52 protein-coding genes (2 of these 52 cut by a window edge) are annotated in these 57671 nt (G+C 56.7%); 31 read left to right on the plus strand and 21 right to left on the minus strand.

Annotation, left to right across the window (positions count from 1 at the left end):
* Positions 1-1913, plus strand: the 3' portion of a protein-coding gene (gene fdhF / locus GN111_RS28190; protein ID WP_197740442.1) for a formate dehydrogenase subunit alpha. The gene continues 853 nt to the left of window position 1, outside the view; only the last 1913 of its 2766 coding nucleotides appear in the window; the start codon falls outside the window, past its left edge; it ends in the stop codon at positions 1911-1913.
* 149 nt (positions 1914-2062) lie between these two features.
* Here the strand turns inward: fdhF and GN111_RS28195 are convergent, their stop codons facing one another.
* From GN111_RS28195 to GN111_RS28210, 4 genes are read right to left on the minus strand one after another with little or no spacing between them, the layout of a single operon-like run.
* A complete protein-coding gene (locus GN111_RS28195; RefSeq protein ID WP_155306944.1) occupies positions 2063-3694 on the minus strand; it encodes a hydrogenase iron-sulfur subunit in 1632 nt (543 codons plus the stop codon).
* Positions 3691-4875 (minus strand): FAD-dependent oxidoreductase, encoded by a 1185-nt coding sequence (locus GN111_RS28200; RefSeq protein WP_155306945.1) that lies wholly within the window; start codon positions 4873-4875, stop codon positions 3691-3693. The genes GN111_RS28195 and GN111_RS28200 overlap by 4 nt, the downstream gene beginning before the upstream one ends.
* 50 nt (positions 4876-4925) lie before the next feature.
* Complete coding sequence (locus GN111_RS28205; RefSeq protein WP_155306946.1) at positions 4926-5849, minus strand: methylenetetrahydrofolate reductase; 924 nt, start codon at positions 5847-5849, stop codon at positions 4926-4928.
* Positions 5850-5906: 57 nt separating this feature from the next.
* Entirely contained in the window at positions 5907-6590 is a 684-nt protein-coding gene (locus tag GN111_RS28210) for a methylenetetrahydrofolate reductase C-terminal domain-containing protein (RefSeq protein ID WP_155306947.1), read from the minus strand.
* Positions 6591-6986: 396 nt separating this feature from the next.
* Here GN111_RS28210 and GN111_RS28215 point away from each other — a divergent pair, with 396 nt between their 5' ends.
* Both GN111_RS28215 and GN111_RS28220 read left to right on the plus strand, forming a co-directional pair.
* Positions 6987-7628 (plus strand): TetR/AcrR family transcriptional regulator, encoded by a 642-nt coding sequence (locus GN111_RS28215; protein WP_231715588.1) that lies wholly within the window; start codon positions 6987-6989, stop codon positions 7626-7628.
* Positions 7629-7715: 87 nt separating this feature from the next.
* Positions 7716-9533 carry an acyl-CoA dehydrogenase gene (locus tag GN111_RS28220; RefSeq protein WP_155306948.1) on the plus strand — a complete coding sequence of 606 codons (1818 nt, stop codon included), beginning with the start codon at positions 7716-7718 and terminating at the stop codon, positions 9531-9533.
* Positions 9534-9784: 251 nt separating this feature from the next.
* Here GN111_RS28220 and GN111_RS28225 read toward each other — a convergent pair whose 3' ends face one another.
* Positions 9785-11470 carry a long-chain-fatty-acid--CoA ligase gene (locus GN111_RS28225; RefSeq protein WP_155306949.1) on the minus strand — a complete coding sequence of 562 codons (1686 nt, stop codon included), beginning with the start codon at positions 11468-11470 and terminating at the stop codon, positions 9785-9787.
* A gap of 367 nt (positions 11471-11837) precedes the next feature.
* Here GN111_RS28225 and GN111_RS28230 point away from each other — a divergent pair, with 367 nt between their 5' ends.
* From GN111_RS28230 to fusA, 6 genes are all read left to right on the plus strand, one after another.
* Positions 11838-13904: a (Fe-S)-binding protein gene (locus GN111_RS28230; RefSeq protein WP_155306950.1), complete on the plus strand. Its 2067-nt coding sequence runs from the start codon at positions 11838-11840 to the stop codon at positions 13902-13904.
* Positions 13905-14025: 121 nt separating this feature from the next.
* The gene (locus GN111_RS28235) at positions 14026-14814 is read left to right on the plus strand and encodes an electron transfer flavoprotein subunit beta/FixA family protein (protein ID WP_155303516.1); all 789 of its coding nucleotides are present in this window, start codon (positions 14026-14028) and stop codon (positions 14812-14814) included.
* Positions 14814-15782, plus strand: a complete 969-nt coding sequence (locus GN111_RS28240) for an electron transfer flavoprotein subunit alpha/FixB family protein (protein WP_155306951.1) — start codon at positions 14814-14816, stop codon at positions 15780-15782. The genes GN111_RS28235 and GN111_RS28240 overlap by 1 nt, the downstream gene beginning before the upstream one ends.
* Before the next feature lie 271 nt (positions 15783-16053).
* A complete protein-coding gene (locus tag GN111_RS28245; protein ID WP_155306952.1) occupies positions 16054-16941 on the plus strand; it encodes a DegV family protein in 888 nt (295 codons plus the stop codon).
* A 430-nt stretch (positions 16942-17371) separates the two neighbouring features.
* Complete coding sequence (locus tag GN111_RS28250) at positions 17372-17914, plus strand: GerMN domain-containing protein (protein WP_170302497.1); 543 nt, start codon at positions 17372-17374, stop codon at positions 17912-17914.
* Positions 17911-19944: an elongation factor G gene (gene fusA / locus GN111_RS28255; RefSeq protein ID WP_155306954.1), complete on the plus strand. Its 2034-nt coding sequence runs from the start codon at positions 17911-17913 to the stop codon at positions 19942-19944. Before GN111_RS28250 ends, fusA begins: the two co-directional genes overlap by 4 nt.
* Before the next feature lie 152 nt (positions 19945-20096).
* Here fusA and GN111_RS28260 read toward each other — a convergent pair whose 3' ends face one another.
* Positions 20097-21518, minus strand: coding sequence for a M48 family metallopeptidase (locus GN111_RS28260; RefSeq protein WP_170302498.1), 1422 nt, complete (start codon positions 21516-21518; stop codon positions 20097-20099).
* A 113-nt stretch (positions 21519-21631) separates the two neighbouring features.
* On the opposite strand from GN111_RS28260, the gene GN111_RS28265 reads away from it, so the two are divergent.
* From GN111_RS28265 to GN111_RS28295, 7 genes are all read left to right on the plus strand, one after another.
* The gene (locus GN111_RS28265; RefSeq protein WP_155308184.1) at positions 21632-22408 is read left to right on the plus strand and encodes a ParA family protein; all 777 of its coding nucleotides are present in this window, start codon (positions 21632-21634) and stop codon (positions 22406-22408) included.
* Positions 22409-22482: 74 nt separating this feature from the next.
* On the plus strand, positions 22483-23403 hold the full coding sequence (locus GN111_RS28270) for a ParB/RepB/Spo0J family partition protein (RefSeq protein ID WP_155306956.1): 921 nt from the start codon (positions 22483-22485) through the stop codon (positions 23401-23403).
* Between the two features lie 8 nt (positions 23404-23411).
* Complete coding sequence (locus tag GN111_RS28275) at positions 23412-23936, plus strand: NYN domain-containing protein (protein WP_155306957.1); 525 nt, start codon at positions 23412-23414, stop codon at positions 23934-23936.
* Between the two features lie 291 nt (positions 23937-24227).
* Entirely contained in the window at positions 24228-24671 is a 444-nt protein-coding gene (locus tag GN111_RS28280) for a DUF3842 family protein (protein ID WP_155306958.1), read from the plus strand.
* Positions 24672-24688: 17 nt separating this feature from the next.
* Positions 24689-24883: a CooT family nickel-binding protein gene (locus GN111_RS28285; protein WP_155306959.1), complete on the plus strand. Its 195-nt coding sequence runs from the start codon at positions 24689-24691 to the stop codon at positions 24881-24883.
* A gap of 19 nt (positions 24884-24902) precedes the next feature.
* On the plus strand, positions 24903-26630 hold the full coding sequence (ispH, locus tag GN111_RS28290; protein WP_155306960.1) for a 4-hydroxy-3-methylbut-2-enyl diphosphate reductase: 1728 nt from the start codon (positions 24903-24905) through the stop codon (positions 26628-26630).
* Between the two features lie 2 nt (positions 26631-26632).
* Positions 26633-29110 carry a helix-turn-helix domain-containing protein gene (locus GN111_RS28295; RefSeq protein ID WP_155306961.1) on the plus strand — a complete coding sequence of 826 codons (2478 nt, stop codon included), beginning with the start codon at positions 26633-26635 and terminating at the stop codon, positions 29108-29110.
* 72 nt (positions 29111-29182) lie between these two features.
* On the opposite strand, the gene GN111_RS28300 is transcribed toward GN111_RS28295, so the two are convergent.
* From GN111_RS28300 to GN111_RS28310, 3 genes are all read right to left on the minus strand, one after another.
* Positions 29183-29368, minus strand: coding sequence for a hypothetical protein (locus GN111_RS28300; RefSeq protein WP_155306962.1), 186 nt, complete (start codon positions 29366-29368; stop codon positions 29183-29185).
* Positions 29369-29483: 115 nt separating this feature from the next.
* The gene (locus GN111_RS28305; RefSeq protein ID WP_231715589.1) at positions 29484-31646 is read right to left on the minus strand and encodes a DEAD/DEAH box helicase; all 2163 of its coding nucleotides are present in this window, start codon (positions 31644-31646) and stop codon (positions 29484-29486) included.
* 4 nt (positions 31647-31650) lie between these two features.
* Positions 31651-32412 carry an ATP-binding protein gene (locus tag GN111_RS28310; RefSeq protein ID WP_155306963.1) on the minus strand — a complete coding sequence of 254 codons (762 nt, stop codon included), beginning with the start codon at positions 32410-32412 and terminating at the stop codon, positions 31651-31653.
* A 184-nt stretch (positions 32413-32596) separates the two neighbouring features.
* Here GN111_RS28310 and GN111_RS28315 point away from each other — a divergent pair, with 184 nt between their 5' ends.
* A complete protein-coding gene (locus tag GN111_RS28315; RefSeq protein ID WP_155306964.1) occupies positions 32597-34567 on the plus strand; it encodes a peptidase U32 family protein in 1971 nt (656 codons plus the stop codon).
* A gap of 28 nt (positions 34568-34595) precedes the next feature.
* On the opposite strand, the gene GN111_RS28320 is transcribed toward GN111_RS28315, so the two are convergent.
* The 3 genes from GN111_RS28320 to GN111_RS28330 all read right to left on the minus strand — a co-directional run bounded on the left by GN111_RS28320 (position 34596) and on the right by GN111_RS28330 (position 37985).
* Positions 34596-35873, minus strand: coding sequence for a COG3014 family protein (locus tag GN111_RS28320; RefSeq protein WP_155306965.1), 1278 nt, complete (start codon positions 35871-35873; stop codon positions 34596-34598).
* Positions 35874-35976: 103 nt separating this feature from the next.
* Complete coding sequence (locus GN111_RS28325; protein WP_155306966.1) at positions 35977-36594, minus strand: penicillin-binding protein activator LpoB; 618 nt, start codon at positions 36592-36594, stop codon at positions 35977-35979.
* 152 nt (positions 36595-36746) lie between these two features.
* The gene (locus GN111_RS28330; protein WP_155306967.1) at positions 36747-37985 is read right to left on the minus strand and encodes a tetratricopeptide repeat protein; all 1239 of its coding nucleotides are present in this window, start codon (positions 37983-37985) and stop codon (positions 36747-36749) included.
* Positions 37986-38174: 189 nt separating this feature from the next.
* Between GN111_RS28330 and GN111_RS28335 the strand changes: the two genes are divergently transcribed.
* The gene (locus GN111_RS28335) at positions 38175-39077 is read left to right on the plus strand and encodes an MBL fold metallo-hydrolase (RefSeq protein WP_197740443.1); all 903 of its coding nucleotides are present in this window, start codon (positions 38175-38177) and stop codon (positions 39075-39077) included.
* 71 nt (positions 39078-39148) lie between these two features.
* Here the strand turns inward: GN111_RS28335 and GN111_RS28340 are convergent, their stop codons facing one another.
* The 4 genes from GN111_RS28340 to GN111_RS28355 are packed head-to-tail and all read right to left on the minus strand — an operon-like array spanning position 39149 to position 43033.
* Positions 39149-40003, minus strand: coding sequence for an ABC transporter permease (locus GN111_RS28340; RefSeq protein WP_155306969.1), 855 nt, complete (start codon positions 40001-40003; stop codon positions 39149-39151).
* The gene (locus tag GN111_RS28345; RefSeq protein ID WP_155306970.1) at positions 40000-40854 is read right to left on the minus strand and encodes an ABC transporter permease; all 855 of its coding nucleotides are present in this window, start codon (positions 40852-40854) and stop codon (positions 40000-40002) included. The genes GN111_RS28340 and GN111_RS28345 overlap by 4 nt, the downstream gene beginning before the upstream one ends.
* Positions 40854-41951, minus strand: coding sequence for an ABC transporter ATP-binding protein (locus tag GN111_RS28350; RefSeq protein ID WP_155306971.1), 1098 nt, complete (start codon positions 41949-41951; stop codon positions 40854-40856). The genes GN111_RS28345 and GN111_RS28350 overlap by 1 nt, the downstream gene beginning before the upstream one ends.
* Before the next feature lie 11 nt (positions 41952-41962).
* Positions 41963-43033, minus strand: coding sequence for an extracellular solute-binding protein (locus tag GN111_RS28355; RefSeq protein ID WP_231715590.1), 1071 nt, complete (start codon positions 43031-43033; stop codon positions 41963-41965).
* 99 nt (positions 43034-43132) lie between these two features.
* Between GN111_RS28355 and GN111_RS28360 the strand changes: the two genes are divergently transcribed.
* The 3 genes from GN111_RS28360 to eutC are packed head-to-tail and all read left to right on the plus strand — an operon-like array spanning position 43133 to position 45611.
* Complete coding sequence (locus GN111_RS28360; RefSeq protein WP_155306972.1) at positions 43133-43417, plus strand: hypothetical protein; 285 nt, start codon at positions 43133-43135, stop codon at positions 43415-43417.
* A gap of 38 nt (positions 43418-43455) precedes the next feature.
* A complete protein-coding gene (locus GN111_RS28365) occupies positions 43456-44847 on the plus strand; it encodes an ethanolamine ammonia-lyase subunit EutB (RefSeq protein WP_155308187.1) in 1392 nt (463 codons plus the stop codon).
* A complete protein-coding gene (gene eutC / locus GN111_RS28370; protein WP_155306973.1) occupies positions 44847-45611 on the plus strand; it encodes an ethanolamine ammonia-lyase subunit EutC in 765 nt (254 codons plus the stop codon). Before GN111_RS28365 ends, eutC begins: the two co-directional genes overlap by 1 nt.
* Positions 45612-45626: 15 nt before the next feature.
* Here the strand turns inward: eutC and GN111_RS28375 are convergent, their stop codons facing one another.
* Positions 45627-46055 (minus strand): secondary thiamine-phosphate synthase enzyme YjbQ, encoded by a 429-nt coding sequence (locus tag GN111_RS28375; RefSeq protein ID WP_155306974.1) that lies wholly within the window; start codon positions 46053-46055, stop codon positions 45627-45629.
* Positions 46056-46238: 183 nt separating this feature from the next.
* Here GN111_RS28375 and GN111_RS28380 point away from each other — a divergent pair, with 183 nt between their 5' ends.
* The 9 genes from GN111_RS28380 to GN111_RS28420 all read left to right on the plus strand — a co-directional run bounded on the left by GN111_RS28380 (position 46239) and on the right by GN111_RS28420 (position 55461).
* Positions 46239-47597 carry an ISNCY family transposase gene (locus GN111_RS28380; RefSeq protein ID WP_155302183.1) on the plus strand — a complete coding sequence of 453 codons (1359 nt, stop codon included), beginning with the start codon at positions 46239-46241 and terminating at the stop codon, positions 47595-47597.
* 557 nt (positions 47598-48154) lie between these two features.
* Positions 48155-48316, plus strand: a complete 162-nt coding sequence (locus GN111_RS28385) for a hypothetical protein (RefSeq protein ID WP_155306975.1) — start codon at positions 48155-48157, stop codon at positions 48314-48316.
* A gap of 7 nt (positions 48317-48323) precedes the next feature.
* Entirely contained in the window at positions 48324-50789 is a 2466-nt protein-coding gene (locus GN111_RS28390; protein WP_155306976.1) for a DNA internalization-related competence protein ComEC/Rec2, read from the plus strand.
* A 126-nt stretch (positions 50790-50915) separates the two neighbouring features.
* Positions 50916-51344 (plus strand): Crp/Fnr family transcriptional regulator, encoded by a 429-nt coding sequence (locus GN111_RS28395; protein ID WP_155306977.1) that lies wholly within the window; start codon positions 50916-50918, stop codon positions 51342-51344.
* An 18-nt stretch (positions 51345-51362) separates the two neighbouring features.
* Positions 51363-51830, plus strand: a complete 468-nt coding sequence (locus tag GN111_RS28400) for a Crp/Fnr family transcriptional regulator (protein WP_155306978.1) — start codon at positions 51363-51365, stop codon at positions 51828-51830.
* 82 nt (positions 51831-51912) lie between these two features.
* Complete coding sequence (gene nuoE / locus GN111_RS28405; RefSeq protein ID WP_155306979.1) at positions 51913-52440, plus strand: NADH-quinone oxidoreductase subunit NuoE; 528 nt, start codon at positions 51913-51915, stop codon at positions 52438-52440.
* Positions 52437-54392 (plus strand): NADH-ubiquinone oxidoreductase-F iron-sulfur binding region domain-containing protein, encoded by a 1956-nt coding sequence (locus GN111_RS28410; RefSeq protein ID WP_155306980.1) that lies wholly within the window; start codon positions 52437-52439, stop codon positions 54390-54392. The genes nuoE and GN111_RS28410 overlap by 4 nt, the downstream gene beginning before the upstream one ends.
* Positions 54393-54410: 18 nt before the next feature.
* Complete coding sequence (locus GN111_RS28415; protein ID WP_155306981.1) at positions 54411-55085, plus strand: 2Fe-2S iron-sulfur cluster-binding protein; 675 nt, start codon at positions 54411-54413, stop codon at positions 55083-55085.
* A gap of 7 nt (positions 55086-55092) precedes the next feature.
* Entirely contained in the window at positions 55093-55461 is a 369-nt protein-coding gene (locus GN111_RS28420) for a response regulator (protein WP_155306982.1), read from the plus strand.
* 145 nt (positions 55462-55606) lie between these two features.
* Here GN111_RS28420 and GN111_RS28425 read toward each other — a convergent pair whose 3' ends face one another.
* From GN111_RS28425 to GN111_RS33725, 3 genes are all read right to left on the minus strand, one after another.
* The gene (locus GN111_RS28425; RefSeq protein WP_155306983.1) at positions 55607-56080 is read right to left on the minus strand and encodes a hypothetical protein; all 474 of its coding nucleotides are present in this window, start codon (positions 56078-56080) and stop codon (positions 55607-55609) included.
* Positions 56081-56213: 133 nt separating this feature from the next.
* Positions 56214-56390, minus strand: a complete 177-nt coding sequence (locus GN111_RS33720; protein WP_197740444.1) for a GGDEF domain-containing protein — start codon at positions 56388-56390, stop codon at positions 56214-56216.
* Complete coding sequence (locus tag GN111_RS33725; protein ID WP_197740445.1) at positions 56353-56550, minus strand: response regulator; 198 nt, start codon at positions 56548-56550, stop codon at positions 56353-56355. The genes GN111_RS33720 and GN111_RS33725 overlap by 38 nt, the downstream gene beginning before the upstream one ends.
* A 495-nt stretch (positions 56551-57045) precedes the next feature.
* On the opposite strand from GN111_RS33725, the gene GN111_RS28435 reads away from it, so the two are divergent.
* Positions 57046-57438, plus strand: coding sequence for a hypothetical protein (locus GN111_RS28435; protein ID WP_155306985.1), 393 nt, complete (start codon positions 57046-57048; stop codon positions 57436-57438).
* Positions 57439-57502: 64 nt separating this feature from the next.
* Here the strand turns inward: GN111_RS28435 and GN111_RS28440 are convergent, their stop codons facing one another.
* A protein-coding gene (locus GN111_RS28440) for a fructose 1,6-bisphosphatase (RefSeq protein WP_155306986.1) crosses the window boundary here: on the minus strand, positions 57503-57671 show its 3' portion. It continues 944 nt past the right edge of the window; 169 of the gene's 1113 nt are visible here — the last part of the coding sequence; its start codon lies beyond the right edge, outside the window; its stop codon occupies positions 57503-57505.

Consider the following 57671-nt stretch of genomic DNA (forward strand, 5'->3'; position numbering starts at 1 on the left):
TGTGCGTCAAGGGGCGTTTCGGCTTCGATTTCGTCGGCAGCGACCAGCGGCTCACCGATCCTTTGATCAAGGAAGACGGCCATTTCCGCAAGGCGACCTGGGAAGAAGCCATCGATCTGGTGGCCGGCAAGTTCAAAGAGATCCGGGACACCCACGGCGGGGACAGCATGGGTGTGCTCACCAGCGCCCGGATCACCAACGAGGAGAACTACATCGCCCACAAATTCACCCGGGCGGTGCTCAAGACAAACAATATCGATCATTGCGCCCGGCTCTGACATAGCTCCACCGTGGCCGGTCTGGCCGCAGCCTTCGGAAGTGGCGCCATGACAAACACCATCGCCGATATCGAGGAAGCCGATGTCATCCTCGTCACCGGCTCCAATACCACAGAAAACCATCCCGTACTGTCCACATTCGTCAAACGGGCCGTTACCCGTCGCGGGGCCAAGCTCATCGTAGTCGATCCCCGGCGCATCAAAATGACCGAATTTGCCGATACCTGGGTGCGACCCAACCTGGGAACCGACGTGGCCTGGATCAACGGCATGATGCACGTGATTATCAAAGAGGGCCTTCACGACCAGAATTTCGTCGAAGAGCGTACCGAAAAGTTCGATGAGATGAAGGTGCTGCTCGAGAAGTACACCCCCGAATATGTGGAATCCATTACCGGCATTCCCGCCCGGCAACTTATCGACGCGGCCCGGTTGTACGCCAAAGCGGCGGCGGCCAGCATCCTTTACTGCATGGGCATCACCCAGCACACCACCGGGGTGGACAACGTCAAGTCCCTGGCTAATCTGGCCATGCTCTGCGGCAACATGGGGATTCGCGGCGGCGGCGTCAATCCGCTGCGTGGGCAGAACAACGTTCAGGGGGCCTGCGACATGGGCGGTTTGCCCAATGTGCTTACCGGCTATCAGACGGTGGACAACCTGGACGCCATCAAGAAAATGGAACGCACCTGGAACGTCAACGGCCTGCCCACCAAAGCGGGGCTCAAGGTTACGGAAATGCTTCCCAAGGCCCATGAGGGCGAGATCAAGGCCATGTATATCATCGGCGAAAATCCCATGGTTTCCGATCCGGATTTGAACCATGCCGAAGCTTGCCTCAAGCACCTGGATTTTCTCGTGGTGCAGGACATTTTTCTCACCGAGACGGCCCGGATGGCCGATGTGGTGCTGCCTTCCAAATGCTTTGCGGAGAAGGACGGCACTTTCTCCAACACGGAGCGGCGGGTGCAGCGCGTCAGAAAAGCCGTCGATCCGCCGGGGATGGCCAAGGACGACTGGAAGATTACCTGCGATATTGCCACGCGCATGGGTTACGCCATGGCCTACAAGGACAGCGAGGCGATCTTCAACGAACTGGCCGGCGTGACGCCGTCTTATGCGGGAATCAGCTATGACCGCATCGAACACGAGGGGCTGCACTGGCCTTGTCCCACCCCCGAACATCCCGGCACTCCGATTCTGCACGGTGCCCAGTTTACTCGCGGCAAGGGCCTGTTTCACGCCATTGAATGGATCGCACCTGCGGAACTGGTCGATGAGACTTACCCATTGTACCTGACCACCGGCCGGGTGATCTACCACTACCACACCGGCACCATGACCATGAAAACCGAGGGACTCAACGAGCGGTCTCCGGAATCCTTCGTGGAGATCGCCCAAGGCGATGCGCAGGGAATGGGTATCGAGGAAGGCGAACGCGTGACCATCACCTCACGGCGGGGAGAAATCCAGGCCCGGGTTCGCATTTCCCGCAAGGCCGTGGATGGAACCGTTTTCATTCCCTTCCACTTTGCTAAGGCGGCAGCCAATAAACTGACCCACGCCGCTTTGGACCCCGTCTGCGGAATTCCGGAGTTCAAGGTCTGTGCCGTTAAGGTGTCCAAGGCAGCATAGACCCGTCTCATTTCTCGAATACGTAAATAAAAGCGGCCGGCTCCCGAAAGGAGGCCGGCCGTTTGGTATTGGTGCAGTACTTTCGCACTTCGGTGTTAATCGCAGGGGCACGGTGCGTCATGCCCCTACCACCGACATTCTCGGTAAAACTATTTGCCGCTGAGTTTGGCTTCCATCTCCATGAGAATACGGGAGAAGTCGGATCCCATGTTGGATGCCGTGGTGGCAAAGCAGATGCGCTCTTTCTCGACGCCGATGGTTTCCAGCGTCTGCTGGGCGTTTGCTGCGCGCCAGCTTGCGTACAGGCTGCCTTTCTCCGATTTGCAGTTGCCGTTGTGGCAGGCCATGACCACGACGCCGTCGGCACCTTCGGCCAGAGCGCGCATGACGTAGTCGATGTCCACTTTGCCCGCACAGGGTACCGCAACGGTTTTCAGTCCCTTGGGAAGCGGCATGCCGAAGTCGGCCGCCATTCGGGCGGCTTCCAGGCCGCTGTTCTGGCAGCAGAAGGCCACGATGGTGGGAGCATCGCCGCTTTTTTCGGCTGCTGAACGAGTGACCGTTTCGATCATAGCGGCATCGTTGAACTCGCCGATCTGGATGGCGTCCATGGGACATTCCGAGGCGCAGATGCCACACCCCTGGCAGGCGATCTTGGAGATCACCGGCTTGTTGTCGGCGGTCCAGTAGATGGCCCCATGGGGGCAGCAGCGGAAGCAGGTAAGGCAGAAGGTACATTTGCCGGTGTCCAGAACGGCTTTGTTGGCCGGCACGCTGACAGTGCCGTTACCCAAAAGGTCGCGCACCCGCAGAGCGGCATTTTCGGCATCCATGATGGCGCCGTACCGCTTTTTCACACGGCGGCTGCCGCCCACCACATAAATCCCCTCGCGGTTGGTGGCCACAGGATAGCGGTGGACGTTGTCGGTCTGCAAAAAACCCATGGACCCCACGTCGATTTTCAGCATTTCCGCCATAGCGGCGTTGACCTGATCGGCACCGATGGCCTCTTCGACCACAATGATGTCGGGCGTCAGCGCCACGCTGCGCTGTAGAACCGGATCTTCGTAAGTGATGGACAGGCCGCCTTCCTGGGATACAGCAGGCATCTCTGTGAGCTTGACGTACATGGCGCCCTTGTCCCGGCATTCTAGGTAGAGGCGCTCCAGTCCGTCTTCGGCAACTTTCAGGTCGCCGGAAAAGACATAGGCGCTGGTTTCATCCAGGCTTTCCATAGCCAGTACGCTTTTGAGCACCCGCTCCAGGACCAGAGGATGGCCGTCCTGGGCCAGCCCCAGCATGAAAGCCACGGTCTTGCCGGCAAAGGCGGCCGGATTGTCGGCCAGTTTCGCTTCCAATTGACTCTGGCTGATGACCGTATCGGAGAGTTCCAGTCCGAAGGCTTCGTTCATTGGGCAGGCCACCAGTTCCGATGCCACTACGATGGCTCCCACGGATTTTTCGACGATGTCGTCGTTGCCGGACAGCCAGACCTTGAAGTCACCGGGCATTCCGGCGGCGCCGTCCATGCAGGTTCCGGAGAGCACCTCGATAAGCTCCGAGCCTTCGACAGTCTTGCGCAACACTTCGAACGCCGCCTGCTCGACACCGTCAAGATCGACGATGGCAGCGGCGCCTGCCTCGGCTCCTTCGTCAATGAGCACCACCTTGTATCCGTTGGCGGCGATTTCCGAGGCGGCCTTCATGCCGGTCATACCGGCGCCCACCACCAGAACGTCGGTGGCCAGATTGATGGTTTCCATTTGTGTCTGTTGTGTCATGAGGCCCTCCCCAGATATTTCATCACTTCGCCGGCAGACTGACCTGCGTGGACGATGGATTCGGCTATGGTTTTCGGTCCCGATGCGGTGCCGGCCACGAAGATTCCCTCCTGACCCGTCAGGGCCCGGTTCAGCTTGTCGGCACAGGCAAAAAAGCCGTCGTCGTTGAGCGGTGCTCCCACGGTTTCGGAAAGGGACGCGTTGTCGGCACCCGGCATGATGCCCACGGAGAGTACCACCAGATCGAAGACATCCTCTACCGCCTCGCTGTTGCCTTCGGCGGCCATGTAGCGGGTTCGGATGCGGTCGTCATCGGTTTTGTACATGTCCACGGGAATGTTGCGGACGAACTTCATCTCGTCTTTGCACTGCTGGTAGAAGACGGGGAAATCGTTGCCCGTGTTCTGGATGTCCATATAAAAGACGGTGATATCCAGTTCGGGGTCCTTGTATTTCATCGACTGGGCTGTTCTCAGGGCATAGGGGCAGCAGACCTGGCTGCACCACAGATTGCCGAGACGTTCGTCACGGCTGCCAACGCACTGAACGAAGGCGACCTTCTTGGGCGGTTGTCCGTCCGAGGGACGCAGCACCGTGCCGTTGGCCCGTTTGCCGGCCTCCAGATCCATGCCGCTGACGACGTTTTCCAGCTCTTTGTAGCGGTAGGTGGATTTGATTTGCGGATCGAAGGGGGTAAATCCGGTGGCCACCACCACGGCGTCCACCTCCAGGCTGTCCGCACTGCCGGTGGTTTCCGGGTTGAGGCTGCCGTCGGCCAGATAGTATTTGGCATTGTTCAGCGAATAGCCTTTGACTGCCGCGCAGCCGGTGGGGTTGGCTGTATACCCGCTTTCGCAGGCTTTGGTGTCTCTGGCGGCATCCGATTTTTTGAGACCGACTTTAAAGTTTCCGTTTTTGTCGATACCGGCCACCTCTGTGGCCAGATAGACGCTGATGGCCGGTTCGTTGACCACGTTTTTCAGCATGCTTTCCACGGCGCAGGCACCGCACTGGCGGCATTCGTCCGTGGCCTTGCAGGCATATTGGATGGCGTTGCCGCCCAGGAAATCGGCCTTTTCCACCAGCGCGACCTGCGCGCCGAGGCCCGCCAATTCCCAGGCTGCCGTCAGACCGGCGATCCCGCCCCCAATGACCATGACTTTTTTAGATTGAGTACTCACGTGAAAACTCCTTTGGTGATCCTTGGTTGACTTTGGATGGTCGGTGCTGACTATACCACGGGTCTGGGCAGGACTTTTGCCCGTTCGGCAATCTCCGGCACCTTGTGCTCCCATTCGATGGCCATGAGATGAACGCCGGCAACGCCCTTCATCTCCTTGAACTCTTCGATCTGCTCGCAGGCGATCTTGATGCCTTCGTCGGCCACTTTCTTCTTGTCCACCCCCTGAAGGCGTTTGATAATCTCATTGGGGACGTCCATACCGGGCACCTTGAGCTGCATGTAGCGCGCCATACCGACGCTCTTCATGGGGGTGACCCCGGCCAGGATGTAGACTTTTTCGGTCAGGCCCATGTCCACAGCTTCCTTGACCCACTGGCGCATGCGCTCCATGTTGTAAATGCACTGGGTCTGGATGAAATCCACGCCGGCCTTGACTTTCTTGGCCAGGCGCTGGACCCGCCACTCATGAGGTTCGGCAAAGGGGTTGGCGGCACCGCCGATGAAAATTTTGGGGGGCTCGTCAATGTCCGCTCCCCCCAGGAACTTGGCCTCATCGCGCATCTTTTTGACCGCGCCGATAAGCTGGGTGGAGTCGATGTCAAACACCCCTTTGGCCTGGGGGTGGTCGCCGAACTGTTGATGATCGCCGGACAGGCAGAGCAGGTTGCGAATCCCCAGGGCCGAGGCCCCCAGGATGTCGGCCTGCATGGCCAGTCGGTTGCGGTCCCGGCAGACCATCTGGTAGTTGGGCTCCAGGCCTTCTTCAATGGCGAGCAGCGAGGCGGCCCAACTGGACATTCTTACCATGGCGGTCTGGTTATCGGTAATATTGACGGCATCCACATTGCCGACCAGGGGTTTGGCTTTTTCGCGAACCGCCGCCACGTTGGATCCGCGGGGCGGCCCCAGCTCCCCGGTGAAAGCGAAATGACCGGCGCGCAGTATTTTTTCCAAATTGCTTCCTGATTTCATATGGGAATCCCTCTATTGATTTGTTCCGTTTTTGGTTTGGGGTTGCCGGTTGCTCGGCTATTTGATGCCGAAGGCGGCCAGGCGCTCTTTGTAACCCGGCTGAACGATGGTGCGGGGGGTCTGGTTCCGCCAGTCGGTGGGCGGGCAAATTTCGATGATGTTTTCCAGACGGCCCTGCTTGGCCAGCCGTTCGTGGATGCGATGCCAGGCACAGGGCTGGTCGGTATTGATTTCGCAACTGCCCTTGTTGGTGCCGCCGCAGGGGCCGTTGAACAGGCCTTTGGCGCACATGGTGACCGGACAGATGCCGGCGGTCATGCCCAAGACGCAGGTACCGCATGCCCGGCATTTTTCTTCGTACCATCCCACTTCTCGGTTGACGCCGATGAAACTGGTGTTGACGCCGGGGAACACGGGGATTTCGGGGAAACGTTCGGCGATGAACTGAATGCCGGCACCGCAGGCCATGGAGATGATGGCGTCGTATTCGTCCACAATGCCGTCCAGTTCTTCCAGAAACTCCATGTCGCACTGCCGCTCGACGGTGGCACCGCCGGTTTCGATGGGGTTGCCTTCCATGCGGCGGGCGATTTTCAGTTCGGAGTTGAGTACTCCAACCTCCTTTTCGCCGCCTGCCAGGCAAACTGCCACGCAGGTGCCGCACCCCACGGTCAGGACCTTATTGTAGTCCTTGACCATGGCTCCGACCTCTTCCAAGGGCTTTCGTTCCGCAACAATCATTAGACAATCCTCCTGTTTCTCATGGCATGGGGAGTTGCCATGAATGATGATAATGCCTCACGCATGATTCTGATAAGGGGGGCATGAAACATAGATATGCGCCAAGTTGCGAAAATAACCTGAGCGAATCGATTCTGTCAATATATAAAGGATCCGTTTTTCAGGTCGTTCGCGAACCCCGTCCTGGCAACCGGAGATAAATCCATGCAAAATGAATGTAGGCTCATTCAGGATGCAAAATGGATCGGATAAAATTGAAAGCCGTTTCGGCCGAGTGCTCGTAAAGGGGGATTATATTAATTTTTATAGTTAGATAGGAGGGGATTGGTTTGTAATCGCTTTTTCGGATTTTTTAATGTTAAGGCTTGACAGTAGGTTTTTTTCTCTGATAAATGAATGAATATTCATTCAGAAATAGTTGTTTCCGGGAGGTTCGCCATCGTCACGAAAAAGAAAAATATGGCCAAATACCAGCGCATTCTCGACGCCGCCATATCGGTATTTGCCGAGCAGGGGTTTTTCCAGTCGACGATCGCCCAGATTGCCAAAGAGGCGGGCGTAGCCGATGGCACCATCTACCTCTACTTCAAAAACAAAGATGACATCCTGGTGCAGTTCTACCAGTACAAAACCCGTCAGATTTTCGAGCGTTTCCGGGAGGCCGTCAGCAAACCGGCAACCGCGGAAGAAAAACTGAGATGCCTGATTCGAGTCCACCTCCAGGAGTTTCAGAAAGATCGTAACATGGCCATCGTATACCAGGCCGAAACCCACCAGAACCGAACCCTGGGAACCGAACTCATCAAAGAGATGTCCAAAATGTACCGGGACATTATCTCCGAGGTCGTCGAACTCGGACAGGAAGAGGGTACCATTCGAAGAGACCTGTACATGGGGTTGGTCAAGCGTTTCATCAACGGGGCCGTGGATGAGGTGATCAACTCCTGGATCCATTCGGGCGGGAAATACGATCTGGTAACCATGGCCGATCCTCTGGTGGACCTGTTCATTAAGGGGATCGGCGTGAATCGTCAATAGCAGTCGATAAATCGAACAAATAACCGGATTTCGCCGGAGCGTTTCTTTTCTTGGTGAATCCACTAGGCAACAAGGAGATGACAGACCATGGCACAGGTAATCGCTGACAGGAGAGATGTTGATTTCGTGTTGCATGAACAGTTGGACGTCGGTGCGTTCAGCGAACATGAAAAGTACGCGGAATTCAACAAGAAAACCGTCGATTTGATCATCAGTGAGGCCCGCAATCTGGCGGTAAAGGAAATCCTGCCGACCCTCAAGGAGGGAGACGAGCAGGGGTGCGTCTTCGATGGTGGCAAGGTCACCGTGCCGGAGAGTTTCCAGCGCGCCTACGACCTGTTTGTCGAAGGGGAATGGCTGGCCATGCCGGAGGATCCCGAATACGGCGGGCAGGGAATGCCCCGCACCGTGGCACTGGCCGCCGGTGACTATTTCAACGGTGCCAACTACGCGTTCATGATGTATCCGGGGCTGACCCACGGAGCCGCCCTGCTGGTGGAAGCCTTCGGCACCGAGAAACAGAAAAAATTGTTTCTGAAGAACATGTTCACCGGCAAATGGACCGGTACCATGCTGCTCACCGAGCCCGAGGCCGGTAGTGACGTGGGCAACCTGAGCACCACCGCCGTAAAGAACGACGACGGCACCTATTCCATCACCGGCAACAAGATTTTTATCTCCGCCGGCGAGCACGACATGGTCGAGAACATCGTCCACCCGGTGCTGGCCCGCATCGAAGGCGCCCCCAAAGGCACCAAGGGGATTTCTCTCTTTCTGGTCCCCAAATACCGTGTCAATGACGACGGCAGCCTCGGAGAGTTCAACGACGTGGTCTGCACGGGGATCGAGCACAAGATGGGCATCAACGGCAACGCCACCTGCTCGTTGACCCTGGGCGGCAAGGGCCAGTGCATCGGCACCCTGCTGGGCGAGGAGAACAAAGGCATGCGGGCCATGTTCCTGATGATGAACGAGGCCCGTCTGCTGGTGGGTATGCAGGGTTTCTGCTGCGCCAGCGCCTCCTACCTCAACGCCGTCAACTATGCCCGGGAACGCGTCCAGGGCAAGAATCTGCTCCAGATGATGGATCCCGACGCACCCGGCGTTCCGATCATTCAGCATCCGGACGTCCGGCGCATGCTCATTTCCATGAAGTCCTATGTGGAAGGCATGCGCAGCCTGCTCTACTATGCCGGCTACCTTACTGACCGGATCACCATCGCCGACGACGATGGGGAAAAGGCGCGGTTGCAGGGCATGCTTGATCTGCTGATCCCCATCTGCAAAGGCTATGTCACCGACAAAGCCTTTGAAGTGTGCAGCACGGGCGTACAGGTGTACGGTGGCTACGGCTTCACCAAGGAATATCCCCAGGAGCAACTGTTGCGGGACTGCCGTATCACCATGATTTATGAAGGCACCAACGGTATTCAGGCCATGGACCTTCTGGGCCGCAAACTGGGCATGAACAAGGGCAAGCCCATCATGGATCTGATGGGCGAGATCCAGAAAACGCTCGCCCAGGCCAAGGAAATCGAGGCCTTGCAGGATTACGCCGCCAGACTGGAAAAAGCCCTCAACCGGCTGGGCGAGGTCGCCATGCATCTGGGGGCCACGGCCATGTCTCCCAAAGTGCTGAGCGCTTTCGCCTTTGCCCATCCGTTTATGGACGCTTCCGGTGACGTGGTTATGGCCTGGATGCTTCTGTGGCGCGCCGTTATTGCCGCCCAAAAATTGGAAGCCAAGGCCAAGAAAAAAGACAAGCCGTTTTATGAAGGCCAACTGAAGAGTGTCGAGTATTTCACCCAGGCGGTGCTTCCCATCACCATGGGCAAGATGGACGCCATCATGGCCACATGCGAAGCGGCTGTGGAGATCGGCGAGGACTCTTTCGGCGGCAAATAGATTTCAGTCTGCCTGAAACCGAATGCTCAAAAATAAAACGGGGGTTGCATGCGTATGCAACCCCCGTTTTTTTGTTTGGCACCCACGCACCGGCGTGGAACTTGCGTAATCCGGATGAAAGCCAAAGGGTGCTTCCATGCGGAGCATGTGAGCGAGATGAAAATGAAAAGGGGATTGCATGGCGCATGCAACCCCCGTTTTCTTCAGGTGCGGTCCCGGAGCACGGCGCGCCATGCCCCCACGCTATTTAATTATTTTTTCTGCTGTTCCATGGCCCGCAGGTCCTTTTTCAATACCTTGCCCACATTGGTCTTTGGCAGTTCATCACGAAATTCGATTTCCGTGGGCCATTTGTATTTGGCCAGCTTGTCCTGGCAATATTTCATCATCTCTTCGGCAGTTGCCGTCTGGCCTTCCTTGAGAACGATAAAAACTTTGACCGCTTCTCCGCGTTTGGGGTGGGGAACACCAATGGCCGTAGCTTCCATCACCTTGGGGTGTTCGAAATAGACTTCTTCGATATCCCTGGGATAGACGTTGTAACCGCCGGAAATAATCATGTCTTTTTTGCGGTCCACAATGTAAAAATAACCGTCTTCGTCCATCTTGGCGATGTCGCCGGTGTGCAGCCATCCGTCGGTGATGGTTTCCGCCGTGGCGTCGGGGCGCTTCCAATAGCCTTTCATCACCTGGGGACCTTTTACCAGCAGTTCGCCGGTTTCGCCCACGGGAACGTCGGTGACGCCGTCGTCAAGACTGACAATGCGGGCCAGGGTGTCGGGAATGGGCAGGCCGACGCTACCCACCTTGCGTTGCCCCTTGAACGGGTTGATGTGGGTGACCGGCGTGGATTCGGTCATGCCGAATCCTTCGACAATGATTGCCCCGGTCTTTTTCTCGAATGCGTTGATCACTTCCAGCGGCAGCGGAGCGGAGCCGGAAAAGCAGCCCTTGATGGAGGTCAGATCCGTTTTGCCGATGTCGGGATGTTCGAGCATGCCGATGTACATGGTTGGCACCAGCGGGGCAAACGTGGGTTTGAATTTGCCGATGGCTTCCAGAAGCTGCGGCGGCTGCGGTTTGGGGATCAGAATATTGCCCCAGCCTTTGTAGATGGCAAGGTTCATGGCCGTGGAAAGCCCGAAGACGTGGAAAAAGGGCAGTGCGCCGAGCATGATTTCATCGCTGCCGAAAGCGGGGAACCAGGCGGTTACATGCTGTACCTGCTTGCTCAGGTTGGCGTGGGTGAGCATGACGCCCTTGGACACGCCCGTGGTTCCGCCGGTGTATTGATACATGGCGACATCGTCGAAGTTCGGTGTCACCTGAGGCGGATCGGGCGTGTATTGTGCCATGAGCGCCTTCCAGCGATAGACATTGTCGGCGGATTTAACATCGGCGGCCAGCCCCTTTTTCTTTCCCACCAGCGGGAAGAGCAGGTTCTTGGGGAAGGGCAGATAATCGCCGATACTGGTGATGACGATCTGTTTGATCTCGGTTTTGGGGCGAAGGTCGATCATGCGGTTACCCAAAAGATCGAGGGTGATCAGCACTTTGGATCCGGAGTCGTTGAACTGGTGCTCCAATTCGCGGTCGGAATAAAGTGGGTTGTTCATGACGGCGATGGCGCCGATGCGCATAATGGCATAATAGGCCGCCACGCAGGGGATGACATTGGGCAGCAGTATGGCGACGCTGTCTCCCTGCTTTACCCCGAAATCGTTCAGGCAGTTGGCGAACCGGTCAACCATTTCGTCGAGAGCGGCATAGGTCGCCCGGTAGCCTTGGAATGTCAAAGCCATTTTATCCGGAAACGCCCTGGCTGATCGTCTCAGGCAGTCCGGCAGACAGATGGTTTCGTATTGAACGTTTTCGGGGACCCCGGTTTCATAGCTGGCCAGCCACGGTTTGGATAAATACGGGTTGTCTGCGGTCACCTGAACCTCCTTTTTGCTTGTTTTTCTGATGCAATCAGTATAACTGAAACCCCTTACGCAATATAAAGCTGTTCAACAGCTGAATCTATTTTCATTATTTATTGAAAAGAACAGCTTTTGTCAAGAAATTCTTATGGTTATTTGTTTTTTTGATGGGTTGTGGGCCGGTCGGGCAACACCCTGTAATCAAGAGGTAAAAGAGGCGAGAACCTCCCGATATCCTTGCAGGGGCAGGGCGTCCCGGGCAAAAATTTTTCTTGACAGGTGAAACAGCAGTGGGTAGAAACTGAATGAGTCCTCATTCATTTTTTAGTCGTCCCATGGAAAACCGATCTATACAAGACCGAAGGGAGAACAAGGGAAGAACATGGAAAACGCGTTAATCGCTCCGGCAAAGTATTTTTTTCTTTTCATCCCCACCGTGGTGTTCTCGATTTTGATTCCTCTGGCGGGGGTCGTTGTGTTTACCTATATTATGGCCATCCGAATGGCACCGCTGGTCAAGGCGGCGCCGGATAGCCGCTTCGACCGCCTCCCGCAGCGGCTATACAGCGTTCTTAAGATCTGGCTGGCCCAGTACCGCCAGCCGCGCTATATGCTGGCCGGCGTGGTGCATATCGTCATCTTCGCGGGGTTTTTAATCCTGAGCATCCGTTCCTGCTCACTGGTGGTCATCGGTGTCTTCCCTGATTTCGTCATGCCCGGTTTTGACGGTGTGATCGGCCATGTCTATAACTTCCTGAAAGATTACGCCGCTACAGCCGTACTGGTTGCCTGCGCCATCGCCGCCTGGCGACGGGGCGTGGTCAAACCGGCCCGCTACGCCGTTCCAGCCAAATACGGGCACGACCACACGGCTGAGGCCCTGTTCGTCCTGGGGCTTATTTCCACCCTGATGATTTCCGAAAGCCTGTTCGAAGCCAGCAGCGTGGCCGCCAACACCCAGGCCGGACTGCACGCCGAATTCCTGGCGCCGCTGAGCCTGGCTTGGCTGTTCAAGGCCGCCCTTGTCGGGGTCTCCACGAAAACGCTCCAGGCCATTCATATCGTGGCCTACTACATCCACGATCTGACCTTTTTCTTTTTCCTCTGCTTTTTGCCCCTGGGCAAGCATTTCCACGTGATTACCTCCATTTTCAATGTGTTCTTCATGCGCCTGAATCGAGGCAACATCAAGCCGGTGAGACATGGCATCAAGGATGAGGACCTGGACGATCTGGAGTCCTTTGGCGTCAAGAAACTGGAAGATTTCACCTGGAAGCACATGCTCGATTTTTATTCCTGCGCCGACTGCGGTCGCTGCTCGGACAACTGCCCGGCCAACGCTGTTGGGCGCCCCTTGTCGCCGCGCTTCATCTCCATCAAGGGTCGGGACTTGATGTTCAAGAACTATCCCATCTATCCTTACGGCGCCCCGTTCAAGAAGAGCGAAGACCTCATCGGTACCATCTACGAGGAAGACGAAATCTGGTCCTGTACCACCTGTGGTGCCTGCGAGCAGGAGTGCCCCCTGGGCATCGAGTACATCGACAAGATCGTCGATATGCGCCGCGGAATGGTGGATGAGGGCCTGGTGCCCCAGAGCCTGCAAAAGCCTTTGAAGGCTTTGGAAAAACGCGGCAACCCCTGGGGCAAAATGGAGAAAAAGCGGGCGGAATGGACCAAGGCTCTGCCCGAAGACGTCAAGGTCAAGGATCTGGGCAAGGAGAAGGCCGAAGCCCTCTATTTCGTGGACAGTATCACTTCTTACGACGACCGCATGCAGGAGATCGGCCAGGCCACGGCCACCATTTTGTCCAGGGCCGGTTCCGATTTTGGCATCCTGGGGAAATTGGAGAAGGACAGCGGCAACGAAATCCGGCGTTTCGGTGAGGAGATGCTTTTTCAGACAATGAAGGAGATGAATACCGACGCCATCCTCGAAAGCGGGGCCAAGCATATCGTCACCGCCGACCCCCACGCCTACAACGCCCTGAAAAACGACTACCAGGGACTGCCGCCGGTGGAGCATATCAGTCAGTTCATCGCCCGCAATGTCAAAAGCGGTGCCATCCGGCTGAAAAGCGCCAATGGCGACGGAAAGGTATACACGTATCACGATCCTTGCTACCTGGGCCGCCATAACGATGTTTACGACGACCCCCGGGCCGTGCTGGACGCCATCGGCGGTTTGAAGCGGGTGGAAATGGAGCGCAGTCGGGACCGATCCTTTTGCTGCGGCGGCGGCGGCCTGATGCTCTTTTACGAACCGGAAGAAGAACAGCGCATGGGAGTGCTGCGGGTGGAGATGGCGGCCAAGGCCGGGGCCAATGTGATTGTGACGGCGTGCCCCTTCTGCCTGGTCAACATGGAGGACGCCATCAAGGTGGCCGGTCTGGAAGGCCAGATGGAAGCGATCGATCTATCGGAACTGATCTGCCAGCACATGGAATAGCAATATTTAATGTTGGATGACGAATTTTAAATTCAGGTTTTCCGTTCCATTATGAATAGCCGGAAGGCCATCATTCGAAAATTAAAATTTAGAATTCACAATTGAAACAGGGAGGGTAACTATGGAAATTTTGGTTTGTGTGAAACGGGTTCCCGATACCGCTGAGAACGAGATCGAAGTCAACGGCGACGGCAGCGATATCGAACGCGACGACCTGGTTTACTCGGTCAACGAATGGGACAATTACGCGGTGGAAGAGGCCATTCAGATCCGCGACAACGTGGGTGGCAGTGTTACGGTGGTTACCGTGGGCGACGACGAGTCCGAAGAGGTGCTACGCCGCGAGATGGCCATGGGCGCGGACAACGGACTTTTGCTGTGCGACGACGCCTTCGAAGGCTCGGACGGTAAAGGAATTGCCACGCTGCTCAAGGCGGCCGTGGAAAAGGGCAAGTACGACCTGATCCTCACCGGCGCCCAGGCCGACGACGGTGCCGGCGAAGTGGGTGGCATGCTGGCCGCCATGCTGGACTACCCCTACGCCTCGCTGGTCAACAAGGTCGAGGTGGACGGGGACAAGCTCAAGGTGGGCCGCGAGATCGAGGGCGGTAACCAGGAGATGAACAGCATCGAAATGCCCTGCGTGCTGTCGATCCAGACCGGCATCAACGAACCGCGCTACGTGGGTATCCGCGGCATCCGCAAGGTGGCCTCGGTGGAGATCCCCGAGATGGGCGCCGGCGACCTGGGCGTGGACGCGTCCAGCGTGGGCGCCGATGGCGCCAAGGTAAAGCGCCTGGATTACTTCGTGCCTGAACTGGGCGAGGGCGCCGAGATGCTGGAAGGCAGCACCGAAGAGATCGTTGCCAAGCTGATTGAACTCTTGAAGGCCAAAGGAGGGTTGAAATAATGGCGGATATCTATGCATACATTACACACAAGGGTGGTGTGGCCGACGATTCGGCCCTGGAACTGGTGGCTGCGGCCAAGAAAATCGATGCCGGTGCGGCCGTAACGGCCATCGTGACCGGATCAGGCGCCGATTGCGACAAGGTGGCCGACGAAGTGGCCGCCACCTATCCCAAGGTGTTCAAATACAGCAACGAGGCGCTGGCCTATCCCAACGCCGAGGTGGTGCGCAAACTGCTGGTCAATGTTTTGCCGGCTGATGCCATCATCCTGATGCCCCACGACACCTTCGGTATGGACCTGGGTCCCGGCCTGTCCATCAAGCTGGACTCGGTCTTCGTCTCGGACGCGGTCGACATCGAAGGCGCCGACGGCGGCACCCTGAAGGTCATCCGCCAGGAGTACAGCGGCATGGTCAGCACCCACGTGAGCGCCGACATTTCCAACGGTGCTGTGATCAACGTGCGTCCCGGCGCCTTCGCTCCGGACGAGAGCAAATCCGCCGGCGGCAGCGTGGAAGACAAATCTGGCGATGCGGGCGACCTTTCGGCCAAACGCACCTTCCTGGAAATCGTGGAAGCCGAAGTGGGTGACGTGGACATCACCAAGGAAGACGTGCTGGTATCCGTGGGCCGCGGCATCGAAGACGAAGAGAACATCGAAATCGCCCAGGAACTGGCCGAGGCCATGGGCGCAGTGGTATCCTGCTCGCGTCCCATCGTGGATGCCAAGTGGCTGGAAAAATCCCGCCAGGTGGGCACTTCCGGCCAGACGGTCAAGCCCAAGGTGTACCTGGCCTGCGGGATTTCCGGCAGCTTCCAGCACATGGGCGGGATCAAGGGCTCTCCGTTTATTGTGGCCATCAACAAGAACGTCAAGGCGCCGATCTTCCAGGTGGCCGACGTGGGCATCGAAGCCGACATACTCGAATTTCTGCCCGAACTGACCGAGGCCATCGAAGAGCTGTAATTTAATAACCGTTTTACCAACCCGGCGCTCCCTGCCAACGGTGCAGGGGCGCCGGGTTTTTTGTCCCCAACCATCTTCTGCCGTTGTCTTCCTGCCGGGCATTACTCTTTTATACCAGACCTTCCGCCGCCAATGGCTACAGAGCATTAACAAAAATAATGAAAGTATACGATGTTTACATTCGCTTGACATGTTCAGGATGAAAAGATAGAAGAATTCTGCTGAATTGAGCTGCGTATAACGGATTGGACGGTATAGGAAGGAAAAACCCATGACGGAGAAGAAAACCGCTTTTATGGTGGACTCGGGATGCGAACCCACACTGTCTTTCATGAAAAAGTACGATCTGGAGTTTGTGGGCATCAATATCCTGCTGGACGGGAAGCGCTACGTGGATGGAGAGCAACTGCTGCAGGAGCAGTTTTATGCAAGAGTGGACAAGGTCAGGGATTTTGCCACCTCACCACCCTCCCAGTCGGATATGATCAAAAAATACCAGGCGCTCAAAGCCAAGGGGTACGAACGGGTCATCGATTTTCATATGTCCTCGAAGCTTTCCCAAATATTCAGTAACAGCCAGGCAGCCAAGGGGTTTATACCGGGTCTCGAGGTTCATGTGATCGACACCAATCATGTTTCTGCAGGTGGCTATTTTGTGGCGGAAAAAGTCATTGCCATGATCAATGAAGGCCGGTCCATGAGCGAGGTGGAAGCCGCCTTGCCGGAGATCACCCAATCCGCCCAGGTGTTGCTCTCGACGTCTACCCTCAAATATTTCGTGAAAAACGGCCGAATCGGCAGGGCCAAAGGGTTGGTCGGCACCCTGCTGCGAATGAAGCCCGTTCTGATTATCGATGACGGCATGGTAACCCCGTTTTCAACGGAAAAAGGAATGGAAAAGGCTATCAAACGCATCGCGGATGCCTCGCTGGAGTTTATCTCCCAGCGTCCGCACAACGTTAAAATTTACAAGGCCTATGGAGCGGACAGCAATAAGGCTTTTGTCGACAGAGCCTTTGATCGGCTAATGAGCAAGCTCCATCAGATTCCGATCAAGGATTACGAAGTGATCAGCGGCAGGGGCTGGCCCACGGTGACCTGCCATACCGGCCCCGAAGTGTTCGCACTTTCGGTATACGGCGAACGCAGCCCCATCTGATCGTACCTTCGACAGTTTCGATTTCGCGGCCCGGGCAAGTGGTATCCTGCCTTGGGCCGCCGCTTTTTATGCAGCCCATCGACAGCGGTAGAAGCCGGCGCTACCTTGTTGCCGAGCCCATTGTAATCACATTTAAAATCCGTATAGTTGCTTTGGCATAGCTTAGAGGCGTGGTTCATCCGCTCCGATTGGCAAAGACGGGGATAAACCCCGTCACTACGCTAATGAAACAAACAGAAAAGCGATTTTGAAATCAACATCGTTGCATGCATGGCCACGAAAACTAGAAAATAAATCCAAATGCGGCCCACCCTGTTTCCGGCCCGCGTTGTGCTTGACATAAAAGGAGCCTTGGCATACATCCATGCTTCATCAGATATTGGCGCCGGTCTATCGTTACCGGCGATTGCCATGCAACAGGAACGCATCGATGAAGGTGACCGGAGGCATAGCGGATCCACTCCTGCACAGGTTCGTCCGTCTGGCGATTGCCGGGCTGGTATTATGCAACGCCGCCATGGCGCCGCTGGCCGGCTATGCCGATGAGGGGGAAAAGCAGGTCGCGCACCTATATTTTGCCGATGCGAAGAAGCCTTTTCTCGTCGGCGAAGAGCGGGTGCTGATCGACTTCGGCGATCCGGCTGCTTACGCCAGACAGATTGTACAGGAATTGATCAACGGGCCCGCCGGTGGAAAACGGGCCACCATTCCACCGGGTACCCGGCTGAGGTCTTTCTTTTTGCTGGAAGATGGGACGGCAGTGGTTGATTTTTCCATCCATTTTCGAAAAAATCATCCCGGCAGTTGCCGTCAGGAACAATTGACCCTATTTTCTGTGGTCAATTCCCTGGTCCTCAATGTACCGGAAATCGACCGGGTGAAACTACTGATTGACGGTGCCGATTCCGAAACGCTGACAGGTCATGTTGCTCTCGAATTTCCTTTAACTGCGGATATGTTGCTGACAAGATGAAGAAAAAAGAAAAAATTGACAATATACGAAATATTGGCATTATCGCCCATATCGATGCCGGCAAGACGACGGTTACCGAGCGGGTTCTCTATTATACCGGGCGCAGCCATAAAATTGGCGAAGTTCATGACGGTGAAGCGGTGATGGACTGGATGGTCGACGAACAGGAGCGGGGGATCACCATCACTTCTGCGGTCACGACCTGCCAGTGGAATGGCAAGGACATCCAGATTATCGACACACCGGGACACGTGGACTTTACCATCGAGGTGGAACGCAGTCTGCGCGTGCTGGATGGTGCCGTAGGCGTTTTTTGCGCTGTAGGCGGCGTGGAACCCCAATCGGAGACGGTCTGGCGCCAGGCTGATCGCTACAAGGTTCCCAAGATCGCTTTCATTAACAAACTGGATCGCATTGGCGCCGATTTTTTTAATACCGTGAAGATGATGCGCGAACGGCTCAAAGCCAAACCGCTGATTCTCCAGATCCCGGTAGGCGTCGAAGATCAATTTTCCGGTGTCGTCGATCTCGTCCGCATGCAGCAGATTCAATGGGACGACGATACCCTGGGGGCCAGCTACAGCACCGGGGAGATCGACGCCGATCTGCAAGACGACGCAAAGATGCATCGCGAGCAGTTGTTGGAAACCCTGGCCGAAGTGGATGATGACATCATGGAGGCCTATCTAGCTGAGGCGCCCATTGAAACGGAAACCATCCTGGCAGCTATCCGCAAAGCAACTGTCGATTTGGAATTGGTTCCGGTTTTGTGCGGCAGCGCACTCAAAAACAAGGGGATCCAGCCGTTGCTGGATGCCATTGTCCGTTTCCTTCCCAGCCCCGGCGATGTGGTCGCCACCAAGGGCGTTCATCCGGATACCGGCGAAACGATTCTGTGCCTCCCCGACGAAAAAGCCCCCCTGGCCGCGCTGATTTTCAAGGTTTCGATGATCGAAGGCCGCAAACTGTCCTATGTGCGCGTGTACAGCGGCAAACTCACCGCGGGCACCGATGTTTACAATCCCAGCCGCAAGCAGAAGGAAAAGCTGTCACGAATTCTCAAAATGCATGCCAACAAACGAGAGCGGGTGGACATGGTGGGGCCCGGATCCATTGTAGGCGTCGTGGGACTGAAGGCTTCTTCCACAGGGGAATCCCTTTGCCAGCAGGACCATCCGGTGCTGCTGGAAACGATGGATTTTTACGAACCGGTGATATCCGTTGCCGTGGAGCCCAAGACCCACAGTGACCAGGAAAAGCTCCAGCAGGTGCTGGAAAAGTTCATGGCTGAAGATCCCACCCTGCGGGTCAGGGAGGACGAAGACACCGGTCAGACCATTTTGTCGGGTATGGGGGAACTGCATTTGGAGGTGATCACCAGCCGCATGCAGCGGGAGTTCAATACCCAGGTCAATGTCGGCAAGCCCCAGGTCGTTTATCGGGAAACCATCGAATCCACGTCCGATGGGAATGCCGTTTTCGACAAAGAAGTCGCCGGACACCGCCATTACGCAGAGATCTCGTTGCGGTTGGAACCGCTGCCGCGCGGTGAAGGCAACCGCTTTGAATCCCGTCTCGAAGAAGCGGCGCTGACGCCGGAACTGATCAAGGCGGTAGAAAAAGGGGTGATGGAGTCCCTGGAAAGCGGGAGCCTCATGGGGTATCCGGTGGTGGATGTCAAGGCGGTGTTGACCGCTGCCGCTGCAAAGGAATCCAACGGCACCGAACTGGCATTTACCGTGGCCGCCTCCATGGCCGTACGGGAAGCACTGGCCGGAGGCGGGGCCTTTCTGCTGGATCCCATCATGGCCGTGGAAGTGATTGTTCCCGAAGATTTCATGGGGGAGGTGATCGGGGATTTAAACGCGCGGGGCGGCAAGATCGAGGCCATAGAACCCAAAGCGGGCGTCCAGATGATCAAGGTCACCGTCCCGCTGGCAAAGATGTTCGGCTATTCCACCAGCCTGCGTTCGGCCACCCAGGGTCGGGGGACCTTTTCCATGCAGTTTTCAAGATTCGACCGCAGCTAGTGCCCATCCAGAAATGGCCAATTTGCTCGATATCTTTGTTGCACGAAAAATTTTATACTCGAAATATCGACCATATGCCTGCGGTAAAATTTTTCGTGCGCCTCGATCTCAACCAAATTTACCGATTTCTGGATGAGCACTAGTTCGTCCGATCATCCGGGGCCGGGTTTCTTATCCTTGCCCGGGTGTTTCATTTCTTTAAGCTGGCGTTCAACCATCTGCTTTTGAGAATCGTCGGTGGCCAGCTTCAGGGCCCGCTTCAGGTGAAAATCGGCGTTTTTCATGTCTTCCTTTTGCTGATAATAGCGTCCCAGGTTGTAGTGGGCGCCGAACATATCACCCAGCCGGCCGCTGCTTTCTCCCAGATAGTAATAGGCCTGGGTCTGGTCCGGGTGGATGTGCACCAGATCTTCGAAGGCGTCCCTGGCTTCAGCGAGGCGACCCAGTTCCATCAGGGTGCGGCCCAGGTATAGCTGGCCTTTGGGATTTTTTGCGGAACTTCCGGCAGACAGCGCCTGGAGCGCTTTTTCATAATGGCCGCCATGGAAATAAATTTGCCCCAGATCCTGAAGCATGTGGGTGGCCATGGCGTTGCCTTCGATGGCCTGTTTCATGTGTTCGGCCGCCTCGTCCCATTTGTCCTCACGGGTTAAAGCCAGCGCGTATCCATAGTGGGCCATCCAGTCGTCCGGCGAGGACGCCAGCTCCGTTTGAAATCGTTTCAGGGCCGAGTCCTTGTCGGCGTAAAGGGCAACGATGCGGGTGTGGGCCAGGTTGAATCCGCCGATTTCCTCCTGCGGTGCTGACGTTTTTTCGCGATTCTGGTGCAGCCAGTTGTCGATGTAGCTCAAGCGCTCTTCCGACCCCGGGTGCGTGGTCATGTAGGTCGGGATTTGCGCGGATCCGTACCACTGTTTGCTGCGAATTTTTTCCAGGGATGTCAACAGCCCTTCACCGCTGTATCCCGCCCGGGTTAAAAAATCCAGACCCAACTGGTCTGCCTGTCTTTCGTCATTGCGACTGTAAGCCAGAGCGGCTGTCTGACCGGCGGCCATGGATCCGACGGTTACGGCGCTGGCTGCCTCGGCCGCCCCGCCGGCGCCCAGCAATACCCCGGCTACCATGCCGGCCAGGGTAGCCATGCCGATTTTTTTCTGGCTTTCGATGCGCTGGGAGATGTGGCGGCAGACCACGTGGGCGATTTCATGGGCCATGATGCCGGCAAGTTCCTCCTCGGAGTCCAGTGCAGCGAACAGCCCGCTGTTGAAGAAGACGTGTCCGGCCGGGGTGGCGAAAGCGTTGTAAACATCTTCCCGAAGAACATAGAAATGGTACTCGAACGGTTGGGGGGGCACCGCCGTCAGAATCCGTTTTCCCAACCGATTGACGTAGTCCACGATAACCGGGTCTTTGATCAGGGGATAATGCGCTTCCACCACCGCCATGAATTCCTTGGCCAGCTCACGCTCTTCCTGAATGGTGATGCACGCTCCCTCGGGAACCACAGTCAGGCACGCGGAAAAGAAAAAGGCCGTGAGCGTGGAAACCGCTATAATTTTATTTTTTATCGGCATGTTAACAATTGTCTCCTGGGGTGGAAAAAACCGCCCCGATTTTCTTCTTCTCATAGGATGACACATTCTAATCTACTTTTCAAACAGCATGTTTTATGCTAAAGCTGACCGCCATGGCACAAATCATATGTATTGCCAATCAGAAGGGCGGCGTGGGTAAGACGACCACGGCCGTCAACCTTTCTGCAGCGCTGGCCGTTTCCGAAAAACCGACGCTTCTGGTGGACTGCGACCCCCAGGCCAACGCCACTACCGGGGTGGGGTTGGATAAATCCCTTTTGTCCCGAACCCTTTATCACGGGCTGATCGGCGATGCGGGCGCCGATGCCGTAATCGTGGACAGCCAGATCGAGTCCCTCAAAGTCCTGCCCTCCCGGGTGGAACTGATCGGATTCGATATCGAGATGATGGACCGGCCCCGGCGGGAGCATGCCCTGCGGCGTCTGCTGGCGTCGGTAAAAGCGGATTTCGAATACATTGTAATCGACTGCCCCCCCTCATTGAGCCTGCTGACCGTAAACGCCATGACAGCGGCGGATTCGCTGCTGATTCCCCTGCAGTGCGAATTTTATGCGCTGGAGGGGCTCAGCCAGTTGGTGAAAACGTTCCAACGCATCAAGAGTGGATTGAATCCGGGCCTTACCATTGCCGGTATTTTACTTACCATGTTCGACCGCCGGACCAACCTCAGTCACCAGGTGGCCGAGGACGCGGAAAGCCATTTCAAGAACTTGGTATTCAAAACGACCATTCCCAGAAATGTCCGCCTGGGGGAGGCGCCCAGTTTCGGACAGCCCATTTTGCTTTATGACGCCATGTCTCCCGGCGCGGTCAGCTATTTTTCCCTGGCCAAGGAGATCATGGCCACCAATCGAGCCGGTCACGCCTGACAGAGGCGTTTACGCCGATTGGTTGGACGCCTGCCCGCGATGCCGGGCCGGTTGCAACGATTCCAGGATACCGCATGCCAGAAAAGCGAAAAACGACCAGCGCCGGCACCGGCGCCAAGAAAAAACGAAAGATGGCCCTGGGCAGGGGACTTGACGCCCTGATTCCGGACCTAGGTTCCGTGGAAGGTATTTCCGGCGAACCCGCCGCCGCACGGAAAGATTATTTTTTCTGTGCCATCGACCTGATCCGGCCCAATCGCTATCAGCCGAGACGCCAGTTTTCGTCCGACGAGTTGGAGGACCTGGCCGAATCGATCCGCAGCCAGGGTATTCTCCAGCCCCTGCTGGTTCGCCCCGACGACGTGGGCTATGAACTGGTCGCCGGTGAACGGCGCTTGCGGGCAGCCACCCTTGCCGGTTTAAGCCAGGTCCCCGTACTGGTCAAGGAGATCTCCGATGGCAAAATGCTGGAGATTTCCATCGTGGAAAACATCCAGCGGGAAAATCTCAATCCCATGGAAGAGGCAGAGGCCTACCATCGGTTGATCAGCGAATTTGAGCTGACCCAGGACCAGGCCGCGGAGCGTGTCGGCAAAAGCCGCAGTGCCGTGGCCAATTTTTTGCGGCTTAGGCAGCTTCCCGACCCGATCAAAAGCAGCATCATGGAAGGCACTTTGAGCATGGGGCATGCCCGGGCCCTGCTGGGTGCCGATACGCCGGCCAAGCAGCAGGCCGCCTTTCGGGAGGTGGTGGCCAAAAAACTGTCGGTGCGCGAAACCGAGGCACTGATCAAACGCATCAACAGGCAGAAAAAACCGGCTCCTATCCCGGAGATGACACCCGAACAGCGCTACTTCAACGATATTTCCGAAGACTTGGCCCGTCATTTCGGAACCCGGGTGCGCATTCAGCGCAAAGGCAAGAAGGGAAGGGTGGAAATCGATTTTTTCAGCGATGACGATCTGGATCGGCTGCTGACCCTGCTGCGAGGGTGAAATTTTGCATGGCCATACATATCATCATCGACGGCTACAACCTGATCCGCCAGTCCTCCGACCTGGCCCGATTGGACCGGCAGGATCTGCAACTGGGGCGAGAGGCGCTCGTCGATCTGTTGGCCGCCTACAAGAAAATCAAGCCCCATAAAATTACCGTGGTATTCGACGGCGCGGGCCAGCCCTCCCTTTATGGCTCACGGGAACGCGCCAAGGGCATCACCATCCGCTATTCCCAGGGAGGGGAGAGTGCCGACGACCTGATCCGGCGCATGGCCCGAAAAGAGAAAACCAAAGCACTGGTGGTGAGCAGCGACAGGGAAGTCATGGCTGCCGCAGAATCGGCAGGGGCCACGGTGATGGACTCCCCCTCCTTCGAAGAAAAGGTTGCCATGGCCAGCTACCTGGCGATAAAGGGCGACGGCGAAACCGTCGATTCCAGGGGGTGGGTGCCCACCACGCGAAAAAAGGGGCCCAGCCGGAGGCTGTCCAAGCGTAAGCGTAAGGAAAAGGCCCGTATCGGCAAGTTATAACAGCATCCATCCAGAAATGGCCAATTTGCCCGATATCTTTGTTGCGCAAAAAATTTTATCCTCGAAAAATCAACCATATGCTCCCCAAGGGAACTTCCTTCGGGGCGTCTGCGGTAAAACCCGAGATAAAATTTGGTCGTGCGCCTCGATCTCGACCAAATTTTCCTATTTCTGAATGGGCACTAACTGAATTATAAGTAATCACAAGTGGTATGGATTGATGTGGCATGCTATTCGGGCACGTATTGGCCAATACGAAGAAATCACAATTTTAGCGGTTAGGCGAATTGCATGAATCAGGTATCTCAGCGAAAGACCATTTGCGTGATCGACGGCCAGGGGGGGGGGATCGGCAGCACCATCATCAAAAGGATCAAGGAACACTTCGGCGAGTCAGTCGAGATTATCGCCCTGGGAACCAATGCCATCGCCACGGCCCAGATGCTCAAGGCCAGGGCCAACCGGGGTGCCTCCGGCGAAAATGCCATCGTCCGCACCGTCGCCCGGGTAGACGTGGTGATCGGTACCCTGTGCATCATGCTGGCCCACGCCATGATGGGCGAGGTGACCCCCGAAATGGCCGAAGCCGTTTCCGGCTGCAAAGCGGCCAAATTGATTCTGCCCATTTCCCAGGAGAACGTGGATCTTATCGGCGTGTCCCGGGATCCGCTGCCCCATCTGGTCGACATGCTGATCGTGGATCACCTGAAACCGCTGTTGGATGCGACCTCATAATCGGAAAGGATAACCCCATGTGCGAAGCCAATGCCTATCTGCTCACCGATTCCGGAGAGACGCTGGTCATGGAAGCGGTGGATGACGTTCTTCCCGAAAAGGATGGCCTCAAGCTGGTCAATATTTTCGGAGAACAGAAATTCCTGCGGGCGGCCATTCATTCGCTCTCCCTGGTGGATCACAAGGTGTTTCTCAAGGAATTGGATTCCTGAAGGCAGTATCGGTCCACGGATGAAGATCGAAATCGCCAAAACCGCCGGATTTTGCATGGGTGTCCGGCGGGCTGTGGAAATGGCCCTGGATGCGCCGGGCAAACATGCAGAACCCATCCATACCTACGGCCCCCTGATTCACAATCCCCAGGTGCTGGACCTGTTTGCGGGCAAAGGCATCCACGTCCTGAAAGAGATTCCCCGGCAGGGGAGCGGCACCGTGATTGTCCGTGCACACGGGGTGCCGCCCGAGGACAAGCGACAACTCGAATGGGCCGGGTTCAAGGTGGTGGATGCCACCTGCCCAAGGGTCATCCGGGTGCAGACCATTATCCGGGTGCATGCCCGTAAAGGCTTTTCCGCCATTATCGTCGGGGACAGGGACCACCCTGAAGTCGTCGGGCTGATGGGGTATGCCGGATCTTCCGGGCATGTGGTCAGCTCCATGGAAGAAGTCCGCGCCCTGCCGGCCTTCGATCAGGCCATCATCGTGGCCCAGACGACCCAGAACACGCATTTTTACGAACAGGTAAAAAACTGGGCCCACGAAAACCACCCGCACTACAAAACCTTCGATACCATCTGCGATTCCACCGAAAAACGCCAGGCGGAAGTCAAACGACTGTCCGGGCAGGTCGATGCCATTGTCGTTGTGGGCGGCAAGCAGAGCGGCAACACCCAGCGGCTGTTCCAGATCGCCGCCGAAAGCGGCAAGCCGGCCTATCATGTTGAGACCGAGGATGAACTGGAGCCGCAGTTTCTGGACCGCGTGGACCGAGTCGGCATCACAGCCGGTGCATCGACGCCCAACTGGATTATCAAGCGGGTGTTTCGAAGGCTCGAACGGCTTGCGGCCAAAAAAGAGACTGGCGTCTTTAGTTTTTTCTACCACCTGATTCAGATCCTGCTCTTGACCAACGGATATGTAGCCCTGGGCGCCGGATGCCTCTGCCTGGCCTGCATCGATCTGCTGGGCATACCGGTGGACGCGGCGCCGCTGGCCGTTGCCATGCTATATGTCCTCTCCATGCATCTGCTCAACCACCTGACCGGTACTGCTGAGGACAGGTACAACGATCCGGAACGGGCCCGCTTTTACGAAAATTACCGTCTGCCACTTTCTCTCCTGTCCATCACCGCCGGGGGGCTGGGAATCCTGGCGGCGGCGAAAATGGGCACCGCCGCTTTCGTGATCCTTTCGGTCATGAGTCTTTTAGGCCTTTCCTACAACCTTTATATCCTGCCGGACCTGCCGGGTTGGAAATATCGGCGCATCAAGGACATCCCCGGTTCGAAGACGTTTTTGATCGCCGCTGCCTGGGGGGTGGTGACTGTGTTGCTTCCCGGTGTCGCCGCCAAAGGTTTTTTAACCGCCTCCATTGCGGTTGTGATTGTCTGGGCCACCGCAATGGTATTCGCCCGGACAGCTTTTTTCGACTTGCTGGACGTTCAGGGGGACCGTATCATGGGCAAGGAAACCCTGCCCATTTTGCTGGGCAGCCGGCGTACTCTCGTTCTGCTGAAAGGGATTCTGACCGGGTGCATGCTGCTTCCCGCGGCTGCGTCGGCCGTCGGTCTGTTTTCCAGCCTCGGTTTTGCATTAGTGTTGTGCCCGGGTGCCATGCTGGTCCTGGTGGGTTCTTATGAAAATGGACGCATGCTTCCGGGGATGCGGCTGGAATTTCTGGTGGAAAGCTTGTTTTTGCTGGTGGGGGGGATTACGGTGCTGTGGACTCTGACAGGTTAGCCATGGATAAGACCAACCCTGAACTCGAGCTGGCCGATGAATTCGTTAACGATACCGGCTGCCACGTTTTTCTCACCGGCAAAGCCGGCACCGGCAAGACGACGTTTCTTCACAACCTGAGAAAAAGTAGCCCCAAGCGTCTGGTGGTTGCGGCGCCCACCGGAGTGGCCGCAATCAACGCCGGCGGGGTGACCCTGCACTCCTTCTTCCAGCTTCCCTTCGGGCCTTTCGTGCCGGGCGGCGAAGCCAACCGCTCCCAGTATCGATATAGCAAGGCGAAGCTTGGCATTATCAAGAGCCTTGATCTGCTGGTGATCGACGAAATCAGCATGGTGCGCGCCGATCTGCTGGACGGTGTGGACAGCGTGCTGCGCCGCTACCGCCGTAGCGAACAGCCCTTCGGAGGCGTTCAGCTTTTAATGATCGGCGATCTTTTCCAGCTTCCGCCGGTGGTCAGGGAACAGGACTGGCAGTTGTTGCAACCGCACTACGCGTCACCCTATTTTTTCAGCAGCCGTGCCCTGGGGCAGACTGACATGGTGACCATCGAGCTTAAGCACATCTATCGCCAGGCGGACAACCGCTTCATCGATCTGCTCAACCGGGTCAGAAACAATCGGGTCGATCCTGCTGCTCTGGAAAAGCTGAACGCCCGCTGCATCCCCGACTTCGTTCCCGCCGAAAAAGCAGGTTATATCACCCTGAGTACCCACAATCGCAAGGCGGACACGATCAACGAGTCGAAGCTCAAGGCCCTGACGCCGTCGAGCCATCGTTTCGAGGCCCGGATCGAGGGAGACTTCCCCGAAGCGATCTACCCCACGGCTGCGACCCTGCGGCTGAAGCCAGGCGCCCAGGTGATGTTCGTGCGCAACGACCTTTCGCCGGAAAGACGCTACTTCAACGGCAAAATCGGAACGATTACCGAAATCGACGGCAGCGAGATCCGCGTCCGGTGCCCCGAGGACGCGGATGAGATCCTGGTCGAGCCGGCCATCTGGGAGAACATAGAATACACCCTTAACCGCAAAACGATGGAGATCGAGGAAAGCATCATCGGCACCTTTCAACAGATCCCCCTGCGGCTGGCCTGGGCCATCACCATTCACAAGAGCCAGGGCCTGACCTTCGACAACGCGGTTATCGACGCCCAGGCTGCCTTTGCATTCGGGCAGGTGTATGTGGCTTTGAGCCGCTGCCGAACACTGGACGGCATGGTGCTTTCCCGTCCGCTGGCACCCTCGGCCGTCAAAACCGACCCGGTCATCGTCCGTTTCAGCCAGGAGGCGCTGAAAAATCCCCCTTCCCGGGAACATCTGCAGAAAGCCAAGATTCAATACCAGCAGCGGCTGCTGCTGGAATGCTTCGACTTCGGAGCCTTGCGCGGGCTATTGCGACGAACGGCGGGACTGATTCTGGGCAATGCCAAGGTGGTGCAGGCGTCCGGCGTGGCCGACATCCCGGCCATGCAACAGGGCATCGAGGAAGAAATCTGTTCCGTGGGAGACAGTTTCCAACGCCAGTTGCAGGGCCTTTTCCCGGCATCCACCTTGCCGGCGGCCGATGACGCCGTGCTGGAGCGGATCGCCAAGGCATCGGTCTATTTCGAAGAGAAGATCGATTCCGGCCCCGGCCGGCAACTCGCCGATCTGCACGTGGATACGGACAACGAGGCCCTTAAAAAGAAGATCAATAACGCCATTAAACTTCTAAGAGAAACGCTAGCGGTCAAACTGGCCGCCGTCAGGTCCTGCCGCTGGGGATTCTCGCCTTCGGACTATTTCCGGGGCGTTTCCCAGGCCGCCGTCGATGCCGGCCAGAAAAAAGACACCCCCAAGGCACCCACCTATACCGAGGCCGACATCGCCCATCCGGAACTGTTCCAAACCCTTAAAGAATGGCGCAGCCGCACGGCCGAGGCAGAGGGTGTCGCAGCATTCCGGGTCCTGCACCAGAAGACGCTGATCCAGATCGCCGTCCATCTGCCCGATACTCTGGCGGCATTGCAGCGGATCAAAGGGATGGGCAAACGCCTGACCGAACGCTACGGTGAACTGCTCGTCGCCATGGTAGCCGAATACCGCAGGGAGAAGGAAATCGAGACGGTGATTTTGCCCGAGCCCGCCACCCCGGTGAAGACCAAACCCAAAAAACCAAAAGCGCCGCGGGCCGACACCAAAAAGGCCAGCCTGGAGTTGTTCGAGAAAGGGATGACCCTGGCACAGATTGCCGAAGAAAGGGGACTGGTTCCTGCCACCATCGAGGGGCACATGGCCCACTGGGTGGAAACGGGCCGGGTGCCCGTCGATGCACTGGTCTCTGCCGAAAAGCGCCAGGCCATCGAACGCGAATTGACCCGCCTGCACGACAAACCCTTCAGCGCCGTCAAAAAGGCGTTGGGCAACGAATTCTCCTACGGAGAAATCAGGATGGTTCACGCCGACCTGAAACGGCAGGCAACGTCCGACGAGCCCACGTAGGGGCGCGGCGCGCCGTGCCTCTACCAAAGCCAACTGCGCAGTGATGAGATGATTGTTGTTTTTATGTGTTGATCATGCCTTGGCGTGCGCTGTGCAGCTTCCCTTGGCCGCGCCGCGGATGTCGCTCTGGTGTTTGGCAATGGAGATAATGGTGGCCACGCCGGTTTTTACTTCGTCGGAAACATCCTGACTTTGAATTTTTTCGGCCTCTTCGCAAATAGCGGCAAACGCATTGGTAATTTTATCGGTGCTCAGCATGGGATTTCTCCTCTTTGTTTTTGTTGACGTTCGGATCGATTCTTTTCGGTAAAGAAAAAATAATGCAACGCTCCGGCTTGTCAAAAGCGGTTGCGGGGATTTGTCGAACCTTTCATCAGTCCTCAGCCATCTGATCTCCGCCCTCTGTCTCATCCTCGATCACCGGCGAACGCATGATCAGACCGATGGCTTCGCGGGCCGTGGCGGCCGCTTCGGGGAAGACATCCGTCAGATTGGCGGTGTGGCGCAGGTTGTCGGCGGTGCGCATCATCAGCATGGCCAGGTTGCCTTCGGGCATGCTGTAGTCTTTGGCCACGTGCTCCCAGGGATAGCCCGCGGCCCAGGCATGGGTCATGGCGGCAGGCCGCAGGTAGAGGTCGCGCACATCGAAGCCGCGGGATTTCATGTGGCGGGCGAATCCGGTCAGCTTTTTGTGGATGCGGCCGACGGTTTTTTTCAGCCGGTTGGGCACCAGGCGTCCTTCCAGTCGGTCGTCGGTCTCCTTTTCGTTGACGAAGCAGGCGAAAACACCGGCCATCTGGGCGGCATCTCCGGCCGGCAGCAGGCCCTGACGCAGGCATTCGGCCACCAGCAGGGGCTGGTCCACCCGAAGCTGAGAGGCCCAGATGCCGTCGTCGGTGAGCCGGTTCGCCGTGTCTACGAAGCCGGTCTCCTTGAGAAAATCCAGATGGCGCAGAAAGTCCTCCCATAGAACTTCGTGAACACCGGCCATGCGGCTTTTCTGGGGGCTGTCCGCGGCTTTCGAGATCAGCAGCCAGGTGGCGAAGGAGCGCTTGAGCAGTTCCTCGACCTGTTCCGGGGTGTGGGAGAGCAGAAGGTTGAGGACCATGGAGAAGTTGATGCGGATGCGGCTGTGTACCTTGCCCGGCCGCGACGAAAGCAGGCGGGCTACCAGGCGCAGGTCCATGTAGCGGCCGGGCACGGCCAGGGCGAACCCGATCTTGTCCATGCCACGCCGTCCGGCCCGTCCGGTCATCTGTTGCATTTGGGTGGCGTCCAGGGGTGCGAATTCGGTGCCGTTGAAACGGTCCGAATTGAAGAACACCACCGTGCGGGCCGGAAAATTGACCCCGGCGGCCACGGTCGAAGTGGCAAAAACGGCGGTAAGCAACCCCTCGCTCATCAGGTTTTCAACCACCACTTTCCAACCGGGCAAATGGCCACTGTGGTGGGAAGCCACCCCGGCCTGCTCCATGTGAATGCGCTGGCGGTGGCGGGCCAGGTGGGGAGAATTCTCGGTGAGTTCGGCGATGCGGTCGAAAATGGCAGCCTTGCGGTCGACCGGCAGCGGCACGGCGCCGTGGCAGAACTTAAGTGCCGCATCGCAGTCGCTGCGGGACTTGAGAAAGAAGATGGCCGGCAGCAGATCGTAGGCCTTGAGCACGCGGAGAATATCGCCGAAAGGCGGCAATCCCCGGCCGTGCGTGGGTGCAGACGTTTTTTTCCCCCCGGCGAGAGCGGCCACCTTGCGGTACAGTTTCTTGCCGCCTTTTTCTCCTGTGACCGTCAGGGGCATCAGGGTGCCCGAGGGGTGCAGACCCAGCGGATAGAGCGGCACGGGCCGGTGGGTTTCGGCCACCACCCGGCAGGATCGGCCGCGAATGGTTGTCAGCCAGTCGGCGATGGCACCGGCGTTGCCCACCGTGGCCGAAAGCATGAGCAGCGGAATGCGTGCGGGCAGGTAGATCAGGGTCTCCTCCCACACCACGCCACGTTCTTCATCCCCCAGGAAATGGGCCTCGTCGATCACCACCAGATCGGTATTCATCGAAACGCCTTGGTGCATGGCGTCGTAGAGCTGATTGCGCAGGATTTCGGTGGTGCCGACGATGATGGGTGCGTCGGGGCTTTCCTTGCGGTCGCCGGTGAGGATGCCCACATTCTCCGGGCCGAAGATTTCGGCAAATTCGATCAGCTTGGCATTGGTCAGGGCCTTGAGGGGCGAAGCGTACCAGGCCCTGCCGCCCGATTCGAAGGTTCGTCGAATGGTCTGGACGGCAATCCAGGTTTTGCCGGCGCCGGTGGGGGCGGTGACCAGGCAGTCCGATTCGGCCATGGCGGCGACGGCATCGGTCTGGAACCGGTCCGGTTTGAAAGGCCGGTTCCGGGGAACGCCGATGCCGGAAAAAACGGATTCGAGCTTCTTATCGGCGCCGGGAGCCATTTTCGGCCGGTGACTCGACTCCTTGCCCCGGGGCGGTCGCCGTGAGGGATACCGGCGTCGTCGACGCGGGGCACTCTTGGAATGTTGGTTCATCGGTTCAGGAGACCAGCCGGTCGATGATGTCGGCCACCACCTGCTTGGCCGTGGACGCGGTGTCGTAGGGAGCGGCACCGGAAAGATCTGCCTCGATCAGGGTGTTGTCGTAGGGCATGAACCCCAGAAACTCGAAATCGGGCAGGTGGGTGCGTAAAAATTCTTCATCCTTGGGCCCCCGTATCTTGTTGCCCACGATGGCGATGTTTTTCAGGAAGATTTCCGATGCCAGGCGCCGGATATGCTCGGCGGTATCGATGCTGCGTCGGCCGGGTTCGACCACCACGATCAGCTTGTCCACCGCCTGGGCCGTAGCCCGCCCGAGGTGTTCGATGCCGGCCTCCATGTCCATGACGACCACCTCGTTGCGGCCCAGCACCACATGGGTTACCAGGGCCTTGAGCAGGGTGGATTCCGGACACAGACAGCCGCCGCCGCCTTTTTTGACACTGCCCAGGCGCATGAGCTTGATGTTGTCCAGTTGGACGGACAGGGTATCCGGGATGTCGTCCACTTTGGGATTGAGCTTGAAAAATCCGCCGATGGTACCGGGCTGGGCACCAGTTCGCTCGAAGATCATCTCTTTCATTTCGGCGATGGGTTTGACGCTGTCGCCATCGGTGATGCCCAGGGCCGCTGCCAGGTTGGCGTCCGGATCGGCATCGATGGCCAGCACGGTCTTGCCGCGGTCGCTCAGGGTTCTCGCCAGAAGAGAGGAAAATGTCGTTTTACCTACGCCGCCTTTTCCGCTGACTGCCAGTTTCATAGGATTATCCTTAGTGTTTGATCGATTAGATACTATGCGTCTAATATAACCTGAATTACGCAATTTACAAGCCGCCGATTTCGGATGACGGTTTCCCAAAGGATGATTGCACTTCAATCGTATTGACCCCCGAAGCCTTTGCGGCTATTTCTGTTGTGAAAAAATGAGAAAGAAACCCGAAACAATGAATTCACCTGCACAGCATCGCCCAGCCATCCTGGCGCCGGCGGGCAACCGGGCCGCCTTTCTGGCGGCATTGGCCGCTGGAGCCGATGCCATTTACTGCGGACTGAAAAGCATGTCGGCGCGCATGGAGGCCAAAAATTTTTCCCTGGAGGAACTGGCCCAACTGGTGGCCCTGGCTCATGATCGGGACGTTAAAGTATACGTTACGGTCAATGCCCTGCTCAAGCCTGACGAACTGGACCGGGTCGGACAGATGGTCGACGTCCTTGCCCGGCAGGTACAGCCCGACGCCCTGATCGTCCAGGATCTGGGGGTGGTGGCCCTGGCCCGTCAGGTCGGGTTTGCCGGCGAAATCCATCTCTCCACCCTGGCCAATGTCAGCTTCCCCAAGGCCCTGGGTTTCATCGCCCGCACCTTGCCGGTGGCCTGCGTGGTGTTGCCGCGGGAACTGTCCATCGACGAGATCAAGGCTATGGGCAAGGCCTGCCCCAAAAACATGGAACTGGAAACCTTCCTCCACGGCGCCCTGTGCTACGGGGTATCCGGCCGCTGCTACTGGAGCAGCTACATGGGGGGCAGAAGCAGCCTGCGCGGACGCTGCGTGCAGCCCTGCCGTCGGTATTATCGCCAAGAGGGCCGGACCGCGCGCAGTTTCTCCTGCCAGGACTATTCCGTGGATGTGCTGGTCAAAATCCTGGGACAGGTTAAGAAGGTGCGGTCCTGGAAAATCGAAGGACGCAAGAAGGGCCCGCATTACGTCTTCTACACGGTCAGCGGCTATAAACTGCTGCGCGACCGGGGGCAGGACAACCAGGCCAAGCGCGACGCCATGGACCTTCTGGCCCAGAGTTTAGGGCGGGAGGCCACCCACTATAATTTTCTTCCCCAACGTCCGCAACGGCCCATCGACACCCGGCGGCAGACCGCCTCCGGCCTGTTCCTGGGAAAGGTACAGGGGCCGGCAAAGAATCCCTGGGTGGTGGTGCGCCAGCCGCTGATGCCCGGCGACGTGCTGCGGGTGGGCTACGAAGACGAAGCCGGCCATGCCATCTGCCGGGTGACCCGGAACGTGCCCAAAAAGGGACGCTACCCGCTGAACCTGGGCGGGCGTAAAACGCCGCGGCCGGGCGCACCGGTCTTTCTCACCGACCGCCGGGAAAAGGCCCTGGAAAAGAAGCTCGTCGATGTGGAGGCAACAGCACCGCCGCAGCCGGTCATTGCTCCATCGACGTTTCAGGCCACGCTGCCCCGGCCAGCCGGAAAGCCGCACCGCAGCATCGAGATTCGGATCCAACGGACGCTTTCCCGTTCGTCGGGACGCGGCCCCGCCGGCGTCTGGCTTTCGGAAGCCACCGTGGAGAACATCGGCAAATCCGCTGCCGGCAGCCTGTGGATCTGGCTGCCGCCGGTGATCTGGCCGGACGACGAGGAACGGGTGGCCGGCCTGCTGGGCCAGAGCCTGCGCCAGGGGGGGCGTCAGTTCGTACTCAACGCCCCCTGGCAGTTGGCCCTGTTCAACCGGCCCGAGGGGCTGAACCTGTGGGCCGGCCCCTTTTGCAACGCGGCCAATGCACTCTGCCTGGAGACACTTAAGGATATGGGACTTGCCGGTTCTTTCGTCAGCCCGGAGCTGGGCGAGTCCGACATCCTCACCCTGTGCCGTCAAAGCCCTCTGCCTTTGGGCATCGTGCTTTCCGGCAGCTGGCCCCTGTGCATCTCCCGAACGATAGCCGAGGATACCCGGCTGCGGGTGCCCTTCGACAGCCCCCGGGGCGAACAGGCCTGGGTGGAGCGCCATGGCCCGGATTACTGGGTCTATCCAAACTGGCTGCTGGATATCACCGGGAAGCGTGCGCTGCTGGAGCGGGCCGGCATGCGGATGTTCGCCCACCTGGACGAACCGATCCCCCGTGGGGTGGCCGTCAAGAAACGACCGGGGTTATGGAACTGGGAGATCGGGCTCAAGTAGCACCCATCCAGGTCGGCTTTTCAACGCCTTACCGGAAGTCTGAGGATATCCCGCCGTAGACGGCGGCGAATCGATCCGTGGCGCTGACCACGAAAAAGACCCGTTCCCCCCCATGGATGGTGAAGGGCGGCAGGTCAATACGATGGCCAATGCCGCTTCCCTCGAAGCGGACGGCCAAATGGTGAACCCCGGGTTCGAGGCGCAGGCGCAGCAGGGTGTTCCTGGCCGGCAGGGTCTGCCAGGAGCGGGTATCGGCCTCTTCCATGGCCATGAGGATCAGCCGGGTCATAAAGCTGGCGAAAGGATCGTCTTCTTTTTCTACTTGCTGGGCGATGGCCTCTTTGGCAAATACCCGGGCGGCTTCTTTGGCAATGATCGTTTTAGCCCTTCTGGTGAGCGATATGCGGGCCACCCGGTTCAAGTCCGTGCCCACTGTTGTGGCCGAAAGGCGACGGTCACCCGCATCAACAGCGACAAAATCGGAGACGGTGCTCCGGTTTTCGTACCGGGGCCTGGAGATCCGGATGCCGGGGGGCAGCAGGATATCCCCCGAAACCTTCACGGGGCCGTTGCCGGTGCCGACAAACAGAATCGCTTCTCCTTCCGCTTCTGAAAATGGCCGATGGTCCTCATCGGATGCCCGGTATATCGAAGCCTGGCTGTCGTCCGGCTCGATACCGGAAAGCCGCCCCATTCGAAACAACGCCTCACGAACGGGTTCCGGATCGGGCATGGACCTGGCCATCCTTTCGTAAAGGATATAGGCGTCGTTGTATTCATCGAGCAGTTCATAGCACAAGCCGATCAACGCAAGGCTGAAATACGCTTCGGACAGGGCCTCCGGATAGGCGTCGATTATTTTCAGGGCCTGCTTGGCCTCCACCAGGGCATCCTCGTATCGATCTATCATCAGGTAATCGATCATCAGGTAGGTATGAACCCACAGCCGTTCGCAGTACTCGCCCTTGTATTCGGTCATCCAGTCATTGACCAGAATCGATGCCGCCTGCTGGCTGACGCTGAGACGATCCTGTTTTTCCATCAGGTTCGATGCCTGCCGCAATTCAGCAATACTTTCTGAAAACCGTCCGGCACGATGCAGTAGCATTCCTTTTTCCATGAAGAGCAGAAGGGCGGACAGGCCGGCAGGATGCTCATCTTCGAGCGATTGAACGGCAGCGTTCGGGTCGCCGTCGATGAAAAAAGCATCGCGTGCGTGCTTGAGCGGGCCGCCAGCACAACCGCCGGTCATAAAAAGGCAAAAGGCCAGAACTGCCAGACGAAATGAGAAGCCGGCTCGGGACATGCGGGACTCCGCCGTGACGTAACGTCGCTCGACGCTAAAAATTGCGGGATGGTCTATCGACCGCCATGAATCGCCTTATCGGTGTGGGAAAAAACCCATTGGGCTACCACCCGATGATGGGTTTGGAGGCCTCCCGGACCAGTTCCACACTGTCCGCCCATTCGATGAGGCTGGTTTCGATGCTGGTGAGTTCCAGATTGAGGCTGTAATAGATGTAAGACTTCTTTTTCAGCCGGATTTGTTTAGGTGCTTCTTTTTCGATGGAGCGCAGTGTGCCGGTCAGCATGTATTTCGCTCCCACCTGCCTTGCAAGCGCGATGCGGGTTTCCGGCGCCACAGCACCGCCCATCTGGTAGTCGGTTTCCGCCAGGATATTTTGCCGCTGCGATTTATTGACGAAACGGGCTTTTCCGGTTTGCAGGATCTCCTTGCGGATTTCGTCCGTAATGCCGCTGGTGTCGATGTGTTCGGATGTCCGGTTGGCAATGCCGTATACGATGATGACTGGCCGGTCCGAAGTCGAGCCAAGGGGCGGTTGGGTTCGCAGCGATTCCACCAGATCGTGGACGATTTTTTTCTTGTCCGAGAAGGTATACGTGGCATCGTAGGCCAGTTGTTCTTCGGGCGATACGGTCCGTGTTGTCGCCGTACAACCCGCCATGCAAACCATCAGGGGCAGGATCCCCAGCAACGAAAAAAGACGTTTGGTTGGCTTTTTCATGATCGGTGCACCTCTTTTGGTGAAGGGAAGGCAATCTGTCGTCGGGGTTGAGGATAGCAAAACTTTCCCGACAAATGAACCCGAAAATCAGTGCATCCCTTTTTCCATTGAAAACTCGAAGGCCAATGTTGATGGGATGAAATGCGCAGTGCTCATGCCGACCCCGCAAAGCCGCTGTATTCGTCACCGTCCTCGCTCATGGACACCCCGTAAACGTCCTCGCCGTTGAAAGAAAAGACGATATGCGAGGGATCGATGGTGCCGTCTGCGGTTTCGTTCTGCCGGATGGTGAACCCCACGGTGGCCGTACCGCTATCGGAGTCATAGAGCACATAATCCGGATAGGTGTCGAGGGTGATTTCGGTGGACGGGATTTCATCGCCGTAGTTGTACGTTTCGGCGATATTGTCGCTTTCGGCCCGGGTGATGCTCCAGTTGTAGATACTCTCCACCGACGATGCATCCATGGATTTGGTGAACTGGAAGGTCATGGTCATGCTGAGTTCGGCTCCGGCGTTCTCCAGGTACGAATCGATGGCCGATACGGGATAGCCGGAAGCCATCCTGTACGGAAACGTGCTGGTGGACCAGGCAAAGGCGATTTCAGGATTCTCGGTCTGGTCGATATACGCTTCGAGGGTGGTCGCCAGATCTTCGTCCAGATCCTCCAGTTCGTCCAAGACATCCCTGGCGGCATCAAAGTCTCCCATATCGGCGTAGGCGTACCCGATTTCCGCCATGGCATCGTAAAATTCGTCATCGATTTCCAGGGCCTCCTGGAAATACTTGATGGCTTCGTCGTACTCTTCCATCAACGCGTATGTTTTGCCCATCCCGTAATAACCGGCGGTGCTGTCGGGATCGGCTTTTACCACCTGTTCGAACTGGTATTCGGCTTCTTCGTCGTCTTTGATCTTCAGCAGTGCTTCGCCGTAGGAATAGCGGTTCTCCGAACTGTCGTCGATCTCGACCGCCTTGTGGTATTGCGCGACCGCTTCGTCGTAGCGCTCCTCGGAATAGTAAAGCTGCCCTAAAGCCGTGTGAAAATCGGTGTTGGTGGGATCGTTCGCGATGGCGGTTTCATAGGTTTCGATGGCCTTGTCGACATCTTCGAGTTCGATGTAGGTCTGGGCGAGATACTTGACGGTATCGCTGTTGCTGTCCGAATCCGGATAGATCGCGATGGCTGCCTCGAAGGACCTGGCGGCCTCTTCGTAGTCCCCGTTGGTGTACTGGGTGATGCCGGCATCCAGAAACGTATTGGAAAGCTCTTCGAGCTTCGTGTCCTCGCTGGCCAGGATGGAAAAAATATCCGTGGCATCCCTTTCGCTCAATATCGTCGTCGCGGTGCCCCAGGAGAGTGAGTCCCCCAATACGCTTTCTATACCCATTTTTCGGCTCCTTTGAAGAACGGTTTCAACGCCTTTTCCTTGTCACGGTACCGGGAAACCGCTTAAGAACGATATCGTCGTATTATTTACGCGACTATATTGGACTTTTGTCACAAACGTGTAACAGTTTGTGACGTGAAAGGGTGCTGGGGTTCGGCAAGGAAGCCTGCCTTTTTCAGGATGGAAACCGTGAGCACGGGCATTGAAATCATCGGTGCGGAATCCATGGGCGTACGAAGCCTTTGCTGCCGGGTGACCCTGCCGGATCGGCGCATCGTCATCGATCCGGGGGTGGCCCTGGGATATCGGCGCAACGGTTTGCTGCCCCATCCGTTCCAGATCGCGGTCGGGCGGGAGGTGCGCGAGAAGATTTTACAGGCCCTGCGTGGCGCCACCGACGTGGTGTTCAGCCATTTCCACGGCGACCATGTGCCGCTTGTGGGGGCGAATCCTTACCAGTTGGCCGTTCGGGATCTGCCTGAGACTTTTTGCCAACTGCGCTGCTGGAGCAAATCCGATGACGGCCTGTCCGCCAACATGAAAAAGCGCTTTGACGATCTGGCGGATCTGCTGGGGGACCGGATGCAGGTCGCTGAAGGGCGGTCGCAAGGAGTCTTGGCTTTTTCCCGGTCTGTTCCCCACGGCGCGGCCGGCGGCAACATGGGCACCGTCATGATGACCCGTATTGCCATAGATCGCCGCGTCTTCGTGCACGCTTCCGACATTCAACTGCTGGATGGCCCTACGGTGGACCGGGTGATCGACTGGCGGCCGGATATCCTGCTGGCGGCCGGGCCGCCGCTGTATCTTGATCGGTTGAGCGAGGCCGAACGGGAAATCGCCTGGGAAAACGCGTTCCGTCTGACAAGGTCCATTGATCTGGTGATCCTCGACCACCACCTGATGCGCAGCGAAGAAGGCGCCCTCTGGATGGATGCGCTTTCCGCAGCCGCAAACAGAAAGGTCTATTGTGTCGCGGATTTCATGGGACGTCCCAGACAGATGCTGGAGGCCCAACGGGCGGATTTATACGACCGGATGCCGGTTCCGGCGGGATGGCATGATGCCTATGCCCAAACAGTGCCCCGTTGACCGATTCCATCCGGATCGACGGATAGATGTGGCAAAGTTTCATGTTTCGGTTGCATGGCGCTTTGACCTGTTCAGGCTCTTTTATTGCTGAAGTACAAATTGGCCGTAGCCACGATCGACGTGCCGATAATCAGCAGAAACGAGATGGCATTGATGACAGGGGTGCTGCCGTCACGCACCTGAAGATAGAGATTGATGGGCAGCGTGGCCTCCGAGCCCACGAGAAACAGCGTGGTATTGAAGTTTTCAAAGGACATCAGGAAGGCTACAGCGGCGGAACCGATAATGGCTGGCCTCAAGAATCTGATGGTAATGTACCAGATCACCTGAAATCGGTTGGCGCCAAGGTTCAGGGCCGCCTCTTCCAGCGAGGGATCGAATTTTTTCAACCGTGCCGATACCACCAGGGTAACCAATGTGGCGATGAAGGAGAACTGCCCCAGGACCACCAGCCAGAAGCCCGGACGCAGCAGCGCCAAATCGATGCCAAAGTTGGACTCGAAAAACAAACCAAGGGACGTGCTGAACAGGAGGATGGAAATCCCCAGAATGACGCCGGGAATCACCAGTGGGGAGATCATCAGGAAATAAAGGGCCTGCTTGAGACGGAACTCCTCCTGCTCGAAGAGAAAGGCGCCGCAGGTGCCCACGGTTGTGGCCAGTATGGTGACGAAAAAGGCCACTTTGGCGCTCACCCAGATACTGTCCAGGTTGATCTGATCCTGGAAAATACCGACGCGATCAGGCATATCGGCGAAAAACCAGTCCAGTGTAAAACCTTTCCAGGGCAGGGATGGGAACTGGGAATCGTTGAACGCCAGCAGGCAGGTCACAATTAGGGGCGCGAAGAGAAAGGAAAAATACAGGATTATATACGCCTTGAAAGCGATGGTGTAGGTTTTGGAGTTGGGCAGGGATCGAATCATTGCACCACCTTGGTCAGTTTCTGGCCTGAAATTTTAAGGCCTGCCCAGATCACACCCGAGGATAGAATTAACAGAAGAAAACCGAATGCAGAGCCCTGATTCCAGTTAAAGCTTGCAATGAACTGATTGTAGATCTGCTCCGTAAACCACAGGGAGTTTTTGCCGCCCATCAGATTGGGGGTGAGGTAGTTGCCCAGCGTCAGCATGAATACCACGATCGATCCTGAAATAATCCCTGGAGCAGCATGGGGAATAATGATTTTCATCAGAATTGAGAAGATCCCGCCGCCCAGATCGTAGGCGGCTTCAATCAGGCTGTCATCCAGGCTCTCCAGAACCGAAACCAGGGGAACGACCATAAACAGCATGGATGTATACACCAGGCCCAGTACCATGGTGGCGTCGTTGTAAAGCATTTCGATGGGCTGGTGCAGAAGACCCGCTTTCAGTAAGAAGTGGTTTATCACCCCGCTTTCGCGCAGCAGAATCATCCACCCGTAGACTCTTACCATTTCACTCACCCAGAAGGGGAGCAAAAGGAGCATGGTCAAAAATCCAGTATACCGGACCTTGGCCACCTTGGTGATGAAAAAGGCCACGGGCAGCCCTACGATTAAGGTAAGGAACGTCACCAGGATTGAATAGCCCGCTGTCCTGACAAAGGTAAGCCAGTAGATCGGTTCTTTAAAAAAGGTCTTATAGTTGCCCAGGCTCCAGATCATCTGACCAGCGTCGTTTTCTATCCGGAAGGACTTGATCAACAGATCGATGTGGGGCAGCACGATCAGCAGCAGGAGCCACAACAGCACCGGCGATAGAAAGAAAAACAGTGTCCAGCGCACCCGGCCCATCAGATGGTCTCCTCCTGGGCAGGAAAACAGATGCCGGCGTGCTGATCCCAGCCGATTTCCACGGTGTCTTTGGGCTGGATATAGTCGAACTGGCGGTTCTGCGGCAGCGCCACCAGCATTTCCTTTTCGGAATTGACCGGAGATACCAGCAGGCGGCTGTTGGCACCGTCGAAAAGAATCGACTTCACGGAAACTTTAAACCGGTTGAGATCAGTCAGCCCGGCATCCGGGGCGATCAGCATCGCTTCGGGACGTAAAAAAACCGTTACCTGTTTTCCTGCGGCAATCTCATCTTGAACATGGATGTGGAAATGGTGGCCGTCAACCGTCTCTATTTCCGCTGACTGGGCTTTCAGGGACACCACTTTCCCGGTCCAGGAGTTGTTGTCCCCGACAAAGCGGGCCACGAATGGGGTCTTGGGACTGGCGTACAAGTTCTGAGGCGTATCAACCTGCTCAAAGCGCCCACGGTTCATCACCGCCACATAGTCCGACATGACCAGGGCCTCGGACTGGTCATGAGTGATGTAAACAAAGGTGGTTCCCACCTGTGTCTGAAGCTTTTTCAATTCAACCTTCATCTGCTCGCGGAGCTTTAAGTCAAGTGCCCCCAGCGGTTCATCCAGCAGAAGCACCGCCGGTTCAAGCACCAGGCAGCGGGCAATAGCAACCCGCTGCTTCTGGCCGCCGGAAAGCTGATCAATCTTTTTTTTCTCAAAGCCAGGCAGGTCAACGCGATCGAGAATGCTGGCCACTTTCCGCCGAGTCTGATCCTTCTTTTCACCTCGCCTTCTTAGGCCGAAAGCGACATTGTCGCCGACGTTCATCATGGGAAAGAGCGCCAAATGCTGGAAGATCAGGTTGACGGGTCTTTTGTTGGGCGCGATGCCCGCCATATCGTTCCCTCGAATCATGATTCGACCCGAACTGGGTTCGAGGAAACCGGCGATCATGCGAAGAAGCGTTGTCTTGCCGCATCCAGAGGGGCCGAGAATGGAGAAAAAACGGCCGTCTTCAACGGTAAAGGAGACGTTGTCCACGGCCGTGAATTCCCCAAATTTACGCGTCACATTTTGGACGGACAGATCGATCTGCATGCTTATTTCGCCTATTTAGCTGCTTTAACCTTATCAAGGATCATTCCCTCGATGGCCTCCAGCTTAGCTGGAACGGGAGGATACCATTTGATATTGTCGATATCTTTCTGAGGGAAGGTGCGTTCAAAGTTGGCCCGGACTTCTTCATCCAGCAGCTTCGTTGCCCCGGCCGAGGCCGTTCCATACTTTTCTGCATTGGTGAAAATCGCGGCGTTTTCGGGATTCAGCATGAAGTTGATCCACTTGTAGGCGCCTTCAACATTTTCAGATTTGGCCGGCAGGGCAAAGGTATCGATCCAGCCTAAAGCTCCACTTTTCGGGGCCACAAAGTCGATATCGGGGTTTTCGGCGTTGAGCTTCCATCCGCCGCCGTCCCATGCCATGGCCACGTTGACCTCCCCTGAACGCATGGATTGCAGCAAAGCATCCCCATTGGACCAATAGGACTTTACCAGGGGCTTGGCCGCAATCATCCGCTCGCCGACCTTCTCCATGAGTGCTTTGTAGGCGTCCGTATCGCCATATTTGGCAAAGGGATCCTCACCCATGGCAAAAGCCAGTGCGATAAGGGTGGGGCGCTTGAGTCGGTAGCTGATCCGGCCTTTGTACTTTTCGTTTAGCAGATCAGAGTAGTCCATGGCGTCGGGGGCTTCTTTCCGATTCACCACCAGGCCGGAGGTTCCCCAACAAAAGGGAACGGCATGGGGTTTGCCGTTAACCATTGTGTTTTTTTTCACGGCCTCGAGCATCGATGCGATCACCTGATCTGTTTTGATTTTGGATAAATCGATGGGTTGATAGATTTCAAATTTTGCCTGAACGGAGGAGATACGGTCCTGACTCGGTTGCGCGAGGTCAAATCCGGCACCGCGTGTGGCCCGAAGCTTGGCGATCATCTCTTCATTATTTGTGTAGGTCACCTTTACTTCAATCCCGGTCTCCTTCTGAAACTTGTCGACCAGCGTTTTAGGCGCATAGCCTTTCCAGGTCAGCAATCGCAGCGTATCCGCCGATGCCCCGGCCACGGCGAAAACAACAATTGCAGCGGTCACCAAAAAAACAATAGCGGTTCTCATCTTCATAACTGCCTCCTTTGATTTGTTGGCGATTAAGTGGGACTACGTGAAAATGATCATAGGATAAAAATTTTTTTATCGGCATGGTAAGGGAACCGCCGATGAATGGACCTGCCACCCTTTATTGGGCGACCCAAGGTGTATAGTAAAAGCATCTCAAAAAAAGGATTTTGGTTCAAGATCAATAATGAAAAAACCGATTTGATTGGGATCCCATACTCTGCCGCCATTGTTGATGGGCACTATTTAGATCGCTGGATTGACACGCCCGCCATTTCCTCATTTTCTTTGATATTGCTTGTGTTGAAACAAATTGCATACAAGCTGTATGTTAGAAAAATGTTATCCAATTTAGGATTTCATGGTAGATGGGCTAAATTATTTGAATGATGGAAATGACGCGATCCGCCAGGGGGGTAGATGATCCGATGACGGCTTATGGATTTACATTAGGATCCCGCAAGTATCGATTTCGGGATTTAAAAGACTTGATGGCCAAAGCCAGCCTGTTGAAATCCGGGGATTGTCTGGCGGGCATCGCTGCTGCCACCGAAGAAGAGCGCATGGCCGCCAGATTCGCCCTGGCGGAACTGCCCTTGAAAACGTTTCTGACGGAGGCCTTGATTCCCCATGGAGACGACGAGGTCACGCGACTGATTATGGGCAGCCATGATCAGTCGGCGTTCGGTCCCATCGCCAGTATGACCGTCGGCGATTTTCGCGATTGGCTGCTGGCCTATGAAACCGATACCCAAACGCTGCGCTCCGTGGCCCAGGGAATTACTCCCGAAATGGCGGCGGCGGTCTCCAAACTGATGCGCAATCAGGATCTTATTCTGGTGGCCAGCAAGATTGAAGTCGTTACCCGCTTTCGAACCACAGTCGGCCTGAAAGGGTGCCTGTCCACCCGTCTGCAGCCCAACCACCCCACCGACGATCCTCAGGGCATCGCGGTCTCCATTCTGGATGGACTGCTCAATGGCGCGGGAGATGCCGTTATCGGCATCAACCCGGTCTCCGATGATATTTCGGCCGCCACGCAATTGCTGCAGCTGCTGGATGAGCTGCGGCAACGCCATGAGATACCGGTGCAGTCCTGCGTCCTGACGCACATTACCAATACCCTGGCGATGATGGCGAAAAACCGGCCTGTGGATTTGGTCTTCCAGTCCATTGCCGGCACCGAAGCCGCCAATACCAATTTCGGGATTAACCTTAATCTGCTGAAAGAAGCGCATGATGCCGCCCTCGCTTTGCAGAGAGGCAGCGTGGGGCAAAACGTGATGTATTTCGAGACCGGTCAGGGAAGTGCCCTGTCCGCCGACGCGCATCATGGCGTCGACCAGCAGACGCTGGAGGCCCGCACCTATGCCGTGGCCAGACAGTACGATCCCCTGCTGGTGAATACGGTGGTGGGATTCATCGGGCCCGAATATCTCTATGACGGCAAGCAGATCATCCGCGCCGGGCTGGAGGATCACTTCTGCGGCAAACTGTTGGGCCTGTCCATGGGCTGCGACATCTGCTACACCAACCATGCGGAGGCGGATCAGAACGATATGGATACACTGCTGACCCTGCTGGGCGCAGCCGGGGTCAACTTCATCATGGGGGTTCCCGGAGCCGATGATGTGATGCTGAATTATCAAAGCACCTCCTTCCACGATGCCAACTATTTGCGCCAGCTCATGGGATTGCGATGTGCGCCCGAATTTGAAGCCTGGCTGCAGAAGATGGGCCTTTATGATGAGCAACGCCGACTCATGTTGGATAAAAATGCCATGCCGCTGCTCGATTACCTAAAGGAATTTGAATCTTGATGAAACCATCCAACGCGCTCAGCAGACTGAAGCAACTCCACGCCTTGACCCCTGCCCGAATTGGATTGGCCCGGGCAGGATCGAGTATTTCCACGCGGGAGGTGCTGAAATTCGACCTTGACCACGCCCGGGCCCGGGATGCCGTGCACCTGCCCTTTGATTCCGCGAATATCGAGGAGGCGCTGCGGGTCCGTGAACTGCCTGTTGTGCAGGTCCATAGCGCCGCAGCGGATCGGTCCGTTTATTTGCAGCGGCCGGATCTGGGGAGGCAATTGGATGGGGACTCCAGAAGAATGTTAGAACAGTTTCGTCCTGCAGATGGCCAGGATTTCGACATTAGCATGGTCATTGCCGACGGACTGTCCGCCCGTGCCGTTCATACCAACGCCATTGCCCTGTTGGACCAATTCCGTCTGCTACCGGGAGTCCAGGGCTGGCACTGGAGCCCGGTGGTGGTCGCATCCCAGGCCCGGGTGGCCATCGTCGATGAGGTTGGTGAAATTCTCAACACGCGGATCAGCATTATTCTGATCGGCGAGCGACCGGGGCTTAGTGCAGCGGACAGCATGGGCATATACCTTACCTTTGGCCCCCGCAAAGGCCGCACCGACGCAGAGCGCAACTGCATCTCGAATATTCGCCCGGGAGGCCTGGGATATAAGGACGCCGCGCTAAAGCTGAAAAGCCTGATTCATGAGGCTTTCAGGCGACAGCTATCTGGTGTGCTTTTGAAGGGTCTGACCATTACCCATCAGAAATCTTGAATCCGATCGAAAATGCTAAACCCCTATCAACGTAACCTCGACTGAACGTTTCCTGGAGCGGTTGTCATGGTTGATGGCAACCACCTGCTGCCACGTTCCCAATTTCAATCGACCTTTCCTGATCGGCAGGGCAATCGACGGCCCCAGCAAGGCGGCTTGTACATGGCTGTGGCCGTTGCCGTCATGCCAGGCCAGTTCATGCGCATAGGCAATGTCCTTCGGCGCAATCCTGTTGATCGCATCTTTCAGATCCTGAACCACCCCCGGTTCAAACTCAATCGTGGTTAGGCTGCCGGTACTGCCAACAACACAGGCGTTGGCGGTTCCATTTTCAATCCCCGAGCGGCCGATTATGCGGTTGAGATCGTCGGTGATGTCTTTGATATCGATTCCCGTTCTCAGATCGGCTTCGATGGTGGCAAAGTGAAATATGGTGGAGGGCATTTCGGACTCCTTTATTCATTGACAGGTTCTTAAAAAGTAACTAGTGCTCATCCACAGGAATAACTACCTGTAATAAATAAGAAACGCGCATTTTGTAGTGGTTTTTCTCTTCTCTTTGTAGTATATTGAAAGTCGCCAAACAACCAATATCACTACAAAAGAAAGAAAGGAGCCGATCACAAAATGCGCGAAAAATGGCAAAAACAGATGCCCCTGATGCCTCAGATCAAAGACCACGCCCAAGCAAAAGAACTTACAGCTATCAGTGGTATCATCGATGCTCACCCTATCATCTGTGATCGCGTTCTTCAAGATTTGAACAAGGGCAAGCTGGTGGCCTATCGAACTGGGGCTGACGGCATGAGCGCCGACCAGGTACTGCGTTGTGCTATCGTCAAAATCCTTTTCGGTTTTACGTATGATGAACTGGCATTTCATATTGTCGATTCGCAGGCATTGAGTTGGTTCTGCCGGATCGGTATCGCCGACAAGGGATACAAAAAATCCGCCCTGAACAAAAATATCAAAGGCATATCGGACGCCACCTGGGAACTGATCAATGCGGATCTTTTGGGATATGCGAAGCAAAAGGGCATTGAAAAGGGCCGACAGGTCCGGGTCGATTGCACGTGCGTTGAAACTCACATCCATCATCCCACCGACTCCAACCTGCTGTGGGATGGTGTTCGCGTGTTGACGAGGCTGCTGAAGCGCTTCCGGGATGAATCGGGGATCACAGTTCCTGACTTCCATAACCATACCCGTGTTGCCAAACGACGGATGCTGGCGGTGATGAATGCCAAACGGAAAAACAAGCGTAAGGTTGCCTATGTGGACCTGCTCAAAACCAGTCGCAAAGTGGTTGGGTACGCTCATAAGGCAGTCGCTGCGATCAATGCCGGTGCGACCTGCGACCCGCTGGTCATGACGATTGGCTTCCAGATCGAACATTTTGTCGATCTGACCCGCAGGGTGATCCACCAGACCGAACGCCGGGTTCTTCATGGAGAAACGGTCGATGCCAAAGACAAAGTAGTATCGTTGTTCGAGCCACATACCGATATCATCGTCAAGGATAGGCGCGATACGCTGTTTGGTCACAAAATCTGTCTGACCGGAGGCGCGTCGAACCTTATTTTGGACTGTGTCATCACCGAAGGCAATCCGGCCGACGCCGACCTGACGATACCGATGCTTGAGCGGCAAAAACAAATTTATGGCCGCTATCCCCTCAAGGCCAGCTTCGACGGCGGTTTTGCATCCAAGGAAAACTTGAAGCGAGCCCAATCGCGTAAGATCAAAGACGTCTGCTTTGCCAAGAAACGAGGTCTATCTGAAACCGACATGTGCCGCAGCCAATATGTGTATCGTCGATTGCGCCGCTTTCGAGCGGGTATTGAATCCGGTATCTCCTGGCTGAAGCGTTGCCTTGGCCTGACCCGCTGTACCTGGAAAGGATGGGACTCGTTTAAATCCTATGTTTGGTCTTCGATTGTGGCCGCCAACCTGCTGACCATCGCCAGGGGAAAAACAGCCACTTGAGACCTTAATCGATTCCGCATCGTGAAAACTGGTTGAACAAGTGCGCTTGCATTAAGCCGATTTCGGTAAATTAGCCACAAACCGATGTAGCGATGGTGAGAAAAATCCTGCCGAGGATTTTACCACTCTATTTTTTTGCGACTCGGCTCTGAAAATTACCATTTATGGATCGACACTAACTAGTTCCATTTTTTTGTCATTCCGGCGAAGGCCGGAATCCAGTCTTTTGAATGTGTTCTTGATGCCGGATCAAGTCCGGCATGACGCTTCGGCGACTTTTTACAAGGCCACCATGCATCATTAAATTTTTACGGACAGATTTAACGGCTTCCGAGAAAGTTGTCTTTAGCCCATCGGTTTTATTACAGCCGGGTAGGGGCGAAAAATTTTCCGCCCCCAGGACATCATATTTAAGGCGAAATTTTGATCTGAAAGCAACCATACCATCCCGGAATTCAGTTCGGCAAATCGCTGTTGGTTCAATCGATCAAATATAGTTACATTGCAAAATAGAGACTTCCCATTATACAAACAACATTCAAAGGAGGGTTCGATAGATGCACAAAGCCCGTTTGTCCGGGATTCAATTCAAAAAAGTGCCGATGAAGGACCAAGGCACCTGTCTGCTGCACTCAGGCACCTGGCAGCAGGTGGTGACCATCAATTACAGCAACCGCGCGCACCGGCGAACCATCGAGGTGACCCTGCTCGGGGGATAAACGTCCGGTGGCTTCCATCAATCCTTCTCCTGCCGGCGGCATTTACTATCGGCCGGCCATCCCAGTCACCCTGGCCCTGATTGCCGGCATTCTCTTGGGCGAGGGGGTGCCAGGCTTTTCTCCATTATTTCTGTGCTTGCTGGTTACCGCCGCCGTAGCGTCACTCGTCGCAATGCATCGCAATCGGCCCGCCTTCTGGTCGCCCCTATTCGCAGTCTTTGTTGCTGGCTACCTTTCCATGGTGCCGTGGGTTTCCCAGGATTACGGATCCGACCACATCGTCCACTATCTGGACAGCGGCCGTTGGCAGATTCAAGGAAGTGTGCTCGAATTTCCGGTTTTGCGCCTCGGCCGCACCCGTACGGTGCTGGATGTCGAAACCCTTTCCCGAGAAGGCCAATCCCGCCCGGTGCGCGGGAAGGTCCGCCTGACCGTTATGGGCGAAACCAAAGTGGCCCTGGGCGATCGGGTGGCATTTGACGCCAAAATCCGCTCGCTGCGCAATTTCAATAATCCGGGAGGATTCGATTACCGCCGATACATGGCCTTCAAGGGCATCCACGGAAGTGCCTGGGTGCGGGCCGAGAAGCTTCGGATTGTGGGCACCCGCCCTCTTTCCACTGCCACACGGATCGTTAATGACCTGCGCGGCAGGCTCGGCCGCCTGATCGATGCGGCCGGCGGCCCCGACGACAAGGAAGCGCAAGCCGTGCTCAAGGCCCTGGTTTATGGCGACCGGTCAGGTATTAGCAGCGAATTGCGCGAGCGCTTCAACCGGGCCGGCGTCGGTCACCTGCTGGCCATCTCCGGGCTGCACGTGGGCATCGTGGCGACGGTGGTCTACCGCTGCCTGGTCTGGCTCTTTTCCTTTTGCACCCCGCTGCTGTGGCGGGGGTGGACCCGCCAGTGGGCCGCCGCAGCGACCCTTTTCATCGTGCTGGCCTACGGGATTCTGGCCGGCATGTCACCGTCCACCCAGCGGGCCGTGATCATGGTCGCCGTTTTTCTTGTCGCCCTGATCCTCGGTCGCACCCACGATCTCCTCAACACGCTATCCGTGGCGGCCCTGGCAATCTTGGTCTTTTCCCCGACGGCCCTGTATTCTATCTCTTTCCAACTTTCCTTTTGCGCAGTGCTGGCCATCGTGGTCGGCCTCGAAGGATTCGATTTTTCCGAAGGCACCGAATCCTCCCTCGGCCGCAGAATCGGAAAAAAAGCGGCGGGTTTCGTTCTGGTTTCCGCGCTGGCAATTGCCGGTACCGCGCCTGTCGTCCTGCATCATTTCAACCAGACGTCCGTGGTGGGCCTGGCGTCCAATCTGCTGTTGGTCCCCCTGGTTGGCTTTTTGGCAGTGCCCCTGGGTCTGGCGTCCACCGTTGTCGCCCTGTTTTTCGAAACCTTGGCCATACCGGGCTTCGGGTTGTGCGTCCAGCTTCTTCGACTGGCCCTGGCGGTGGTGGACGTTTTTTCCGAGCTCTCTTTTGCAGCTATAAAAACCGTGACGCCGTCCTTGCTGGAGATGGCGATTTATTACCTGGCAGGCTGGGCGCTGTTGAATCTGGGAAAAGCGCGTTTTGCATCGTGGGTCCTGGCGGCGGCAATAATTACGGCAGGCGGGGACGGACTTTACTGGGCCCATCAACGCTTCTGGCACCGGGACCTCAAAGTGACGGCCATCGATGTCGGCCAGGGGGGTGCCACGCTCATGGAACTGCCTGGCGGAACCGAGATCCTGTACGACGGTGGCGGATTTTCGGACAATCGCCTGTTCGATGTGGGCCAGCAGGTGGTCGCTCCGCTGTTGTGGCGCCGCAAAATCGCCACGGTGGATACGCTGATTCTGTCCCACCCCGATGCCGATCACCTCAATGGTCTGATTTTCATCGCCAGGTATTTTAACGTGCGGGAGTTGTGGACCAACGGCGATGTCAACATCACCCGAGGATACGAAACGCTGATGGCTGTCTGTCGAGAGAAAAATATTGTCGTGCGACGACTGGACGCCGGCAGCCCGCCAATGTCCTTCGGAAAAGCAACGTTGACGGTCCTGCATCCGACGGCCGAATTTTTCACAACCGTAGCCGAAGTCGATCAGGAGGATCTTAACGACGGATCACTTGTGATCAGGGCCGCTTTCGGGCAGACGGTATTTCTTTTCACCGGTGACATCACGGCCAATGCGGAAGCCACGCTGGTGCGGCAGGCCCACGGGACTCTGGCCGGTACGGTCCTGTTCGCTCCCCACCACGGCTCCCGGAGTTCGAGTACGCCAGGCCTGATTGAGGCGGTACGTCCGCAAACAGTGGTGATCAGCGCCGGGGCCGGCAACCGCTTCGGTTTTCCCCATCTCGAAGTAACCGACCGCTACCGGGCCGCCGGCTGCCGGATTTTAATTACCGCCACCCATGGGGCCATCACCATGCGGTCCGACGGTACGGGCGTTCAGATCGAATCATACATGGCCAATCCCTAATTCTTCCTTGAAGTTTGATTTGACACCGCATTATGAGCATACTATAAAAAAGTTAATCATATTTATCGCTGATCATCACGTTTTCACCATTCATCGCCGGGATCACTCCTTAGAAATGAGGCCGCCATGTATATCCGACAAACGGATCTGTTTTGGGGCCTGAGCCAGAACGCCGTCAACCGTGTCATGGGCATTGCCCAGCGGGAGGCGTATGCAGAAGGGGATGTCCTTTTCAGCCGAGGTGATCCGGCCCGATACCTGTACATTCTTGCCCAGGGCGAAGTCAGGATCTCCATAGACGACTCGAAAACGCATGTCTACACGGGTGATCGTATCGGTGAGGCGTTCGGCTGGGGAAGCCTGATCGAGCGGCAAACCTATGGCGGCAGTGCCGTCTGCACTACACCGGTCGTTGTTCTCAAGCTGGACTGCGAGCGACTGCTCAAGCTTCTGGACAGCGACATGGAGAGCGGTTATCTCTTTTTCAAGCACCTGTCCCGGGCTCTTGGCGAGCGGCTGATGAACGCCTATCGCAGAATGTCCGGCGAATCATGACATCTTGGGGAGGATACCATGGCAGAGTCCGTGATCAAGGAAACCTTGCAGGCATGCAATTTCCTGAAAAACATTACCCCCGAGCATCTGGCCACCATCGTTGAATTTTGCAGCCTCGAAGAATACAAGGCCGGGGACTATGTATTCCGGCAGGGTGATTTTGGCGATGACCTGTTTGTCATCGTCGATGGATATATTTTCCTCGAGCGCGCCATGGATATCGGCAGCCATAAGGGCTCGGTGGTGATCGATGCCTTGGGAAAAGGCAGAACCCTGGGATGCTGGTCGACCCTCTTGGGCGAGTCCCATGTTCTCATGTCTTCGGCAAGTTGCCAGAAGGATTCGACCGTGGTCCGTCTGAAGGGGAGCCCGTTGAGAAAATGCATGGAGGAGGATACACCCTTCGGTTTCTTCATGCTCGAACGGCTCAGTTTTCTTTTGCGGGAACGGATTCAGGCGGCCTATGGCGCCATGGACAAAATATAACGAGTGCCCATCCAGAAATGGCCAATTTGCCCGCTTGTTAGGCGGACACTAACAGATTCGAAAAAAGAACAATTCATTAAAAATGACGACAACGCACACGCTCACCGATGAGGATCGGGCCAACCTGGAATCCCTGCAGGCGCAAATCGACTCCTCACCCGTCGGCCGAGGGCAGCTCATTCCCCTGCTGCAAAAAGCCCAGAAAACCCTGGGCTACCTGCCCGAGGAGGCGCTTGCTTTGGTGGCCGATCATCTGGAGATCACCCGCTCCGAAGTATACGGGGTTGCTTCCTTTTACAACCAGTTCCGGTTCAACCCTCCGGGGCGCAATCCGGTTAAGGTATGCATGGGTACGGCCTGCCATGTGCGCGGCGGCGAGATTATCCTTGAGAATTTCGAGCGCAAGCTGGAGATCAAGGAAGGCGAAACCACCGAAGACCGAGAGTTCAGCATCGAGCGCGTGGCCTGCGTGGGCTGCTGCGCCCTGGCACCGGTGGCGCTGGTGGGGGAGACCCTCCATGGACACATGGCCCCCAGCAAGGTGGAGGGGTTGGTGCTGCGGGTGCGGGTGGAGAAGGAGAAGGCCGAGAGGGAGGCTGCTAAACAATGACAGCCGCGTATGAATCCAAAGAGAAAATTCAAACTGCCTATCAAGCCCTGGCCGAGGAAGCCCGGCTTCAAAAGGAGCAGTTCGATCAGAGCCCGCTGCCCAAAATTCACATCGGAATGGCGACCTGCGGCATCGCTTCCGGCGCGCTGGAAACCAAATCGGCTTTCGAGGAGGCCCTGCAGGAGCGCGGTGTGGAGGCCCTGGTTCACACGGTGGGCTGTGTGGGCCACTGCTATGCCGAACCGGTGGTGGTGATCGACCATCCCGATTCGGGCTTTCCGCCCATTCTCTACCCGGAAGTGACTCCGGGTAAGGCCAAGATGTTGACCAAGCTGTTTCTACAGGAGTACGACCCGCGTTTCGAGCATATCATGGGCGCCACCGTTGAAAACGAGATGATCCCCTCGGTGCATGAATTTTCTCGTTTCAACCGGGAAAAGCGGGTGATCATGGAGCGTTGCGGCCGAATCGATCCGGAACAAATTCACGAGTATCTTGCCGATGGCGGCTATGGTGCCCTGGCCATGGCCCTCGGCGAGGCGCCGGACGCGATCATTGATCGGATCGAGGCGTCAGGGCTGCGCGGCCGCGGCGGCGCAGGCTTTCCCACCGGCGTCAAATGGAAAATTGCGCGGGCGGCCGCTGGCAGCGAAAATACGATCATCTGCAACGCCGATGAGGGGGACCCCGGCGCTTACATGGACCGCACCCTGCTGGAGAGCAATCCCCACCAGGTGATCGAGGGCATGACCATTGCCGCTGTTGCCGTCGGGGCGAAAAAAGGGCTGTTTTACGTGCGGGCCGAGTACCCGCTGGCAGTTCGGATTCTCGAATCCGCCATCGAACAGGCCCGGGCCAAGGGCTTGCTGGGAAACGATATCCTGGGAAGCGGATTCGATTTCGACATCGACCTTTTCCAGGGGTCCGGGGCCTTCGTCTGCGGGGAAGAGACGGCCCTGATCCGGAGTGTGGAAGGCTATCGCGGCATGCCGAGACACCGCCCACCTTATCCGGTGGAGCGCGGTCTCGACAACCGGCCCACGGTGATCAACAACGTCAAAACCCTGGCCACCATCCCACCTATCGTGGAAAAGGGCGCCGAATGGTTCCGCGGCATCGGTACGCCCGAAAGCCCGGGCACGGCGGTTTTTTCCGTGGTGGGCAACGTGACCCACCCCGGGCTGGTGGAGATTCCCATGGGGGTCACCCTGCGGGAACTGATTTTCGACATCTGCGGCGGAATCCCCGACAAAAAGGAGTTCAAGGCGGTGCAGATCGGCGGGCCATCGGGGGGCTGCCTCTCCGCTGATTTCCTGGACACGCCGGTGGACTTCGACGCCCTGACCAAAGCCGGGGCCATGATGGGATCGGGCGGCATGGTGGTGATGGACGAAGACGCCTGCATGGTGGATGTCGCGCGCTATTTTCTCGATTTCACCGCCAAGGAGTCCTGCGGCAAATGCACCTTCTGTCGCATCGGAACCCGGCACCAACTCGACATTCTGCGCCGGATTACCCGCGGAGAAGGACGCGAGGGCGACATCGAGCAATTGGAAACCCTGAGCCGGGCCGTTAAAAAAGGGTCGCTGTGTGCGCTGGGCAAGACGGCACCCAATCCGGTGCTCACCTCCCTGGCCTATTTTCGGGACGAATACGAAGCCCACATTGCCGAAGGACGCTGTCCGGCGTGCAATTGCCGAACCCTGACCGCCTTTTACATCGATCTGGACAAGTGCGCCCGGGGCTGCGATGCCTGCGTGGGATGCTGCCCGGTCGAGGCGGTATTTACCACCAGCACCCGCAAGAAGGGCATCGACCAGGAACTCTGCGTCAAATGCGGGGAGTGCATGGTGGCCTGCCCGCCCGATTACGACGCCGTGGTGAAGGTCTCGCCGGCCCACCTGGCTCCGATCGTCGAGCGGCCGCCGGAAAAGAAGAAAACGGAAAGCTGAAGGACGGATGAAACACGGATGACAGACGCATCGACAACGACGATTACCCTGACTGTTGACGACCGGACCATTCAGGCTCAGGCGGGCAGCAGCGTGCTGGCCGCCTGCCTGGCCGCCGACATCTATATCCCCCACCTGTGCTGGATGGAGGGCGACACCCCGGACGAGGCGCCGGCCTCCTGCCGCCTCTGCTTCGTGGAAATCGAGGGCTTCAAGGATCCCGTAACCGCCTGCACGGTTGTCGCGGAAAACGGTATGACGGTGCGCACGGACACGGAAGCGGTCCGCGATCTCCAGAAAACGGCGCTGAAACTTCTTTTTTCCGTGCATCGGGTGGATTGCAAGAACTGTCCGGCCAACAAAGCCTGCGCGCTTCAGGGAATTGCCAAATTTCTCAAAGCCGGCCTGACGTGCAAACCGTTTGAAAGGACGCTTAAAGAGCCGGAGATGGATTCCCGCCACCCGGTTTTCGATTACTACCCCAATCGATGCGTGCTTTGCGGCATTTGCGTCCGGGTCTGCGGCCGTCGAAACGGGCAGTCTCGATTGAGTTTTGCCGGCCGAGGATTCGAAACGGTGGTGGGGTATTTCGGGTCCGATGCGGCGTCCGCAGAAGATTGCCGCAACTGCAAAGCCTGTCTGGAGGCCTGCCCCACTGGAGCCCTGGTAGAAAAGACAACCGATGGAGGATAGTTAGTCCATGGCCAGAATCCTCGTGATCGATGACGACGATACCGTACGCCTGTCCGTAAGGCTGGCCCTCGAAGACGCCGATCATCTAGTCGAGGATGCCGGCGACGGAGAAAAGGGCGTCGCCCTGTTTCGAGAGAACCCGGCCGACCTGGTGGTCACCGATATTTTCATGCCGGAAAAAGAGGGGCTGGAAACCATCGACGAGATCAAACGCCTGCGTCCCGAGACGAAGATCGTCGCCATCTCCGGAGGCGGGCGCATGGATCCGGATGACTACCTGACCATCGCCAAAAGCGTGGGGGCTGATCGTTCCCTGCTCAAGCCGTTCGATATCGATAATCTGGTGGAAGTGGTCGATGCTTTATTGAACGAGTGACTGCGGCTTATCCCCCGTCAGTTCATTTCCACGCAAACGGTTTTCGTAGGGGCACAGCGCGCCGTGCCCAACATTGCATCCATGCTTTGCCGGGATGATAAAAAAGGAATGATTCCGTTAGGTAAACGTACTGGCGGATCGATGCTCATCCATTCAGCCGGGAGTCTCTGGTTTTCCCCGCTTGACAGGTTCTTTTATCGCCGGATTTTTCCAGATGACTGAAAAATCGATCGACGTCCAGAAACCCCTCCGGTGAGATGGGAAACGACGCCATGGTCTCGATCATGGCGTTGCGAATTTTGGTGAACTCTCCTTCCAGTTGGACGTAGGGCTTGGCCCGGTCGTCTTCCAGAAGCCGCATCAGTGCTCCGATGCGGGTCATCAGCGAAAAGAACTTGGAGCCCATGTTGTCGAATTCGTGGGCGATGGCCACACCGAAACGGTTCACTGCGTTGTCCGCAAAATGCACGGTCTGAATGTGTCCGGTTTCTTCGTCCACGATCTCCAGACCCTCGCCCGGCGTATGTTTCAGGGGCATCTGGTTGAGCGCGGCCGCGTTGCCGACCTTCAGGGCGTAAAGCAGTTCATCGGGTTCGACCGGCATGTTCCATTGGACCATGGAAACGGCTCCTGGTTCGTCCTTGCAAGGGATGGATTGGACCGCATTGCGGCGGGCATCGCCTGCCATCGGTCAGTAAATAATATTATTTTTATTTTACCCTGTGTCGATTCGGCATGCAATAGGCAATCGGTTAGCCGACGATGACGCGGTTGCGGCCTTGGTTTTTGGCCTGGTAGAGAAGCTGATCGGCGTGGTTGATAGTGGCTTCCAGCGTTGGACCGAGCGTGGCCGTGAGCCCGATGGATACCGAGAAACGGATGCGACTGCCTTCAATGGTCAGCGGGGTCGATGTATAGAACCGCGGCAAAAAGCGAATCGGCATGCTGCTCGAAAAAATCGCAGGCTTCTGCACAGGAGGTGACCAGGTGAGGCTTGCAGCCCAGATCCGCCTCGGTTTTCGCGGAGATGGCATGCCCGAACATTTTGCTGTCTTCGACCACCGGAATATTTTTTGATGATGCATTCATCGAGCACCCCTTTCACCTGCGCTGCTTCAATAGTTCTTCGGCTTTTGTAGGGAAGTCTTTAGGGTTGATGGAATTGAGGTCGTCCGAAACGTTTACTTTAAGAAGAATACGAAATTGCGGCAAATATACTCGACAGTCTTGTGAAAATTCGGAAAGCGCAAGTTGGCATCATTCCGGCGTATACCGGAATCGCACCCGTTCACGGGGTTGAAATGCCCAATGTGCTGCAACTGCCTGACCGGTAAGCATTTACAGGGTGCCGCAGATGTGAGGCGCCGGGCACGCCGACGGTTTGGTCAACCTTCAGGTGTCCGGGAACAAAGCAGATGCGTTACCCTGTGAACGCTTACCCGGAATCTATTCATTTCAATACCTTCTGGATGCCGGATCAGGTCCGGCATGACGGGCCTGGACGAACGCATTGTAAAAATAGTATAATTCAAGATGGTGGTTATCGAAAAGCCAATGAAATCTCGACCTTCAGTGGAGGATGGCGTGAAGAAAATTCTTGTTTGTTTTGCGGCAGGCTGCCTGGGAGCGTTGGCTTACTGCCTGGTGGCATGGCAGTCCGGTGCCCTGGGAATAACCCGATGGGCAGGCGTTCTCATGGCACCTTCGCTGAGTGCCGGATGGCTCTATCCGAAAATTGTCCAGGGCGGTTTATGGGGGCTTGTGTTCGTACTGCCTTTCCTGAAATCAAAACCTTTTCTCAAAGGAACCCTTCTCAGTCTTTTGCCAACGGCATTTCAATTGCTTTATCTCTTTCCGCACAAGGCCGGTTACGGGCTTTTCGGTGTGGGTCTGGGCATGTGGACCCCCGCTTTTATTCTGGTCTACAATTGGATTTGGGGAGTCGTGACGGTGATGACCATCCGATTCTCGAAATGAGAGGAACACTGGACAACGCTGCCGGCCATCGATAGACGGCGACATGGTCTGATCCAAACCAGTTTCAATCTCTGGGCGGTCGCATGATTTCGAAGCGTTCGTCCAGATCCCTGAGAATATTGACCAGCCCGCCGTAATGGATGGTCTCAAACGGCTGCATGGCATTGCCGAAGAAACCCTGTCGGCGGATTTCCAGCGTCTTGGCCGCCAGCCGGGAGCGGACATGGTCCCAC

The sequence above is a fragment of the Desulfosarcina widdelii genome (assembly GCF_009688965.1).
Classification (GTDB): Bacteria; Desulfobacterota; Desulfobacteria; order Desulfobacterales; family Desulfosarcinaceae; genus Desulfosarcina; species Desulfosarcina widdelii.

Bases quoted from the DNA above. Each gene is read 5' to 3' on its own strand.
- GN111_RS28195 (WP_155306944.1), bottom strand. From the start codon at position 3,694: ATGACACAACAGACACAAATGGAAACCATCAATCTGGCCACCGACGTT.
- GN111_RS28205 (WP_155306946.1), bottom strand. From the start codon at position 5,849: ATGAAATCAGGAAGCAATTTGGAAAAAATACTGCGCGCCGGTCATTTC.
- GN111_RS28210 (WP_155306947.1), bottom strand. From the start codon at position 6,590: ATGATTGTTGCGGAACGAAAGCCCTTGGAAGAGGTCGGAGCCATGGTC.
- GN111_RS28215 (WP_231715588.1), top strand. From the start codon at position 6,987: ATGAATATTCATTCAGAAATAGTTGTTTCCGGGAGGTTCGCCATCGTC.
- GN111_RS28220 (WP_155306948.1), top strand. From the start codon at position 7,716: ATGGCACAGGTAATCGCTGACAGGAGAGATGTTGATTTCGTGTTGCAT.
- GN111_RS28230 (WP_155306950.1), top strand. From the start codon at position 11,838: ATGGAAAACGCGTTAATCGCTCCGGCAAAGTATTTTTTTCTTTTCATC.
- GN111_RS28235 (WP_155303516.1), top strand. From the start codon at position 14,026: ATGGAAATTTTGGTTTGTGTGAAACGGGTTCCCGATACCGCTGAGAAC.
- GN111_RS28240 (WP_155306951.1), top strand. From the start codon at position 14,814: ATGGCGGATATCTATGCATACATTACACACAAGGGTGGTGTGGCCGAC.
- GN111_RS28245 (WP_155306952.1), top strand. From the start codon at position 16,054: ATGACGGAGAAGAAAACCGCTTTTATGGTGGACTCGGGATGCGAACCC.
- GN111_RS28250 (WP_170302497.1), top strand. From the start codon at position 17,372: ATGAAGGTGACCGGAGGCATAGCGGATCCACTCCTGCACAGGTTCGTC.
- fusA (WP_155306954.1), top strand. From the start codon at position 17,911: ATGAAGAAAAAAGAAAAAATTGACAATATACGAAATATTGGCATTATC.
- GN111_RS28260 (WP_170302498.1), bottom strand. From the start codon at position 21,518: ATGCCGATAAAAAATAAAATTATAGCGGTTTCCACGCTCACGGCCTTT.
- GN111_RS28265 (WP_155308184.1), top strand. From the start codon at position 21,632: ATGGCACAAATCATATGTATTGCCAATCAGAAGGGCGGCGTGGGTAAG.
- GN111_RS28270 (WP_155306956.1), top strand. From the start codon at position 22,483: ATGCCAGAAAAGCGAAAAACGACCAGCGCCGGCACCGGCGCCAAGAAA.
- GN111_RS28275 (WP_155306957.1), top strand. From the start codon at position 23,412: ATGGCCATACATATCATCATCGACGGCTACAACCTGATCCGCCAGTCC.
- GN111_RS28280 (WP_155306958.1), top strand. From the start codon at position 24,228: ATGAATCAGGTATCTCAGCGAAAGACCATTTGCGTGATCGACGGCCAG.
- GN111_RS28285 (WP_155306959.1), top strand. From the start codon at position 24,689: ATGTGCGAAGCCAATGCCTATCTGCTCACCGATTCCGGAGAGACGCTG.
- ispH (WP_155306960.1), top strand. From the start codon at position 24,903: ATGAAGATCGAAATCGCCAAAACCGCCGGATTTTGCATGGGTGTCCGG.
- GN111_RS28295 (WP_155306961.1), top strand. From the start codon at position 26,633: ATGGATAAGACCAACCCTGAACTCGAGCTGGCCGATGAATTCGTTAAC.
- GN111_RS28300 (WP_155306962.1), bottom strand. From the start codon at position 29,368: ATGCTGAGCACCGATAAAATTACCAATGCGTTTGCCGCTATTTGCGAA.
- GN111_RS28305 (WP_231715589.1), bottom strand. From the start codon at position 31,646: ATGAACCAACATTCCAAGAGTGCCCCGCGTCGACGACGCCGGTATCCC.
- GN111_RS28310 (WP_155306963.1), bottom strand. From the start codon at position 32,412: ATGAAACTGGCAGTCAGCGGAAAAGGCGGCGTAGGTAAAACGACATTT.
- GN111_RS28315 (WP_155306964.1), top strand. From the start codon at position 32,597: ATGAATTCACCTGCACAGCATCGCCCAGCCATCCTGGCGCCGGCGGGC.
- GN111_RS28320 (WP_155306965.1), bottom strand. From the start codon at position 35,873: ATGTCCCGAGCCGGCTTCTCATTTCGTCTGGCAGTTCTGGCCTTTTGC.
- GN111_RS28325 (WP_155306966.1), bottom strand. From the start codon at position 36,594: ATGAAAAAGCCAACCAAACGTCTTTTTTCGTTGCTGGGGATCCTGCCC.
- GN111_RS28330 (WP_155306967.1), bottom strand. From the start codon at position 37,985: ATGGGTATAGAAAGCGTATTGGGGGACTCACTCTCCTGGGGCACCGCG.
- GN111_RS28340 (WP_155306969.1), bottom strand. From the start codon at position 40,003: ATGATTCGATCCCTGCCCAACTCCAAAACCTACACCATCGCTTTCAAG.
- GN111_RS28345 (WP_155306970.1), bottom strand. From the start codon at position 40,854: ATGGGCCGGGTGCGCTGGACACTGTTTTTCTTTCTATCGCCGGTGCTG.
- GN111_RS28350 (WP_155306971.1), bottom strand. From the start codon at position 41,951: ATGCAGATCGATCTGTCCGTCCAAAATGTGACGCGTAAATTTGGGGAA.
- GN111_RS28355 (WP_231715590.1), bottom strand. From the start codon at position 43,033: ATGAAGATGAGAACCGCTATTGTTTTTTTGGTGACCGCTGCAATTGTT.
- GN111_RS28360 (WP_155306972.1), top strand. From the start codon at position 43,133: ATGGACCTGCCACCCTTTATTGGGCGACCCAAGGTGTATAGTAAAAGC.
- GN111_RS28365 (WP_155308187.1), top strand. From the start codon at position 43,456: ATGACGGCTTATGGATTTACATTAGGATCCCGCAAGTATCGATTTCGG.
- eutC (WP_155306973.1), top strand. From the start codon at position 44,847: ATGAAACCATCCAACGCGCTCAGCAGACTGAAGCAACTCCACGCCTTG.
- GN111_RS28375 (WP_155306974.1), bottom strand. From the start codon at position 46,055: ATGCCCTCCACCATATTTCACTTTGCCACCATCGAAGCCGATCTGAGA.
- GN111_RS28380 (WP_155302183.1), top strand. From the start codon at position 46,239: ATGCGCGAAAAATGGCAAAAACAGATGCCCCTGATGCCTCAGATCAAA.
- GN111_RS28385 (WP_155306975.1), top strand. From the start codon at position 48,155: ATGCACAAAGCCCGTTTGTCCGGGATTCAATTCAAAAAAGTGCCGATG.
- GN111_RS28395 (WP_155306977.1), top strand. From the start codon at position 50,916: ATGTATATCCGACAAACGGATCTGTTTTGGGGCCTGAGCCAGAACGCC.
- GN111_RS28400 (WP_155306978.1), top strand. From the start codon at position 51,363: ATGGCAGAGTCCGTGATCAAGGAAACCTTGCAGGCATGCAATTTCCTG.
- nuoE (WP_155306979.1), top strand. From the start codon at position 51,913: ATGACGACAACGCACACGCTCACCGATGAGGATCGGGCCAACCTGGAA.
- GN111_RS28410 (WP_155306980.1), top strand. From the start codon at position 52,437: ATGACAGCCGCGTATGAATCCAAAGAGAAAATTCAAACTGCCTATCAA.
- GN111_RS28415 (WP_155306981.1), top strand. From the start codon at position 54,411: ATGACAGACGCATCGACAACGACGATTACCCTGACTGTTGACGACCGG.
- GN111_RS28420 (WP_155306982.1), top strand. From the start codon at position 55,093: ATGGCCAGAATCCTCGTGATCGATGACGACGATACCGTACGCCTGTCC.
- GN111_RS28425 (WP_155306983.1), bottom strand. From the start codon at position 56,080: ATGGTCCAATGGAACATGCCGGTCGAACCCGATGAACTGCTTTACGCC.
- GN111_RS33725 (WP_197740445.1), bottom strand. From the start codon at position 56,550: ATGAATGCATCATCAAAAAATATTCCGGTGGTCGAAGACAGCAAAATG.